The sequence below is a fragment of the Dyadobacter sediminis genome (genome assembly GCF_005860765.1).
In the GTDB taxonomy this organism is placed as follows: domain Bacteria; phylum Bacteroidota; class Bacteroidia; order Cytophagales; family Spirosomataceae; genus Dyadobacter; species Dyadobacter sediminis.
Map to the genome: position 1 here is coordinate 692,057 of NZ_VCEI01000011.1, position 57,671 is coordinate 749,727.

The 57,671-nt window shown below is 46.2% G+C and carries 41 protein-coding genes (2 of these 41 running past the window's edge); 28 read left to right on the top strand and 13 right to left on the bottom strand.

Features of this window, described 5'->3' with window-relative positions:
* The 5 genes from FEM55_RS03700 to FEM55_RS03720 form a co-directional block, all read left to right on the top strand.
* Nucleotides 1-1,116, top strand: the 3' portion of a protein-coding gene (locus FEM55_RS03700) for a T9SS type B sorting domain-containing protein (protein ID WP_138279950.1). Its footprint begins 1,092 nt before the window's first position; only the last 1,116 of its 2,208 coding nucleotides appear in the window; its start codon lies beyond the left edge, outside the window; the stop codon is at nt 1,114-1,116.
* Nucleotides 1,117-1,238: 122 nt separating this feature from the next.
* Nucleotides 1,239-1,643 carry a DoxX family membrane protein gene (locus FEM55_RS03705; protein ID WP_138279951.1) on the top strand — a complete coding sequence of 135 codons (405 nt, stop codon included), beginning with the start codon at nt 1,239-1,241 and terminating at the stop codon, nt 1,641-1,643.
* A 439-nt stretch (nt 1,644-2,082) separates the two neighbouring features.
* Nucleotides 2,083-2,493: an Rrf2 family transcriptional regulator gene (locus tag FEM55_RS03710; RefSeq protein ID WP_138279952.1), complete on the top strand. Its 411-nt coding sequence runs from the start codon at nt 2,083-2,085 to the stop codon at nt 2,491-2,493.
* Between the two features lie 65 nt (nt 2,494-2,558).
* Nucleotides 2,559-3,212, top strand: coding sequence for an NAD(P)-dependent oxidoreductase (locus tag FEM55_RS03715; RefSeq protein ID WP_138279953.1), 654 nt, complete (start codon nt 2,559-2,561; stop codon nt 3,210-3,212).
* Nucleotides 3,213-3,504: 292 nt separating this feature from the next.
* Nucleotides 3,505-4,827 (top strand): porin, encoded by a 1,323-nt coding sequence (locus FEM55_RS03720; RefSeq protein WP_229209075.1) that lies wholly within the window; start codon nt 3,505-3,507, stop codon nt 4,825-4,827.
* Here FEM55_RS03720 and FEM55_RS03725 read toward each other — a convergent pair.
* The gene (locus FEM55_RS03725; protein WP_138279954.1) at nt 4,799-5,278 is read right to left on the bottom strand and encodes an SRPBCC family protein; all 480 of its coding nucleotides are present in this window, start codon (nt 5,276-5,278) and stop codon (nt 4,799-4,801) included. The genes FEM55_RS03720 and FEM55_RS03725 overlap by 29 nt on opposite strands.
* 105 nt (nt 5,279-5,383) lie before the next feature.
* Here FEM55_RS03725 and FEM55_RS03730 point away from each other — a divergent pair, with 105 nt between their 5' ends.
* A complete protein-coding gene (locus FEM55_RS03730; protein ID WP_138279955.1) occupies nt 5,384-5,830 on the top strand; it encodes an SRPBCC domain-containing protein in 447 nt (148 codons plus the stop codon).
* A gap of 46 nt (nt 5,831-5,876) precedes the next feature.
* Here the strand turns inward: FEM55_RS03730 and FEM55_RS03735 are convergent, their stop codons facing one another.
* Entirely contained in the window at nt 5,877-7,994 is a 2,118-nt protein-coding gene (locus FEM55_RS03735; RefSeq protein WP_138279956.1) for a Tex family protein, read from the bottom strand.
* A gap of 266 nt (nt 7,995-8,260) precedes the next feature.
* Here FEM55_RS03735 and FEM55_RS03740 point away from each other — a divergent pair, with 266 nt between their 5' ends.
* The gene (locus FEM55_RS03740) at nt 8,261-9,097 is read left to right on the top strand and encodes a ThuA domain-containing protein (RefSeq protein ID WP_374756466.1); all 837 of its coding nucleotides are present in this window, start codon (nt 8,261-8,263) and stop codon (nt 9,095-9,097) included.
* 39 nt (nt 9,098-9,136) lie between these two features.
* Here FEM55_RS03740 and FEM55_RS03745 read toward each other — a convergent pair whose 3' ends face one another.
* Entirely contained in the window at nt 9,137-9,325 is a 189-nt protein-coding gene (locus FEM55_RS03745) for a hypothetical protein (protein WP_138279957.1), read from the bottom strand.
* A gap of 289 nt (nt 9,326-9,614) precedes the next feature.
* Between FEM55_RS03745 and FEM55_RS03750 the strand changes: the two genes are divergently transcribed.
* Nucleotides 9,615-9,959 carry a DoxX family protein gene (locus tag FEM55_RS03750; RefSeq protein ID WP_212748287.1) on the top strand — a complete coding sequence of 115 codons (345 nt, stop codon included), beginning with the start codon at nt 9,615-9,617 and terminating at the stop codon, nt 9,957-9,959.
* A gap of 9 nt (nt 9,960-9,968) precedes the next feature.
* Here FEM55_RS03750 and FEM55_RS03755 read toward each other — a convergent pair whose 3' ends face one another.
* Nucleotides 9,969-11,192: an RsmB/NOP family class I SAM-dependent RNA methyltransferase gene (locus FEM55_RS03755; protein WP_138279959.1), complete on the bottom strand. Its 1,224-nt coding sequence runs from the start codon at nt 11,190-11,192 to the stop codon at nt 9,969-9,971.
* A gap of 224 nt (nt 11,193-11,416) precedes the next feature.
* On the opposite strand from FEM55_RS03755, the gene FEM55_RS03760 reads away from it, so the two are divergent.
* Nucleotides 11,417-11,878, top strand: coding sequence for an SRPBCC family protein (locus FEM55_RS03760; protein WP_138279960.1), 462 nt, complete (start codon nt 11,417-11,419; stop codon nt 11,876-11,878).
* 32 nt (nt 11,879-11,910) lie between these two features.
* Here FEM55_RS03760 and FEM55_RS03765 read toward each other — a convergent pair whose 3' ends face one another.
* Nucleotides 11,911-13,116: a GAF domain-containing sensor histidine kinase gene (locus tag FEM55_RS03765; protein WP_229209076.1), complete on the bottom strand. Its 1,206-nt coding sequence runs from the start codon at nt 13,114-13,116 to the stop codon at nt 11,911-11,913.
* Nucleotides 13,117-13,687: 571 nt separating this feature from the next.
* Here FEM55_RS03765 and FEM55_RS03770 point away from each other — a divergent pair.
* The 4 genes from FEM55_RS03770 to FEM55_RS03785 all read left to right on the top strand — a co-directional run bounded on the left by FEM55_RS03770 (nt 13,688) and on the right by FEM55_RS03785 (nt 17,908).
* Nucleotides 13,688-14,125, top strand: coding sequence for a DUF2147 domain-containing protein (locus tag FEM55_RS03770; RefSeq protein ID WP_138279961.1), 438 nt, complete (start codon nt 13,688-13,690; stop codon nt 14,123-14,125).
* A gap of 262 nt (nt 14,126-14,387) precedes the next feature.
* A complete protein-coding gene (locus tag FEM55_RS03775; RefSeq protein WP_138279962.1) occupies nt 14,388-15,401 on the top strand; it encodes an LLM class flavin-dependent oxidoreductase in 1,014 nt (337 codons plus the stop codon).
* Nucleotides 15,402-15,436: 35 nt separating this feature from the next.
* The gene (locus tag FEM55_RS03780; protein ID WP_138279963.1) at nt 15,437-16,378 is read left to right on the top strand and encodes a helix-turn-helix transcriptional regulator; all 942 of its coding nucleotides are present in this window, start codon (nt 15,437-15,439) and stop codon (nt 16,376-16,378) included.
* A gap of 234 nt (nt 16,379-16,612) precedes the next feature.
* Nucleotides 16,613-17,908: an O-acetylhomoserine aminocarboxypropyltransferase/cysteine synthase family protein gene (locus FEM55_RS03785; protein ID WP_138279964.1), complete on the top strand. Its 1,296-nt coding sequence runs from the start codon at nt 16,613-16,615 to the stop codon at nt 17,906-17,908.
* Between the two features lie 414 nt (nt 17,909-18,322).
* Here FEM55_RS03785 and FEM55_RS03790 read toward each other — a convergent pair whose 3' ends face one another.
* Nucleotides 18,323-20,467 (bottom strand): S9 family peptidase, encoded by a 2,145-nt coding sequence (locus FEM55_RS03790; protein ID WP_138279965.1) that lies wholly within the window; start codon nt 20,465-20,467, stop codon nt 18,323-18,325.
* A gap of 262 nt (nt 20,468-20,729) precedes the next feature.
* Here FEM55_RS03790 and polA point away from each other — a divergent pair, with 262 nt between their 5' ends.
* The 15 genes from polA (at nt 20,730) to FEM55_RS03865 (ending at nt 49,335) form a co-directional block, all read left to right on the top strand.
* Nucleotides 20,730-23,609, top strand: coding sequence for a DNA polymerase I (gene polA / locus FEM55_RS03795; protein WP_138279966.1), 2,880 nt, complete (start codon nt 20,730-20,732; stop codon nt 23,607-23,609).
* A gap of 511 nt (nt 23,610-24,120) precedes the next feature.
* A complete protein-coding gene (locus FEM55_RS03800) occupies nt 24,121-27,351 on the top strand; it encodes a SusC/RagA family TonB-linked outer membrane protein (protein ID WP_212748288.1) in 3,231 nt (1,076 codons plus the stop codon).
* 21 nt (nt 27,352-27,372) lie between these two features.
* Nucleotides 27,373-28,839, top strand: a complete 1,467-nt coding sequence (locus tag FEM55_RS03805) for a SusD/RagB family nutrient-binding outer membrane lipoprotein (RefSeq protein ID WP_138279968.1) — start codon at nt 27,373-27,375, stop codon at nt 28,837-28,839.
* Between the two features lie 241 nt (nt 28,840-29,080).
* Nucleotides 29,081-30,808: a 3-keto-alpha-glucoside-1,2-lyase-like domain-containing protein gene (locus tag FEM55_RS03810; RefSeq protein ID WP_138279969.1), complete on the top strand. Its 1,728-nt coding sequence runs from the start codon at nt 29,081-29,083 to the stop codon at nt 30,806-30,808.
* Nucleotides 30,809-30,879: 71 nt separating this feature from the next.
* On the top strand, nt 30,880-32,871 hold the full coding sequence (locus tag FEM55_RS03815; protein ID WP_138279970.1) for a plastocyanin/azurin family copper-binding protein: 1,992 nt from the start codon (nt 30,880-30,882) through the stop codon (nt 32,869-32,871).
* A gap of 237 nt (nt 32,872-33,108) precedes the next feature.
* Nucleotides 33,109-33,741: an RNA polymerase sigma factor gene (locus FEM55_RS03820; protein ID WP_138279971.1), complete on the top strand. Its 633-nt coding sequence runs from the start codon at nt 33,109-33,111 to the stop codon at nt 33,739-33,741.
* A 92-nt stretch (nt 33,742-33,833) separates the two neighbouring features.
* Nucleotides 33,834-34,934 carry a FecR family protein gene (locus tag FEM55_RS03825; protein ID WP_138279972.1) on the top strand — a complete coding sequence of 367 codons (1,101 nt, stop codon included), beginning with the start codon at nt 33,834-33,836 and terminating at the stop codon, nt 34,932-34,934.
* A gap of 223 nt (nt 34,935-35,157) precedes the next feature.
* A complete protein-coding gene (locus tag FEM55_RS03830; protein WP_229209077.1) occupies nt 35,158-38,616 on the top strand; it encodes a SusC/RagA family TonB-linked outer membrane protein in 3,459 nt (1,152 codons plus the stop codon).
* 19 nt (nt 38,617-38,635) lie between these two features.
* Complete coding sequence (locus tag FEM55_RS03835; protein ID WP_138279973.1) at nt 38,636-40,168, top strand: SusD/RagB family nutrient-binding outer membrane lipoprotein; 1,533 nt, start codon at nt 38,636-38,638, stop codon at nt 40,166-40,168.
* 51 nt (nt 40,169-40,219) lie between these two features.
* Entirely contained in the window at nt 40,220-41,152 is a 933-nt protein-coding gene (locus FEM55_RS03840; protein WP_138279974.1) for an RraA family protein, read from the top strand.
* A gap of 182 nt (nt 41,153-41,334) precedes the next feature.
* On the top strand, nt 41,335-42,819 hold the full coding sequence (locus FEM55_RS03845) for a mandelate racemase/muconate lactonizing enzyme family protein (protein ID WP_138279975.1): 1,485 nt from the start codon (nt 41,335-41,337) through the stop codon (nt 42,817-42,819).
* A 143-nt stretch (nt 42,820-42,962) separates the two neighbouring features.
* The gene (locus FEM55_RS03850; protein WP_138279976.1) at nt 42,963-45,236 is read left to right on the top strand and encodes a cation:proton antiporter; all 2,274 of its coding nucleotides are present in this window, start codon (nt 42,963-42,965) and stop codon (nt 45,234-45,236) included.
* Nucleotides 45,237-45,360: 124 nt separating this feature from the next.
* Nucleotides 45,361-46,008: a hypothetical protein gene (locus FEM55_RS03855; protein WP_138279977.1), complete on the top strand. Its 648-nt coding sequence runs from the start codon at nt 45,361-45,363 to the stop codon at nt 46,006-46,008.
* A 251-nt stretch (nt 46,009-46,259) separates the two neighbouring features.
* Nucleotides 46,260-48,692, top strand: coding sequence for an ABC transporter permease (locus tag FEM55_RS03860; RefSeq protein ID WP_138279978.1), 2,433 nt, complete (start codon nt 46,260-46,262; stop codon nt 48,690-48,692).
* A gap of 160 nt (nt 48,693-48,852) precedes the next feature.
* Nucleotides 48,853-49,335 (top strand): ferritin-like domain-containing protein, encoded by a 483-nt coding sequence (locus FEM55_RS03865; protein WP_138279979.1) that lies wholly within the window; start codon nt 48,853-48,855, stop codon nt 49,333-49,335.
* A gap of 47 nt (nt 49,336-49,382) precedes the next feature.
* Here the strand turns inward: FEM55_RS03865 and FEM55_RS03870 are convergent, their stop codons facing one another.
* The 7 genes from FEM55_RS03870 to FEM55_RS03900 form a co-directional block, all read right to left on the bottom strand.
* Nucleotides 49,383-49,772 carry a MarR family winged helix-turn-helix transcriptional regulator gene (locus FEM55_RS03870; RefSeq protein WP_229209078.1) on the bottom strand — a complete coding sequence of 130 codons (390 nt, stop codon included), beginning with the start codon at nt 49,770-49,772 and terminating at the stop codon, nt 49,383-49,385.
* A 412-nt stretch (nt 49,773-50,184) separates the two neighbouring features.
* Nucleotides 50,185-52,032, bottom strand: coding sequence for a chloride channel protein (locus FEM55_RS03875; RefSeq protein WP_138279981.1), 1,848 nt, complete (start codon nt 52,030-52,032; stop codon nt 50,185-50,187).
* Between the two features lie 204 nt (nt 52,033-52,236).
* Nucleotides 52,237-52,998: a hypothetical protein gene (locus tag FEM55_RS03880; protein WP_138279982.1), complete on the bottom strand. Its 762-nt coding sequence runs from the start codon at nt 52,996-52,998 to the stop codon at nt 52,237-52,239.
* A gap of 102 nt (nt 52,999-53,100) precedes the next feature.
* A complete protein-coding gene (locus tag FEM55_RS03885) occupies nt 53,101-55,026 on the bottom strand; it encodes a response regulator (protein WP_138279983.1) in 1,926 nt (641 codons plus the stop codon).
* Nucleotides 55,027-55,041: 15 nt separating this feature from the next.
* A complete protein-coding gene (locus tag FEM55_RS03890) occupies nt 55,042-55,623 on the bottom strand; it encodes a chemotaxis protein CheB (protein WP_138279984.1) in 582 nt (193 codons plus the stop codon).
* Nucleotides 55,620-56,435 (bottom strand): CheR family methyltransferase, encoded by an 816-nt coding sequence (locus tag FEM55_RS03895; RefSeq protein ID WP_138279985.1) that lies wholly within the window; start codon nt 56,433-56,435, stop codon nt 55,620-55,622. Before FEM55_RS03895 ends, FEM55_RS03890 begins: the two co-directional genes overlap by 4 nt.
* A gap of 3 nt (nt 56,436-56,438) precedes the next feature.
* Nucleotides 56,439-57,671, bottom strand: the end of a protein-coding gene (locus tag FEM55_RS03900) for a response regulator (RefSeq protein ID WP_138279986.1). It continues 2,187 nt past the right edge of the window; only the last 1,233 of its 3,420 coding nucleotides appear in the window; its start codon lies beyond the right edge, outside the window; its stop codon occupies nt 56,439-56,441.

A 57,671-nucleotide genomic window follows, 5' to 3' on the forward strand; every position in this document is an offset into this window, starting at 1 on the left:
CGTACTACCATTGCCAACGATACGCTGAAATTTCAGATCTGTCTGGATGAATGTTTTGTTACTTACGACAACAGGCCGATCAAAATCGAACTTATAGCGGAGGATGAAAGCTGCCCGGTTCCATTAACCGATACTTTGAACATTTACATCCGCCGGGAAGGCAATGGCAATGCACCGCCGCAAATTACTACTTCCCTCGCTTCCGAATACATGCATGTGACCGCAGGCGTTCCGGTCAGTTTCACTGTTTATGGAAAGGATCCCGACAAAGACAACCTTGCTCTTTCCGGCCGCGGAAGGGATTTCAACATGGCCGATCAAGCCATGAACTTTAAGTCCGTGAACGGGACGGCGCCCGTGCAGCAGAATTTTACGTGGACGCCGCCCTGCAATGCCAGGAAAGGCGATACGCTGGCCGTTGACTTTCTGGTAGAGGACATGCGCTGTGAAGGCAACCCGCTTGGCGTTTCCAGGCCCGTTTATTTTATCGTCGACGAATCGCCGAACACGCCGCCTGCAGTCCGTACAACATTGCCTGAACCGGAAATTACCTATACGATCGGAAACTCGTCAGAAATCCTTTTTGATGTGCTTGCAACAGATCCGGATACCAGCACAATCAGTCTGGTTGCGGCCGGACGAGGCTTTGACCTTCCTGCTGCCGGAATGAACTTTGCAAACAAGACCGGAACACGCGAAGTCATTTCACCCTATGGATGGAACCCGGACTGCGCTTTGCTGAACGGAAAAGGTGAGCAAACATTTGTAATTGATTTTATAGCGCAGGATAAAAGCTGCAGTTCGGCAAACGATACGACCACGGTGAAAGTGACCGTCAAGGACAATTCCTTTACTGAATTTCCGGAGTTCCCGAATGTCATTACGCCCAATGGCGACGGCAAAAATGACTGTCTTTTTCTTCAGGATTTACCTGAAGGCAACTGCTCCGATCAGTTCAGGGACGTGACCGTTTATAACCGCTGGGGAAAACAGGTTTATTATTCCAAAGTAAAGGAAAACAACTGGTGCCCGGCAGACATTTCCGGCGGCTACTATTACTTTCTGATCCAGTATACGGCACGAACGTACAAAGGCGGCATCACGGTACTGAAATAACGCGCCTCTTGCATGCAATGTTGATGACGCAAAGAATGCATTCGGGCGTATTTACCCGGTTTCCGGGAAACATTAACAAAACGGACATTGTTAGTCATTGGAAACTATAACCAATGCATGCAATGACTGACAATTTTCAATGGGGATTTCTGATGGCCAGGCTTGCGGCCGGCATGAGTATGTTCGGGCACGGACTCGTACGCTTGCCAAAACTAAACGGATTCAGTCACTGGATGGTCGAGCAGTTTCAGAAATCCATGCTTCCGGATGCAATCGTAATTCCTTTCAGTTACGTACTGCCCGTGGCCGAATTCACAATCGGGCTCTTGCTTCTGCTTGGATTATTTACACGCAATGCGCTCATGGCGGCTGGATTGGTTATGGTCGCTCTCCTATTCGGATCTTCCATGATTGAGGAATGGAGTGCTATTCCGTCCCAGCTTTTACATGCCGCATTCTTTGCAGTTCTGCTCTGCTATACAGACCTGTATAACCAGTTTTCACTGGATCAGAAATTCCGTAAGTAGCCGGGGATTCTTTTTCTGCGTATTATATAAATGAAAAGGAAAGTACTTTCCAGGCAAATTATAGATAGCTAAATGGATCAAATTGCAAGTTCTAATTATATGTATTTTTCTTTTAAGACTTACAATATTTAATGAATAATTAAAAAGTATTTTATTTATAATAAGTATTTTACATTTACTATTTATTAAATGTATTTTAAATAACTCACATATAAAATTTTTCAAACATATTTTATGTTTATAATGCTTTAAATGTATAGAAAATCATACCATATTATTTTTAAGCAAAATTCTTTGAAAATCAATAATTTAGTTTTCAAATAACGCTAAAATCGCATTTACATGCTTGCCCTTTGTTTCTTTTTAAAATATTGCTTCTCACATTTTTTAAATCAAAAAACTAAATCTACTTTTGTACTGTAATTATAATAGTTACAGTATGAACAACGGACGTTTTGCTATTTCGGTACATATTCTGACGCTCCTCGCGGATGCGGCAGCTGAATGGGTACCTTCCGAGTATCTCGCCGGAAGCATTAATATCAATCCGGTACTGGTACGCAAGGAACTTAGTAATCTTCGGGAACACGGACTGGTAATCAGTAAAGAAGGAAAATCGGGCGGTAACAGGCTTGCCAGAAACCCGGAACAAATTTTCATGTCTGACGTTTACAAAGCCGTCAGACAAAAGGATCTGCTCGGAAAAAGCATTAACGCGCCCAACCCGCAATGTGACGTCGGAAAGGAAATCAACAAGCATCTGGACAGTCTTTACGATGAAGCAGAAAAAGCATTGCTGCTGAGTCTGGAAAGGAAATCTTTGTCTGATTTTCATAAACAGTTCAGTTAATTTCTTTGCACAAAACTGTAACATTTATTATAACAGTAATCTTTAAAACTTAAAACAAAATACGTATGAAAATTGCATTGATTGGAGCCACAGGATTTGTCGGCTCCAAAGTATTGGAAGAACTGGTCTCACGCGATCATCAAGTGACGGCCATCGCCAGAAATCTGGAAAAAATAACGCTGGAAAACGAACTGATCACGCTTAAACCCGCGGACATTCTGAACTCGTCCGAGGTTTCTGAAGCCGTGGCCGGCAATGATGCTGTAATCAGCGCATTTAATCCCGGCTGGACCAATCCGAATATTTACAAGGATTCCATTGAAGGTTACAAATCCATTCAGGAAGGTGTAAAACAATCGGGAATCAAGCGGTTGCTGGTTGTTGGCGGGGCTGGCAGCCTCGAAGTGGCGCCCGGGGTGCAGCTTGTTGATACGCCGGATTTCCCTGCAGAATACAAGGCCGGCGCAAGTGCCGCAAGAGATTACCTGAACCTGATCAAAACGGAAACCGAGCTGGACTGGACTTTTTTGAGCCCTGCGATTGAAATGCATCCGGGAACGTCAGGCGTGAGAAAAGGTGTTTACAGAACCGGTGAGGACAATCCTGTTTTCAACGAAAAAGGCAGAAGCATCATTTCGGCAGAAGACCTTGCCGTAGCCATTGCGGACGAAATTGAACAATCCAACTTTGTTAAAAAGCGCTTTACCGCTGCATACTAAAAGTATTTGAAAAAAGGAAAATAAGTACAAGGCATACTGTAAGGTCAATATGTCTTGTACCTAAAAAATGTATGTAGCATTTAGAAAGAACAATACATACGTAAAGCTTTATAAATTTTAAATGTACTATTAGTATATTGAATTAATGGTTTAACCATAAGTGACTTAACATATTCTGATTTATTTACAAGATTTCCATTTTAAGATTTTGTAAATTATTTGGCTCATTATACTGCTAATGTGAAGCGGGATAAAGTTCTTTGCATCTTGAATGTTATCTTAATATCAAGTGATGAAGCGACTTTTTACCGCAGCTGTTCTCCTTTTGGCTTTCCTTGTTGCACCACAGGCAAATGCACAGCGGTTTTTGATGGATCTGGTGGATACAACAAACCAGATGGGAAAAGGAATGCTTTCCATTTATGAACGGTACAACCGGGTCCGGATCAGCGGATACATACAGCCTCAGTTCCAGTACACACTCCAGGAAGGCGCGGAAACCTTTGCGGGCGGCAATTTTTCACCCATGTCAAACAACCGCTTTACGCTGCGCCGCGGAAGACTGCGCGTGGATTACGCGCATCTGAATAAAAACAATGATCCAACTTCCTACTTTGTTTTTCAGTTTGACGGTACGGAACGCGGCGTCGCCATCCGGGATTTCTGGGGCCGGTTTTATGAAAACAAGTTCCGGATTTTTGCACTGACAACGGGCATGTTTGCACGTCCGTTCGGACATGAAGTAAACTTGTCTTCGGCAAACCGGGAGTCGCCGGAACGCGGCAGGATGTCGCAGCTTTTGATGAGAACCGAGCGGGACATTGGAATGATGTTAACCGTAACAAGCCGAAAAAGTTTAAGCTGGTCGCAGAAACTCAAACTGGATGTCGGCGTATTCAACGGGCAAGGCATGTCCGGTACCTCAGAGTATGACAGCCATAAAGATGTGATCGGAAGGATCAGTCTGAAACCAACGCGCATTCATGCACTTGGCGGAGCCACACTGTCGGCAGCCATTTCGGGTTACGCAGGCGGCATCACCAGCCAGTCCGAAACGGTTTATAAAACCAGGATGAAGGAAAATGCATTTCGGGCTGTCAAGGATTCTTCGGACAGTAATTACGCCAAAGTTCTGCCGCGCAAGTATGCCGGTGCCGATTTCCAGATTTTCTTTCCGAACCGGACGGGTAAAACGGAGTTCCGTGCCGAGTACGTGTTCGGAAAACAGACTGCCACTTCGGGAAGCAGCGAAACGCCGGGCGTATATCCGGTTTCAAATGGTGTGAAAGATCCGTTGTATGTCAGGAATTTCAACGGGGCCTATTTTTATTTCCTGCAGCACCTTGGCAGCCTGAATCACCTGTTTGTTTTGAAATACGACTGGTATGATCCCAATTCAAAGGTTTCAGGAAATGCGCTGACCAATACGGCCGGTTTCAGCAAAGCGGATCTCCGTTTCGATACTGTCGGAATGGGTTATGTTTACGTGGCCAACGAGTCGTTGAAATTTACCTTGTATTACGATTTGGTCCGAAATGAAAAGTCAGCGTTAAAAGGGTTTGAAAAAGACGTGCGGGACGATGTACTTACATGCCGCGTGCAATATAGCTTCTAGTTCCGAAGCGTTCTTCCAGTACCTTTTTGCGGTACCTGAAAATGTTATTGACCTCGTTCCGGACAAACACCGCGTCAACGAAATTGCCGATGAATCCGAGCGGAACCTTGTAATGAAGAATATCTTCCATCAAAACGCCTTCATCAATGGCTGTAAAACGGTGCTGATGGTGCCAGAAAGCATACGGCCCGAAACGCTGCTCGTCCACAAAATAATGATTTTCGGAAACATGGGTGATTTCTGTGACCCATTTCAACGGAATGCCCAGAACAGGCTTGACAATGTACCGGATGATCTGGCCGGCGTACATTTTTTCACCGTGGTGCGACGAAGTTACCACAAATCCCATGTGCGAGGGAGTAATTTCTTTCAGATTAGCCGGGTTGGAAAAAAACGTCCAGGCTTCCTCGAGAGAAATGGGCAGCTTTTGTGTAAAATACAACTCTTGCATTGCTTTATGATTGATTAACATAACCCGCTAAATAACCAGGCCAGCCTGAACGTCAGGTGGCATGATTTTCTTAACTTTTGTATCTTAACTTAACTCCATAGCACCATGAACAGAAAAATGATTGCGACCACATCTTTATCCATTTATGCAAACCCTCTGAAAGTGTGGAGAGCGTTGATTGATCCGGAAACTGTTAAGAAATACATGCACGGCGCCGAAGTTAGTTCCGGCTGGGAAGTAGGCAGCCCGATAACTTTTACGGGGACCTGGGACGGTAAAACTTACGTGGATAAAGGAACGATCCTGGAAATCATACCGGAGAGGGTATTAAGCTATTCCTACTGGAGTCCGCTTGCAGGCTCAGAAGATTACGAAGACAATTACGCGCATGTTACTTATCATATCGCTCCGTTTGACAACGAAACTACGCTGACCATTACGCAGGACAATCTGGAGACCGAAGAAGAAGTTGTAAGAGCTGAGGAAAACTGGATGTCCGTCATGCACAACCTGAAAAATATTCTTGAAGAAAAATCAAAGCACGTTTTATAGAAAAAAGTACTTTCCGAAACAGGCATTTCGGAAAGTACTTTTTAATTTACAGCTTCATGCTGAGAGCAATCCGTTTGCGTGCCAGATCTACTTCCGTCACTTTCACATTTACAATCTGCTGAAGACGTACAACTTCATTCGGATCTTTGATAAACCGGTCGGCCAATTGAGAAACGTGCACCAGGCCGTCCTGTTTAACGCCAATATCGACAAAAGCACCGAAAGCTGTGATGTTGGTTACGATACCCGGCAGGATCATTCCGGTTTTCAAATCCTCCGGTTTTCTGACACTGCTGTCAAATTCAAATGGCTTCATCCCGGCTCGCGGATCGCGCGAAGGTTTTTCCAGTTCCAGTAAAATATCCTTTAAAGTAGGCAGCCCGACCGCATCGGATACATACTTCTCGGGCCTGATCTGCTTTCTGAGTTCAGGTTTCTGCATCAGTTCCCGGATGGTCGTACCCGCATCTTTAGCCATTTGTTCCACCAGACCGTATCTTTCAGGATGTACTGCACTGGAATCCAACGGATTATCTGCATTTTGAATTCGAAGAAAACCTGCTGCCTGCTCAAATGCCTTGGAACCAAGCCTCGGCACTTTCAATAATTGCTGACGTGTCTTAAAATTCCCGTTTTTAGCCCTGAAATCCACGATATTCTGCGCCAGCGCAGGCCCAAGCCCTGATACATAGCGAAGTAAATGCTTGCTTGCCGTGTTCAGGTTTACGCCTACGGAATTTACGCAGCTTTCCACGACTACATCCAAAGCATTTCGCAATGAATTCTGGTCTACATCGTGCTGGTACTGCCCTACTCCGATGGATTTCGGATCAATCTTAACCAGTTCCGCCAATGGGTCCATCAACCGCCGGCCAATGGAAACCGAACCGCGAACGGTTACATCCTTATCCGGAAACTCCTCCCGCGCAACTTCCGAAGCCGAGTAAATGGAAGCGCCCTGTTCACTGACCATAAACAATCCGATTTCTGCTATTTTACCACTTTCCTCCAGTAATCTTCTAACAAAATCCTCCGTTTCACGCCCGGCAGTACCGTTTCCAACCGCAATCGCTTCTACCTGAAACTTGGCGATGGCATCAGCCAGTTTGTTGCGTGCTTCCGCAGGTTTATCAAACGGATAAATGACATGATCGGCCAGTAAGTTTCCCTGGCTATCGAGCACCACGACTTTGCAGCCGGTACGAAAGCCCGGATCAATAGCCAGCACCTTTTTTTGTCCGAGCGGAGAGGCAAGCAGCAGCTGACGCAGATTTTCGGTAAATACCTGAATGGCGGCCGTATCGGCTTTTTCCTTGGACAAACCGGCAAATTCCGTTTCAATGGAAGGTTTCAGAAGCCGTTTGTAACTATCCGTCAATGCCAGCACTATCTGATCCCTGCAAGCCGGCGGACCTTGCAGAAAAAGCCTTTCCAATAGAGTGAGTGCCTGATCTTCATCCGCGGAAATATCCACGTTCAGTATGCCTTCCTCTTCACCGCGGCGAATCGCCAGCAGCCGGTGCGACGGTATGCGGGAAAGCCGCTCCGAAAACTCAAAGTAATCGCGGTACTTCACACCTTCTTCTTCTTTCTTCTTTTTAACCTTTGCAGTAATGACCGCCTCTTTCTGAAACAGAATGCGGACACGGCTTCTGGCATCCTGATTTTCGTTGATCCATTCCGCCATGATGTCCCGTGCGCCGTTCAAGGCATCTTCTGCCGAAAGGACCTGATCGTTCAGAAAAGTCCGTGCTTTTTGTATGGGATTCGTTTCTTTTCCTGAAAATATCAGCCGGGCCAGCGGTTCAAGCCGTTTTTCAATTGCAAGGGTCGCACGGGTTTTTCTTTTCTGCTTGTATGGCAGATAAAGATCTTCCAGTTCAATGATGGAAAATACGCTTTCAATGCGTTTTTTCAGCTCCGGCGTAAGTTTTCCCTGCTCATCGATATTTTTCAGGATAAATTCCCTGCGTTTTTCTACTTCCTGCTGCTTCTGCCATGCGTCTTTAATGGCGCCGATCTGCACCTCGTCCAGACCGCCTGTTGCTTCTTTCCGGTACCTTGATATGAACGGCAGCGTTGCTCCCTCTTCAAAAAGCTGCACCGTATTCCTGACCTGCTTCTCAGAAATGCCTGTGTGCTGCGCAATAAGCGGATAATTCATACTTGTCATGCAATTAAACCAAAATTTCAATTCCTGTACTATGGACAAACGGCCGGTTTGTCAATGTTGTTTAAGAACGGGCCATTTATTTATTGCAGCAAATAAAACAGAAATTTACTGCATTAATCACGTATGTTCCCGCAAACACTGTATCCGGACAAACCTGCAGCTATTATAATTTCCGTGTCATTCAAAAGCATCCTTCTGATTTCCGCCTATATTTAACACGCGTTTTCCATATCAAACCATCCTGACTTTCAAACATAATGCTGTTGCCTGTACATAAAATGCGTATTGCATGGCTGTTTATGACTGCCATTTACCTGAGTTGCGGAATTACAAAGGCGCAGCAAAAGCCATTGTTCCGGGTCATTGCCTTTTTTACCGGGAAAAACGACAAGGCACATGTCAGTTTTGTGAACGAGGCAAACCGGAACTTTCCCAAACTGGCGGAAAAGAATGATTTTACATACGATACCACAAGTAACTGGAATAATCTGAATGCTGAATTTCTTGCCAAATACCAGGTTGTGATTTTCCTGGATACGCGGCCGGAATCGCTAGAACAACGTGAGGCTTTTCGGAAGTATATGGAAAACGGCGGCGCATGGATGGGCTTTCACTTTGCGGCATTTGCACTTACGCCTTCTGCGTACCCGCAAAACTGGAAATGGTACCACAACGAATTTCTGGGTTCCGGCCAGTACAAAAGCAACACATGGCGTCCGACTTCGGCTGTTTTAAGAGCAGAAAACAGGAATCATCCGGCTTTAAAGGGAATTCCTGCTACTTTCAAGGCTTCTCCGAATGAATGGTACCGATGGGAAAACGACCTGACTCAAAATAAAGATATTCAGATTCTGTTATCCATTGATCCGTCCAGTTTTCCTCTGGGAACAGGTCCAAAGCAGCATGAAATATGGAAAAGCGGTTATTATCCGGTGGTTTGGACAAACCGGAAGTATAAAATGATTTACCTGAACATGGGCCATAATGATATTGATTATGAGAACAAGACAGATAAAGAATTGTCATTCACATTCGATAATGACATTCAAAACCAGTTTTTAGTGAATGCTTTAATCTGGTTAGGAAACAAATAAACGGCACCCGGCGTATCCATTTGCCGGGTGCCTGGTTATTTATGCCGGTTCAGAATCTTTCGCACCTACATCTTCCGGATCAATGTCCTGTTGCGGGACTTCCGGCTCCATTCTTGTTCCGGTATTGACTTCCGGTGCATCTGGTCCCTGCACATTCGGTTTTGTGTTCAAAGGCGCAGTTTGTCCGGGTTCTGGCGTGCTTGGCGCCGGTTTTTGTTTGTCAGGCATACGTTTGGCGTTTAGTAACTGAACTTGAGGTTTTAAAATCCGAAATTCAGTTTGATGAATATTTTCATAAGCCAGAAAAAATCATGCCCTGAACCAAAAATCTGCATTTAATGATGTTCAATCCGATTTTTGCAAGACAGAAATCCATTGATTAAGTAAACTTTTATTTTTTAGGAATATGCCCGTATTTATCGTCTTACTGATTAGTTTTTTTGCAAGTCTGGGTATAACAAAAATGTATTCGGGAAGTTGGGAATATTTGCTTTGCGGCAACATTGCTATGTGCGTAATGCTGTGTTTTACTGCCATCGGCCATTTCAAGTTTTCTAAGGGTATGCAGTTGATGATCCCGAAAATATTTCCTTACAGGAAAGCACTGGTTTTGATTACCGGCATGATGGAAATTGTTGCCGGCATTGCGTTGTTGTTTCCCTCTTTAAGGTATGTAACCGGCATTTTCCTGATTGTTTTTTTTCTGCTGATCCTTCCTGCCAATATCCATGCAGCCATTCGTAAAGTTGATTATCAGAAAAACTCATTTAATGGAAAGGGCCTCGGTTATTTGTGGTTCCGGGTTCCATTTCAAATTTTTCTGATTCTTTGGGTGTGGTATTTTTCAGTTTGGCCATTTTGAAACAGCACCTTATTTCCGTTCCAGCAAGGCCATATAAAAACCGTCAAAGCCGTCCTGCGCCACGGAAGTTCTGTGTTCGGAAATCAAGTTCCACTCCTTTTTTCTGGACTTCATAAACTTTTTCACCTGATCTTCGGACTCCGACGGAAGAATGCTGCATGTGGCATACACCATTTTGCCGCCTTTTTTGACCAGCTCGGAATAATGATCCAGAATCTGCCATTGAACCTGACGGATCGAGTTCAGAAACTGCGGTTTCAGCTTCCATTTGGTATCCGGATTCCTTCGCAGAACACCCAGCCCCGAGCATGGAACATCCAGCAAAAGCCGGTCAGCCGTTCCGACAAGATTCTTAAGTGCCAGCTCGTCATCAATCAGCAGCGTTTCCAGGTTTTTGACGCCATTTCGTTCAGCCCTTTTTACCAGTTCGGTCAGTTTATGCTGCTCAATATCCATAGCCAGCATGGAGCCCTGGTTTTCAAGGAGAGCTGCGATATGCAGTGTTTTGCCGCCGGCACCTGCGCAGGCATCTATTACGCTCATTCCCGGCTTAATATCCAGAAACGGCGCTATCAGCTGGGAACCCGCATCCTGAACCTCGAAAAATCCTTGCCTGAAAGCATCCGTTCCGGTCACGTTCTGGCGTTTTTTTAAAATCAATGCTTCCGGAACTCCGGCAACCTGCGAAATATTTTCGGGTCCGAAGGTATTTATGACCGTCTGAAGATCGGCTTTCAGCGTATTTACCCGGATTGTAACCGGTGCCTGCTGGTTCAGAGCTGTCAATTCTTCATCCCACTTGGTGCCCAGCTCCTGTGCAGCGGTCTCATCCATCCAGTCCGGCACGGACTGAGCCAATTTTCTTGTACTTAATGCCCGGGTATATCTTTCCAGAACCGTTTCTGCATGGATGCCTTCGAACTCCGGCCACTGCGGTAAAATTCCGTCTTCTTCCCTGCCAAGATGCCGTGGTTTGATGATCAGCCAGGCACCCGCCAGTTTCCAGAAATCTTCCGGTTCAAATGCCTTTTCAATTTCAGCTGCATACTTGATCAGTCTCCACCAGCGAACCATTTCATACGTGTTTTCGGCAATGAATGCACGGTCGCGGGCGCCCCACTTTTTGTTTGACTTCAGTAATTGCTCCACCACGCGATCTGCTTGGCGGTTTTTAACAAAAATGTTGTACAATGCGTCTACCGTCGCAGCAACAAGTCCTTTATATAATTTCAAAGTATGTTCTTTTTTATTTTAACAATTCAGGTTTTGCCAGCATTGAAAACCAGCGGCTGTGATCCGGTAAAGTTGGCAATGTCTTTTTTACAAAGCAACAAAAAGGCATCAAGGCATGGTTTTTAAATGGTGAGCAACAGAGGAGCCAATACGCTGAATGATATGGAGACTTGGTTTCCGGAACGAAAGAATAAAAAAATAATAAACCGAAATGGATTATACATATGGAAACGACCCCTGTTGTCATCTGTCCGCCTGATTTGTCCACACGTCCATATAGTCTGCAGGCGGAACGGTTAATGGCGCTATCCATGGAAACACTGTTCAGCGCCTGGACCATACAACTTGACCTGTGGCTGGCTTCTCCTGCTTCATTTCTGGGAAAGCCCGAAGTGAATGCACCGTTCTATTTTGAAACCATGCATGAAGGCATCCGCTATCCGCATTACGGCCGCTTTCTGTGCATGGAGCACAACCAAATTGAATTAACCTGGGTCTCAGGAGAAAACGGTACTAAAGGAAGTGAAACGGTTTTGACCATAACACTTTCGGTTCATGCAAACGGAACACATCTGCATCTTACGCATACCGGATTTCCGGATGAAACATCAAGAGACAGGCATCAGGAAGCGTGGCCGGCGCTGTTGCAGCAACTGGAAGCAAGAATGTCCAGACCAGTGGATTAATCAGTTCCGACAAACCGGATTAAACCGGATTATCAGAAATTTTGGGGCAGCCTGATATTGAAGGTGGTTCCTTCGCCTGTTCTGGAAGTAATCTGCATGGTTCCGTTCAGACTGCTGACCAGATGTTTTACCAGCGACAGGCCAAACCCGTACCCTTTTTCACCACTGGTTCCTTCTGTTGATACTGCATTTTCAGACATAATATCCTCGATGCTTTCTTCACTTATGCCAATTCCGTTATCAAAAACGGTTATGTACAAAACAACCTGTTCGCCACTGGTCGTTAACTGAAGATCAACTGTTACATGTCCGCCAACAGGCGTAAATTTCATTGAATTGCTGATCAGATTGCCGGTAATCTGCAACAGTTTGTTTTTGGGAAGCGCGATGTTTTCGGTCAGTGGTGTTGTAATAACCGTAAACAATATATTCTTGTGCTTTGCCTGCGGACTGTACAGTTTAATCAGTTTGTCTTTGAAAACATTCAGATTGAAAATGCCCGTATCCGGAGTTTTGGAACGGTCAGGCAAAGCTTTGTCTTTACTTGTTTCCAGAATCTCTCCTGCCAGATCCAGTATTGAATTGCCGCTTTTATGAATCAGCGATATAAATTCGAGTACTTCGTCCATCTGATTGTTATAGCCCTGGTCACGGATAATCTGAGCCAGACCCACGATGCCGCCGAGCGGCCCGCGGATGTCATGGGCCACCTTTTTTTGCATTTGCTTTGCTTCCAGCAATTTAGATTTCAGATTATCCATGACCTTCAATGTCTGAAGGCGGGTGACAACCTCATCTGCAATGATTTTCATCAATTCAATCTTTTCCGGATCAAGCGATTTGTGTTCATAATCCAGGACGCATAACGCACCAATCTGATGACCGTTGATTGTTTTGAGCGGAACACCGTAGTAATAGCGCAGGTTTGGGTCGCCGTTTACATACTGTTTGTCCTTGAAACGTTCATCTGCCGAAAGATCATCCACTTCAAAATGATCCTGTTCCATGATCGTGTACTGGCATATGGATTCCTCTCTCAGCATTTGCTCCACATCCATTCCGTAATTGGAAATAGTCCATTGTGTCAGGGAATCAATGAGGTTTACAAGCGATATTTTGGTTCCCGTAACCTTGGCAGCCAACTTGGCCAGATCCTTAAAGCTATGCTGATGATCGGAGTAATCGACATCCAGTTCCACGAGGCTCATCAGCCTTTCCAGTTCATTTTCAGGTACCACAGGCAATATGTTTGTCACTTTCACACTAAATTTGATACTTTATTCATTAACACTTTTCGAAATAGAAGTACTTCTATCTTCAACTATCAAATATACGAAAATGTTCTATATGAATTATAGGAAATTACGATAAGCTCTCTAAGGTTTTTAAGTCATCTGTATTTTATGCTTAGGTAAAGACCAACCCATATCCCAATCAGCAGTTATCTCGATGTCAATCTTATTCAACCGGAATTTTCGCAGAGTTAAAAAAAGGATTTATCAGTAAACCGGCATCTTGGAATAATTCAGTTTTAAAATAAATTTTACAGAATTTAGAAATACCTTTTGTAGATTTGGCAGATAGTATTTTTTTAAGATAAACAATGCCCTAATTTCCTCCCGATAAAGATAATTCAGACAATTTAATGGTTCCAATAAATATAACGCCGTTAGTAATCAGGATTATTGGTATGGATTATATGAACTTTCTCGCAGCGAATGAATTGATTTATACCCGTACATTTTTCAATAATTGAATATTATTAAGAACAGATAACTCATCGAAACTTCATTCTAATCTTGACTCTTGATGTTGAAAATAACTTTTACAATAATTTTAAACCTTTTTTTTCTTCAATGCATTGCACAAAATGCGGCGTCGGATGCAATTATCGGCGAGTGGGTCAATGAAGAAAATGATGCAAAGATCGAGATTTATAAAAGCGGTGCGGTTTATCATGGAAAACTGATCTGGGGAATCGATTATCTGGAAGCAGACGGAAAGACTTCAAAAAAAGACGTCAATAATGCGGATGAAAAACTGCAGTCTCGTTTCCTGATCAATTCCAATTTTTTTCAGGATTTCAAGTTTGAGGACGGCGTATGGGACGGTGGAACCATGTATGACCCCAAAAGCGGCAAAAGCTATAACTGCGTCATGAAAATACGCGATGAAACGCTGGAAATACGCAGCTACGTCGGAATTCAGTTATTCGGCAAGACTACTTACTGGAAACGCTCTCTTTGAGTATTTCATCTGATTGCCTGCACCTTCTATTTATCTGTACATGGATGATGTGAAGACACATCATCCCGCAAACAGGCGAAATCCGGCTTCTGATTACTTGTCCTGCATGATGTGTCTTCACATCATGACATGCACAAAACAAAAATCTGGCCTGACTTACCGGATGTGGCGCTTTCGCTTTCCTGCTGGAAAGTACATTTTAATCCGATGCGGGAATAGAAAGTGAAAACGCAATGTTGTTTCAAAAAGATCTGGAGAAACAATGAGCGACATAAAACTTGGAATTCTGGACCAATCCATTGTAAGACATGGTTCCAGTGTACAGCAGGCAATCAACGAAACCATCGCAACCGCACAACTGGCGGAAGATTTAGGCTACAACCGATTCTGGGTTTCCGAACATCATAATTCAGAATTCATTGCAGGTTCCACACCGGAAGTACTGATGGTTAAACTGGCTGATGCAACCAACCATATACGGATCGGGTCCGGCGGGATCATGCTTCCCAATCACAGTGCCTTGAAAGTTGCTGAAAACTTCAGGATGCTGGAAACGCTGTTTCCGGGAAGAATTGACCTGGGCATGGGGCGTGCACCCGGTACGGACCGCATTACGTCATCCATTCTGAATCCTTCCAACGATTTCAGTGAATCAAGTTATCTGAAACAGCTGGAACATCTGCAGCATTTTTTTCGGGATACGGCCGGAACCGAACGCGGGTTTATCTATGCGACGCCGCAATCCCCGACGATTCCCATGCAATGGATACTGAGTTCCAGCGGCGGAAGCAGCAAAATTGCGGCCCGTTTCGGCATGGGACTTGCGGTGGCGAAGTTTATCAATGGTTTTGTCCGTCCGGATGTCGTGGAAACATACCGCAGAAACTTTCGTCCTTCGGATCAGTACGCGCAGCCACATGCCATACTATCCGTTTTTGTCCTCTGCGGTGAAACTGAAGAAGAAGCTGAACGGATGCGCAAAATGATGGATTTTGTACTTGTTGAATTTGAAAAAGGAAAATTCGGCCCGTTTCCGGATCTGGAAACCGTAAAGAATTACCGGTTTACTGTTGGCGAGCTGGAAAGAATCCGTTACAACAGCGGCCGCATCATTTCCGGGACCAAGGAAGCAGTAAAAGAGCAGCTTACAAAGTTGGCCAAGGAGTTTGAAGTAGATGAAATAATTATTTCCACTATGGCATACAGTGTGGAAGCCAGGATAAAATCTTTTGAACTGATCTCGGAAGCATTTAAATTGAGAGAACCCGCGCTTTAAGTTTATTTTTGTCGCAGATACTATTCTGAAACATAATGAACCGTTTTGACCGGATTACTGCCATTTTGATTCAGCTGCAGTCACGAAAAATTGTGAAAGCGCAGGAACTGGCAGAACGTTTTGAAATCAGCCTGAGAACCGTTTACAGGGACATCAATTCGCTTGCCGAAGCAGGCGTTCCGATAATGGGCGAGGCAGGCGTCGGCTATTCCATTATGGACGGCTATCGCCTGCCTCCCGTCATGTTTACAAAAGAAGAAGCGCGTACTTTTATTACGGCAGAAAAACTGATGGAGAAGTTTACAGACTTTTCTACGCAATCGCAGTATCAGTCTGCCATGTATAAAATAAAGGCGGTTTTGCGGAGCAGTGAAAAATCCATGGTTGAAAACCTGGAAAACCAGATAGCAGTCAGGCTTAATTCCAAACCATTTTCGACGCAGAAAAGCAATACGCTGGATGTGCTGCTGAAAAGCATTACAGAGAAGAAAATCGCCCGGATCACTTATACGGCAGTTAATTCGGATGAGCCGATGGAACGCGTGATCGAACCGGTCGGGATTTATCATGAAAACAGTTACTGGTATACCATTGGCTATTGTCATTTAAGAAATGATTACCGCAATTTCCGTTCAGACCGGATCCTTGAAATCGAGCTTACCGAAAAGACGTTTGAAAACCAGCATGCACCCTTGAAAGATTTTCTTGCGCACGACTGGGAAACAAAAAATCTCCGGCTGATCAGGATCAAAGTTGAAAGGCGTGTTGTACCGTATTTTCAGGATCAAAAATATTACTACGGGTTTGTTTCGGAAACAGTAAAAGGCAATGATGTGGAAATGTCATTCCTGACCGCGTCTATTGACGGATTTGCGCGCTGGTATCTGATGATCGCACCCAATGCCACCATTCTCGAACCGGAATCACTGAAGGAAAAACTGAGAAAACTGATCACCGAAATTTCGCAGAAGCTGTAAGTCTAACAATGGCATCGCTCCTATGCATGAACAACCTCGTTATACCGGAAATTTCAGACAGTCTGCATACTTAGAATAACCGGCTGCATTGCATTCCTTTACATATCAAGTAAGATTATATTCAGATTTTGTATGAGTAAAACATCAGGCAGAAAGGCATATTTATAGACTACAATTTCTATATAGTATCTGTTTTCTTAATACATTTGAACGTTTTACTTAAACGCATACATCATGAAATTTGAAACCTTACAGCTTCATGCCGGTCAGCAGCCGGACCCGGTTACAAACTCACGCGCCGTCCCGCTTTATCAAACTACATCTTACGTTTTCAACAATGCCGAGCATGCAGCCAATCTGTTTGCATTGAAAGAATTCGGAAATATATATTCCCGGATCATGAATCCGACCAATGATGTTTTTGAAAAAAGGATTGCTGCGCTGGAAGGCGGTGTGGCAGCACTGGCCACCGCATCCGGACACTCTGCACAGTTTCTGGCCATCAATAATATTACAACCGTCGGCGATAACTTTATTACTACTTCCTTCCTTTACGGCGGTTCATACAATCAGTTTAAAAATTCATTCCGGAATATCGGCGTGGAGGCAAGGTTTGCTGACGGAGATGATGTAAGCAGTTTTGAAAAACTGATCGATGAAAAAACCAAATGCATCTATCTTGAAACCATTGGCAATCCAAGTTACAGCGTTCCCGACTTTGAAGCATTTGCTGCACTCGCCGGTAAATACGACTTGCCGCTGATCGTTGACAATACATTCGGCGCTGCCGGCGCCATTTTTCAGCCGATCAAATACGGAGCACATGTTGTGGTGCAGTCGGCTACCAAATGGATCGGCGGGCATGGCACTTCCATCGGCGGCGTAATTGTGGATGCCGGAACATATAACTGGGGCAATGGAAAATATCCGCAGTTTACAGACCCTTCTCCAAGTTATCACGGCCTGGTTCTGAATGACGTTTTCGGGATCGGCGGACCTTTTGGAAATATCCAGTTCATCATCCGTGCCCGTGTAGAGGGTCTGCGCGACTGGGGCCCGTCCCTTTCACCGTTCAATTCTTTCTTATTCCTGCAGGGAGTGGAAACCTTATCGTTAAGAGTAGAACGCATTGGTGAAAATGCATTAAAGCTGGCGCAATGGCTCGAAAAGCAGCCTCAGGTGGAAAGTGTGAATTACATCGGTCTGGAAAGCAACAAGTATCATCAACTTGCAAAAAAATATCTGACACGTGGGTTTGGCGGCGTACTTTCATTTTCGTTAGTCGGAGATAAAACGGTAGCAGAAAAATTTGTGGACAATCTTAAACTGATCAGCAACCTGGCGAATGTGGGTGATGCAAAAACGCTGATCATACATCCAGCCTCCACAACACACTCTCAACTATCCGATTCCGAACAGATTAGAGCCGGAGTTCACCCGACCCAATTACGAATATCCGTCGGTATTGAACATATTGATGATATAATCGGTGATATAGCGTCTTCTTTCGCGACACTGGAACAAGCGTAAAATCAGCTCTAAACCGGTTGCTCACGCATACAGCTCCGGAGGAGCTCTCTGTTTGTAGAAATAGCACACAAAATTAACAGAGGGCTCCAGAGGAGCTCCCTGTTTGTAGAAAAAAGCACATAGATCAAGAAAACAGCTCCGAAGGAGCTTCCAATAATTATTTCTATAAACAGCAGGCTCCTCCGGAGCCATACCTCTGCTTGCATTGAAAAATCTGTTATCAAAATCCATAATTGCTACAAACAGCAGGCTCCTCCGGAGCCATACCTCTGCTTGAATTGAAAATCCGTTGTCAAAATCCATAATTACTACAAACAGGGGGCTCCTCCGGAGCCACACTTCTGCTGGTATGCATAAAAAACAAAAGGCTCCTGCGGAGCCTTTTGTTTTTGGAATACAATAGATTAATCTACACTATTTATCAATTCCTTCCAAGGCGAACATAAATGCAAACTGAAGCGCCACTTCCTTAAGATACTCAAATCTGCCCGAAGCACCGCCATGACCAGCTTCCATGTTTGTCTTCAGCAAAAGCACATTTTTATCCGTCTTATGCGTCCTTAATCTTGCTACCCATTTGGCTGGCTCAAAATACTGCACCTGGCTGTCATGCAAACCCGTTGTAACCAGCATGTTCGGATAATCCTTTTTTTCTACATTATCGTAAGGCGAATACGATTTCATATACATATACGATTCCTTGTTTTTAGGATTTCCCCATTCATCAAATTCGTTGGTTGTCAGCGGAATGCTTTCGTCCAGCATCGTTGTAACCACATCCACAAAAGGTACATCGGCAATGATGCCGCGCCATAATTCCGGGCGGAGATTGGAGATGGCTCCCATCAGCAGACCGCCTGCACTTCCGCCCTCCGCAAACAAGTGCGCCGGAGAGGTATAGTTTTCCTTGATGAGGAATTCCGCACAATCGATAAAGTCGTTGAATGTATTCTTCTTCTTGAACATCTTGCCGTCTTCGTACCATTTCCGGCCCATTTCTTCGCCGCCGCGTATGTGTGCAATGGCGTATATAAATCCGCGGTCCAGCAAGCTCAGGCGCGTACTGCTGAAAGTAGCATCCATGCTATGGCCGTAAGAACCATATGCATACAGAAGCATCGGCGTATCCGCACTTTTCCGGGTTCCCTTTTTATAAACTACTGAAACCGGAACTTTCACCCCGTCGCGCGAAGTGGCATAAAGTCTTTCCGTAACATAGTCCTCCGGATTATAACCGCCGACCACTTCCTGACGTTTTTTCAGCTCCTTGGCCTTGGTTTCCATGTTGTAATCGTACACGGAATTCGGCGTTGTCAATGAGGTATACACATAGCGCATGCTGATGCTGTTGTACTCAGGGTTCGAGCTTGGATAAGCAGCGTAAGCCGGTTCGCCAAAGTCAACATAATGCTCCGAATTGGTATTGACATTCCGGACGCGAAGCTGAAGCAATCCGTTTTTGCGTTCCGTAATAACCAGATAATCCTTGAACACATCAATATCTTCCAGCAGAACGTCATCTCTGGTCGGGATCACTTCTTTCCAGTTTTCAACACCTGTTTTGTTCAAAGGCGTCTCCATCAGTCTGAAGTTGAGCGCATCTTTATTCGTAACGATCAGAAATTTGTCATTTTGATGATCGATGCTGTACTTGACATCTTTCATTCGGGGCTGAAAAACGGTAAATTCACCTTCGGGCTTGTCCGCATCCAGAATCCGGTATTCCGACGACATCGTGGCACTGGAAGCGATTACAATGTATTTATCCGATTTTGTTTTGCCAACACCGATGTAATTGCTTTTATCTTTTTCGTTGTAAACGACAACGTCTTTTTTCGAATCTGCACCGAGTGTATGCCTTTTGATTTTTTCACTCAAAAGTGTCTTCGGATTTGTAGCCGTATAAAACAAGGTTTTGTTGTCATTTCCCCATTCAGCTCCGCCGCTGGTCGGAAAAATCCGGTCTTTGTAAATTTCACCCGTTTCCAGATTCTTGACATGAATCGTATACTGGCGGCGCGAAACGGTATCAACGCCAAAAGCCAGCAACTTGTTATCCGGACTTACATTGAAACCCGTTGCGGAGTAATAAGCATGTCCTTCCGCCATTTTGTCTACATCCAGCAGCATTTCCTCCGGCGCTTTCAGTGAACCCTTTTTACGGCAGTATTTGAAGTATTGCTGGCCTTCTTCACTTCGGGTATAATACCAGTAGCCATTGCTGAAAACCGGAACAGACTCGTCTTTTTCCTTGATCCGGCCTTTCATTTCCTTGAACAGATCTTCCTGAAACTTTTTGGTACCCGCCATCATCGTATCCGTGTACGCATTTTCGGCGGTCAGGTATTCTACCACTTTTGTACTGTCGGGGCCTTTCTGAAAAAAATCGGCCATCCAGTAATATTCATCATTGCGCTTGTCACCGTGCATGCCGGTTTCATGATCCTTCTTTTCTGCTACGGGCGGCGTTGCGTCCGGCCATTGATATGCTTCTTTCACTTCTTTATTCTGGTTACAGGAAAAAATAAGAACAGCTAAAAACAATAAAATAATTCGCATAGGATAAAAAGTTAAGCAATAGGATAATAAGTTTAAAACAGAAAGAACATTAAAAAAATAAACAACTTACATTACTTAATAAAAGTTTGTCATGAATAGAATGTATAAAAAATATAAAATGATTGAAACTTATTAAATGTGAAAAAAGATTTAAAAGTATCTTATGTTTTTATATAGACTCCTAAATCTACAAAAATGCAGCAGTAATCCATTTCATCCATGCACATACGTTATATTTGAATTTCTATAAATAAAATTCTTTATGAATAAACCCGTTCACAAGTTATTCCTTCTTGACGCAATGGCATTGATTTACCGTGCCCATTTTGCATTCATCAAAACACCAAGGATTACTTCTAAAGGATTAAATACCAGTGCTGTATTTGGATTTACCAATACGCTGCTCGAAGTACTTTACAAAGAAAAGCCAACGCATATCGGCGTAGCTTTTGACACCTCCGCTCCTACTTTCCGCCATATTCAGTATGAAGCGTACAAAGCACAGCGCGAGGCGCAGCCGGAAGATATCGCCGTTGCCATTCCGATCGTAAAAAGATTACTTCAGGCCATGTGTATTCCCATTCTTGTGCTGGACGGTTACGAGGCAGATGACATCATCGGAACCATTGCCAGAGAAGCTTCCCTCGCCGGATTTGAAGTATTTATGATGACACCGGATAAAGATTATGGCCAGCTCGTGGAAGAGCATGTGCATATATACAAGCCGGCCTTTATGGGAAAAGGCCCCGAAGTGCTGGGTGTGAAAGAAATTCTGGACCGTTGGCAAATCAGCCGGATTGATCAGGTTGTGGACATTCTCGGACTCATGGGCGATGCCGTCGACAACATTCCCGGCGTGCCCGGCGTCGGCGAAAAGACCGCGCAAAAACTCATTGCCGAATACGATACAGTGGAAAATCTGATTTCGCATGCCGATGAAATCAAAGGAAAACTCGGCGATAAAATACGGGAGAATATTGATAAAGCTGTACTGAGCAAGCAGCTTGCCACCATTGATACCCAAGTTCCCGTTCCGTTTGACGCCGAGGACCTGACCGTATGCGGTGTGAATGCGGACAAGATTATTGAACTGTTCGACGAACTTGAATTCCGGACGCTGAAACAGCGTGTACTTGCTATAAACCAGCCAATCGTGACAACACCGCCTGCTGCCAAACCGCAGCCCGTGCGCGAAAGCAAAGGACAGCTCGATCTGTTCGGAAACCCTGCCGCGGAACTGGGCAGCCAGCCCGCTGCAATTACTGAAATGCTTGCCGGTGACAGTTATGAGGAGCCGCTACAGGAGGAATTTTCTATTCCGGGAAACAAACGGGATATCAGCAATACGCCGCACAGATATCATACGGTGGATACGCCGGAACTGATGAAAAGCCTGGCGGATTACCTCGGCATTCAGGAGAAATTCTGTTTTGATACGGAGACAAGTTCACTGGATACGATTGATGCCGAGCTGGTCGGACTGTCATTTTCCTATTTGCCGGGTGAAGCATTTTACGTTCCGGTTCCTGCAGACCGGGAAAAGACGCTGGAAATTCTGGAATATTTCAGGCCGGTTTTCGAAAATGAAGCCATTGGCAAAATCGGCCAGAATATCAAATACGACATGCTGGTGCTGAAAAGCTACGGCGTTGACGTAAAAGGAAAACTGAGCGATACCATGCTCGCGCATTACCTTCTGGAACCCGATAAACGCCACGGCATGGATTTACTGGCCAACTCGTATCTCCATTACGATCCGGTTTCAATTACCTCTTTAATTGGTAAAAAAGGCGTCAAACAGGGAACCATGCGCGATGTGCCCATTCCGGAAATTACCCAGTATGCTGCCGAAGATGCGGATATTACCTTGCAGTTAAATGATATTTTCATCAGAGAACTTCCGAAGGTCAACGCCACCAAACTTTTTGAAGAGGTTGAAATGCCGCTGCTCAACGTGCTGGTTTCGATGGAAAGTACGGGCGTAAAGCTGGATATCAATGCGTTGAAGGAAATGTCTGCGGTGCTGGAAGGGGACTTGCGCCAGACCGAATCTGAAATTTATGAATCTGCCGGCCAGTCTTTCAACATCAGCTCGCCAAAGCAACTCGGTGAAGTGCTGTTCGAAAAGATGAAACTCATTGACAAGCCTAAAAAAACCAAAACAGGGCAATATGCAACGGGCGAAGACATTCTGACGGAACTGGAATACAACCACGTTATTGCACGCAAAATCCTGGATTACCGCGAGCTTCAGAAACTGAAATCCACGTATGTGGATGCCTTGCCGCTGCTTGTCAGCCAAAGAACGGGCCGCATTCATACGTCGTATAATCAGGCCGTTGCTGCAACGGGACGGCTTAGCTCAACGAATCCGAACCTTCAGAATATTCCGATCCGGACGGTTCGCGGGCGGGAAATCCGGAAAGCGTTCGTACCCGACAATGAAGATTTCCAGATCCTTTCTGCCGATTATTCGCAAATTGAACTGCGCATTATGGCGGCTTTCAGCGGCGACGAAAGCATGATCGAAGCCTTTAATCAGGGCCGCGATATTCACGCCACCACGGCAAGCAAAGTATTTAAAGTGCCGCTGGAAGAAGTTACTTCGGACATGCGACGCAAGTCAAAAACGGTTAATTTCGGGATTATTTACGGTATTTCCGCCTTTGGATTAAGCAAGCGGCTGGCCATTCCGCGCGGCGAAGCCAGCGAAATCATCCAATCCTATTTTGAAGAATTTCCGTCAGTAAAGGCGTATATGGACCGTGTTGTCAACAATGCGCGTGAAAAGGAATATGTAGAAACCATTCTGGGCAGAAGGCGCTATGTGCCCGATATCAATTCCCGGAACCAGACCAACCGCGGCTTTGCAGAAAGAAATGCCATTAACGCTCCGATACAAGGCTCGGCGGCCGACATGATCAAAGTGGCGATGATTCATATTCATGATTTTATCGAAAAGGAAAAACTGAAGTCGCGCATGATTCTCCAGGTGCATGACGAACTGGTATTTGATGCCCACCGCGATGAAATACCTTTATTAAAGGAAAAAGTGGACGAGCTGATGCGTACGGCCATTCCGATGCAGGTGAAAATGGAAACCGGGATCGGGATCGGAGCCAATTGGCTGGAAGCGCACTGATACTGCCCTGCCCTTGTACTGTAAAAGCCCTGATTAGAAGTCGGGGCTTTTTTATTGTCTGTATTCAAGTTAACAATTTGTTTACATATACTTCACAAAGACAAATTTACGATTGTTCAATTTTGCATATTCAAAACAGCGTCATCTTGTAAAATCATCAGAAACCATAAATATATTATTCTGGACAATGCAATAATTAGCATACGAAATATGGCCTTATGTCTTTTATCCGCTATATTATGTTAATAAAACATGCCATGTAGATACAAAATTCAAAGGATTTTGTACTTTAGTAACTATTAGTTTTGATCGTTTCTGCAATAAACAATTACGTTAATTTGTTTACTCCCGTTTAACCCTTAACTGCATTTTATTCCTTTTTACCAAACAAAGCTCACTTAACTTCCATGTTATGCCAAAACCATTTCTACTTTCAAATGAAGTCCGGAAAAGAATCCGGAACCTGGCCTTGTTTAGCCTGCTATTTTGTACTTTTCAACCGGGCTCTGCAATGCCGTTCAGCAGAAAAAGCAACGCAGAAAAAACGATTACGGGCAAAGTCACCGATGAAGGAAGTATCGGTCTTCCGGGCGTCAGTGTTATCGTAAAAGGCACGACAACCGGTACAATTTCAGATTCGGAAGGACGATATTCCCTTGCTGTTCAGGACGATGCCACTACGCTGATCTTTTCCTATGTCGGCTACCTTTCCGAAGAAATTGCCATCGGAAACCGGATGGCTGTGGATGTAGTCATGAAGCCGGACGCCAGAAACCTGAACGAGGTCGTTATTACGGCATTAGGTATCAAACAGGAATCCAAAAGACTCGGTTATGCAGTTCAGGAAATCAAAGGCAGCGAGCTCGACAAAGCGCGTGAAACCAACTTTGTAAGCGGACTTGCCGGAAAAGTGGCAGGCGTTCAGGTGATGAGCAGCCCGAGCGGGATCGGCGGTTCGGCCAGAATCACGATAAGAGGAGATAAATCGCTGGATATTAACAAAAATCAGCCTCTTTTTGTCATTGACGGTGTTCCGATCACCAATGCACTTACGGGTTCGAGCGGGCGTGATTTTCAGGAACTGGATTACGGAAACGGCGCTTCGCTCATTAATCCGGACGATGTGGAATCCATGACTGTGCTCAAAGGCGCCAATGCCTCGGCACTTTATGGCTCGCGCGGTGCAAACGGAGTAATTGTCATCACGACCAAATCGGGCAAGAACAGTAAAGGTCTCGGTGTATCCGTCAATGCCGGACTGACTTTCGAAAATCCCCTGGTGCTTCCTGATTTCCAAAAGGTATACGGACAGGGAAACAACGGTGAATTCAGTTTTGTGGACGGAAACGGAGGCGGTATCCGGGACGGCGTGGACGAAAGCTGGGGACCGAAAATGGATGGCCGGCTCATTGCACAGCACGACTCCCCTACTTCCAACGGCTATCGCGGCGGCGATATTTCCCTGATCGATGACGGGCAGCTTGGCTCGCCAGCCGACCTGGCAGCCCGCGGTACCATCACGCCGACGCCGTTTGTACCGGGAAATAATCTGAAAGAATTCTATGAAACAGGAATCACCAACAATACCAATGTATCCGTAACGGGTTCAAACGAGAAGGGCGATTTCAGGCTTTCCTACACGCTGCTGGACCAGAAGGGAATTATCCCGAACACCGACATTAAAAGGAATACGTTTGCAATCAATACCGGCTACAACCTTTCACCCAAACTGACCGTACGTATTGCGGCCAATTATGTGAACAGCACAAGCGCCAACCGCCCGAACCTGACGTACGGAACGGAAAGCATTATTTACCTGCTGCATTGCTGGATGGGCCAGCACGTGAACCTGAACAGTCTGAAAGATTACTGGATTCCGGGCATGGAAGATCGCCAGCAGTTTAACTTCAATTACAATTACCACGACAATCCGTATTTCAACCTTTACGAAAATACCAACAGCCAGAATGCAAACCGGATTTTCGGAAATATTTCGGTTAAATACGACTTTACGAAGTGGCTGAGCCTTCAATTAAGAGGCGGCACGGATTTTAACAATGACCTGCGCAAAAGAAGAAGGGCTTTCAGTACGCAGCGCTTTCCGTTCGGAAGTTACCGCGAAGAACGTGTACGCAACGGCGAATCCAACTTTGATTTTCTGCTGACGGCAAACAAGGATTTCAATGAAAACTTTACTTTCGGTGCAAACATCGGCGGTAACCATCAGATTGCAACAACCAACAATTTTGAAGTAACGGCGCCGCAGCTGCTGATTCCCGGAATTTACAGTTTTAACAACACACGGGTGGCTTTGGTAAGCTCGATTCAGGATATCAATAAAGTGGTCAACAGCCTTTATGGTTCGGTGCAGTTTGGTTACAAGAATTTCCTGTTTCTGGACGTGACCGCAAGAAATGACTGGTCTACGGCATTGACGCTCCCTGCCATAGCCGATTCGCTCGGGCAAACGATCAATTCCTATTTCTATCCTTCGGCTTCGTTGAGTGCAGTTGTCAGTGACATTCTTCCGATGCCGGAATGGGTATCATTCGGTAAAATCCGGACCAGTCTGGCGCAGGTTGGAAACGATACCGATCCGTACCGTTTTACTTCCGGATACGGCCGCAGCGATCCGTGGGGCGATTACCCGGTCTATTCTTCTACCAGAACACTCGTCAATTACAATCTGAAACCGGAAATCAGTACTTCCTTTGAAATCGGAACGGAATGGCGTTTCCTGAAAAACCGCGCGGGCCTGGACTTTACATTTTACAATATCAACACCAGAAACCAGATCCTGCCGTCCGTTCCTGTTTCCATTACTTCCGGTTACAGCAACCGCATTGTTAACGCCGGTGAAATAAGGAATTACGGGTTTGAAGTCATGCTGAGCGGCTCGCCGGTCCAGACGCAGAATTTCAAGTGGGACGTAAATGTAAACTGGTCTGCAAACCGCAGTAAAGTGATCGAATTTGACGGAGAAGTGACGGATTATCAAATGGCAGAACGCCATGGGGTTTCCATCCGCGCGCAGGTCGGACAACGGATGGGCGACATGTATGCAATTGGTTTTAAAAGAGTGGAAGATAAAAACAGCCCGTATTTCGGGGAGAAAGTACTGAATGAATCCGGACGTTATCTGAGTACGAGCAATCGGATCAAAGTAGGAAATTACAATCCCGACTGGATGGCCGGAATCCGCAATACGTTTACTTACAAGAATTTCAGCCTGAGCGGACTTTTGGACATCCGTCACGGCGGTCAGATTTTCTCCGAAACCTTTGTGGTCGGACTGGAAGCAGGACAGCTTGAAGAAACGCTGGAAGGCCGCGAGAATGGCTATGACATCAATCAGCCGGGCAACGGGGTAATCGGAAAAGGAGTAATCCAGAATCCGGACGGCAGCTACCGCGTAAACGACGTCAAACTGACGGCCCGTGAATATCACCAGTCGCGTACCGGAAACCGGGATATTCCTGAAGGCGGGATTTTCAACGCTTCCTATGCCAAACTGCGTGAAGTGAGACTGGGTTATATGGTGCCCGCCAAGTTTTTAAGCAAGGCTAAAATCAAGGGTCTGAACGTTTCCGTAGTCGGACGAAATCTGGCAGTATGGAGCAAAGTTCCGCACATTGATCCGGAAACTTCTTCCCTGAGCGGCGGCACGATCATTCCGGGTATCGAATCGGTCGGAATGCCTACAACGCGCAGCTGGGGCTTTAATGTGGGATTCAGTTTTTAATTCAGCCAAAATTTGAAAAGAATGAAAAAGATCAGACAATATATCATCATGGTGGCAGCCGGACTGTTTCTTCTTCCGGCCTGTACCGACGATTTTGTAGAAAAAAATACGGACCCGAACGCCATTACCGACGTGACGCCTGACCTGCTGCTGCCCGGAATTATCCGTACAGGTGTCAATGAAATGGTGAATCAAAGCTGGTCCATCGGCAACATTGTGATCCAGCATACGGCCAAAATCCAGTTTGTTTCCGAAGACCGCTATACATGGGGCGACCGCGACGGACTTTGGGAAAATATGTACAACAACTTGCGTGACGTTCAGTTGCTGCTGGAACTGAGCCAGAAAAACAATGCAAACAATTACCGCGGCATTTCCCTGATTATGCGTGCCTGGATGTACTCCATTCTGACGGATGCCTATGGCGACGTTCCTTATTCCGAAGCAACAAAAGGTGTTTCCGGCATTTTGCAACCCAAATATGAAACGCAGGAAGTCATTTGCAACGGTATTCTGAATGATCTGAAAACAGCCAGTGAACTGCTCGGACCGGGCGAAGTTGTAGTAGGCGACCTCATTTATAACGGCGACGTCAGCAAATGGAAAAAACTCGCAAACAGCCTGCGATTAAGATATCTTCTGCGGATTTCGGACAAAAAAGACGTAAAAGCCGATATGCAGGCCATTCTCAGCAACCCGACCGAATTTCCCGTATTTACAAGTGCGGACGATAACGGCACCATGCGTTACCTGACTTCAGCTCCGAACCAGTTTCCGCTGTATACTGCACGTCAGGGTTCTTTTGATGAATTCAGGTTAAGTACCAATCTGGGTGACAAACTGACGGCGCTGAACGATCCGAGAATTACTGTATTTGCCCAGCCGACTGATGCGTCGGTTGCGGCCGGAACACCCAAGTACAGCGGCGTACCGAACGGCCTGAACGAAGTGGCGGCACTGGACTACAACGGCGGGCCGAACAACATTTCCCGTGCAGGCGCATTGTTTTACAAAGGTTCGATTACAGACAGAGGACTGAATGTTGCAAAAGGTTATATCCTGTCGTACCACGAATTGCAGTTCATACTGGCGGAGGCCGTAAAAAAAGGATTGGTCAACTCAACCAAAACGGCGCAGTTTCACTACGAGGAAGGCATTAAGGCCGCCTTTGATTACGTGGATGTGGACATGCCGGCCAATTACCTGAAAAATCCCGGCGTAGCCTACAACGATGCCAGTGCACTGGCGCTGATCGGTACACAAAAGTGGATCTCACTTTTCTTTTCCGGACTGGAAGCATGGTTTGACTGGAGACGGACCGGAGTTCCCGAAATCAAGGCCGGCGTAGATAACGTAAACAGCGGAAAAGTACCCGTCCGGTTTGCTTACCCGAGAAGCGAGCAGACGCTGAACCCGAACAGCCTCAACGAAGCGGTGACCCGGCAAGGTCCGGACAATTACAATACGCATGTGTGGTGGGATTTGTAATCCGGCATTTACATATTTAAAAAAATAAAAACAGTCCGGCACGTTCCGGACTGTTTTTATTTGCATTCATGACAGAAAACTTACACCTTTTCCAGACCGTTTTTTCGTTTACATTTCCGGATTTGTGCCGGGTCTGGTGCTTAAACTGTACGAGTTTAAAATTTCCTAATATTTCGCGGTATATTAGTAGAAAAAAGTGCGAACTTCGTTTTATAATTGTAAACATTACACTTAATATCTAATGCATTATTTTATTCAGAAAGTCTCTCTCCTTTTGCTGGCTTGCCCGATGATGGTTTTTGGCCAGGCAGTCAAAGGAAATTACACTCCTCTTCCCCTAAAAGATCTGAGTTCGTTTCAGAATGCCGGTTCCAACTGGACGGTTCAGGGCGATGTCTCCATTCATCCATCCGGAACAGTCAAGCTGAAAACCACATCGGGTCAAGGCGTGCTGGTTGGCAATCCCGGAAATGCAATCACAACAACCTTAAAGGCCAGCGACCTGCGCCTTTCTACGGAATTCATGGTTTCTGCCGGAGCCGAAGGCGCCATTATCCTTCCGGGCGGACAAAGAGTACGCATTTCCGACAGCAGCAAGCAAAAAGAATCCAGTGCGCTGACGTCCGGTTTTACAGGTCAGTTTCCTACACAGAATGCAGCCAAGGCACCCGGATTATGGCAGACCCTGGAACTCGCCTACGATGCGGCCGTTCCTCAGCTTGCCAATTCTGCCAGACTGAATTTCCTTGCGCTGAACGGCGTGACGGTTCTTGAAACCGTTTATCTTCCCAATTCCAAAACGGTAACCGAAGCGCAGCCGATTTCCTTTGAAGTGACAAAAGGCACCATTGCATTCCGTAATCTGGGTTATCAGCTGCTCGCAAGCCGCAAACCATTGGCTCTGAATAACCTGAATTACAAGGTTTATTCCGACAAATGGGACAGCAAGGAATACAGCAAACTGGATCACGAAGGCAAATCGCCGGCACTTACGCAGGAAGTTACCAACGGCATGCGCGAGTTCCACCTCGTGTATGAAGGCGATATGGACGTAACTGAAGCCGGTACCTATATTTTTACCAGTATTTATTCCGGTCCGGTTATGACGCTGGATATTGACGGCAAAAACGTGATGACCGGAGGAGAAAGCACTTCGCAGGAAAGCCATTCAGGAACAGCGGAACTGAGTCAGGGAAATCACAAGTTTAAAATTTACTATTCCCGTTTTCCATGGAGACAGCCTGCCCTGGCGCTTCGCGTGGAAAAGGCCGGCGTTCGTCCATACGACCTGCATGCACTTTCCTCACTTCCTGAACCCGAGCCAAAGCCGTACATCAGTGTAACGCCGGATATGCGCCCGGAAATGGTGAGATCGTTTATCAAACTGGATGACGAAAAATACAAACGCACGCATTGTATTTCCGTAGGAAGTCCTGAAGGCTGGAATTATACAATGGACCTGAACCGCGGTGCTTTGATCCAGGCTTGGCGCGGACAGTTTGCCAACGTAACCGAAATGTGGTACGAACGCGGCGAGCCTCAAATCCTTTTTCCTGCCGGACTGAACGTGCGTGTTTCCGGAAAAAGCAGTCTTGCCGTGCTGGAAAATGCCAATGCAGCCTGGCCGGATTCTTCGGATATCAACTTTCTGGGTTACAAAATAGATCAGCAGGGCTTGCCCGGATTTCGCTACGGCATCGGATCTGCTACGGTAAATGATCAGCTTACACCTGCCGGAAACAGTCTTTCCCGTACATTCCGCGTAGACGGCACTCCGAAAGGCAACATTTATTCGCTGCTTGCCAGCGGAAACCGCATTGTGGAAATCGAAAAAGGTTTGTACCAGATTGATGACCGCTATTATGTTCAGGTGGATAAAAAAGCGAAAGTGATCGTAAGGCCGGCCGGCGAAGGCAAAGAGCTGCTCCTGCCCGTTTCCGGAACCACAACCTATTCCATGTTCTGGTAATCAAACTAAAATTTCAGGCAAACCAGACCAACGGTTCCTGCCATTCGTTCAATTGTATTCTCTTTTATTAAATGAAAAATATTCTTTTAACCGCCCTGATATCCGCTGGATGTTTGTCGGCGTATGCACAATCCAAACCTGGCAAGGAAGATGATTATTACCGGATCGTCACCATGCCGATTCCGGAAAATATCAAGATGGAAGTGGGCGGACTGGCCGTTCTGCCCGACGGAAGGCTTGCCGCTTCTACCCGCCGCGGAGAAGTATGGATGATCGGGAACCCTTATCTGAAAGGCGACGGGAAACCTTCTTTTCACCGTTTTGCATCCGGTCTGCATGAGCCCTTGGGACTTTTGTACCGCGGCAAGGATTTCCTGATTTCACAACGCGGAGAAGTAACACGTCTGGAAGACACGAACAACGACGGCGTGGCCGATGTTTATGATTCCTTTGCACGATGGCCGCTATCCGGAAATTATCACCAGTATTCCTACGGACCGGTTGCCATGCCGAATGGGGAATTGCTCGTCACGCTGAACCTTGACTGGGTCGGACGCGGAGCAAGCCAGTCCAAATGGCGCGGATGGATGCTGAAACTCGGTGAAGACGGCAAACTGACGCCGTATGCAACCGGGCTTCGTTCGCCCTCCGGTTTCGGCTCGTACAAAGGCGATATTTTCTATACCGAAAACCAGGGCGACTGGGTAGGTTCCGGCCGGATGACGCATCTGGAGAAAGGGGATTTTGCAGGAAACCCTGCCGGTTTGCGATGGAGCAAGGAAGAAGGATCGCCCGTGAAACTGACGCCGCAGGATGTGCCGAACACAGGCGAACCGCTGTACGATGTGGCCAAAAAAGTGCCGGGCATCAAGCCGCCGGCTGTTTGGTTTCCGCATACGATTGTAGGGATTTCGACTTCGGATTTTAAGGAAGACGTGACCAACGGCGCATTCGGCCCGTTTGCCGGACAGGTTTTTGTAGGCGATCAGGGACACAGTATTATTACGCGTGTCGATTTTGAAAAAGTGAACGGCGTATGGCAGGGAACCGTTTTCCCGTTCCGTGAAGGATTTATGTCCGGAATCATCCGTATGGTATGGGGACTGGACGGCTCCATGTTCGTAGGCCAGACCAGCCGCGGTTGGTCCGCAACGGGAAAAGCCGACTTCGGAATCCAGCGATTGGTATGGACCGGAAAAATGCCGTTTGAAATGAAAAACGTACATTCCATGCCTGACGGGTTTGAAATCGTATTTACCAGTCCGGTTGACAAGAAATCGGCTGCCGATCAGGATGCTTACAAGCTGAACAGTTTTACTTACAAATACCATCAGACATACGGCAGCCCGATCATCAATACGCAGGAAGTACCGTTGAAGGGCATCGTTGTTTCAGAAGACGGACTGCGCGTGCGGCTTGTTGTAGACCCGGCTGTACTGCGTAAAGGCTATATCCATGAAATAAAAGCCGAAGGTGTTAAATCTCCTGACGGAAATCCGCTGCTGCATACAACCGGTTATTACACTTTGAACGAGATTGCTTCCGGAACTGCTGTGAATGCAGCCCAGTTTACAACGACTGTAAAAGCAAGCGCGCCGGATCACAGCATGCATACCATGCCGGCTGAGGCTGCCAATACAGCGCCTTCTGCAAAAAGAGTAATTGAAATGCCTAAGGACTGGACAAACGGTCCCGATCAGGTTGTCACGATCGGAACGGTGCCCGGCCTGAAATTTGACATTTCCAGCATTCAGGTAAAGGCGGGAAGCAGAATTAAAATTGTCTTCAATAACAATGATGACATGCTGCATAATCTGGTGATTACAAAACCGGGAACGGCCAATGCCGTGGGCGAAGCCGGTCTTAACCTGGGCCTGAAAGGTTCGGAACTGAGCTATGTGCCGCGCACGAACGATGTCCTTTTTCATAGCAACATCGTGGAGCCGGAAAAATCGGAAGCCATTTATTTTGTGGCACCCAAACAACCGGGAGCTTATCAGTATGTATGCACATTCCCGGGCCATTATACATTGATGCAGGGCAAGCTGAACGTGGTAAAATAAACTTCTGACTGCCGTATGCGCTGTTCAGATTACTGACCGTTCCACCCGTTTACAATCCGGTATTTCCCACTTTGATCGTGGTGAAATACCGGATTTTTCATGGTAACACAAGTTAAATCCGGATACCAATAAAAAAATTTCAGGAAAATACTGGATATTACAGGGAGAATAAATATCAGGTTTGCTTTATCTGTTAACATTTCTGATTACGTTTCATAATTACAACAAGCGCCTAATTTGAGCTTCGATCTCCAGACAGTGAACAATCCTGACGTTAATATCCAGCTTTGGCGGCGTTTCAAAGCGGGTGAATCGGAAGCGCTTGGCCAGCTGGCCAAAGTTCATTACCGAACACTCTACAATTATGCGCTGAAATTTTCGTCCGATCCGGATTTTATCCGCGATTCCATTCAGGACCTGTACCTTGACCTCTGGGAACGCAGGGATTTCCTGTCGGAAACCGCTTTTGTAAAATCCTATCTCATGAAAGCATTGCGGCACAAACTGATCAAGGAAAGCATTCGTTTAAGGCGCTTTCATGAGCCCATCCCGGTTTATGCTGATTTTGAAATCGCAAACGGTTCTGTTGAAGCGGATATGATTGAAGATGAGCAGAACTGCTATATAGCCAGCCGACTGAAGCATATCATTGACGGCCTGACCAAACGTCAGCAGGAAATCATTTACCTCCGTTTTTACCAGAATTTAAGTAATGAAGACATCGCAATGATCATGGGCCTTGGCCGTCAGAGCGTTTCCAATCTGTTGTACCGTACTCTTAAGGAAATCAAGGAAATATGGACGCCTGCATTTAACTGCATCCTGCTGCTTCTTTCAAGTATGCTCTGGACGTCACTTGCCGCCAATTGAATCTCTTTTTCTGCCACAATAAATTTTTTTTCATTTTTCTGGTTATAATCCAGCACCCATGTGACATACATACCTGAAGTGAAGTGTATGCTATGGCCAACCAACAATTTAACACCATTGAAGAACTTGCTGCGGACGAAGGGTTCCGGCAATGGATCATGGAACCCACGCAAGAATCGTCCGATCTCTGGCACAAATGGATGGACGGGAATGCGGAAAGACAAATCCTGGCGAGTCAGGCCAAAGAACTGATTTTAGCGATAGATGAAGCCTTTTGCGACGACTTGACGAACCAGATGCTGGAAAACGAGATTCAGGAAATTACCCGCAAAGCTGAATCGGGAAAGCATTCTGTTCCGCGCAAGCCAATGCCGTTTACAGGATTTCCTTACGGGCGGGTTGCTGCCGTTCTCGTTCTGTTTTCGATCATCGGGGTGCTGTACATGCAAAGACCTTCCTCGCACCGCACTGCGGACGGTGGCACAGATGTTGAACATACCTCGGAAGAACTCCAGACCCGCACCAATCAATCGGCTCAGGAAATGACTGTACTGCTGAGTGACAACACTGTTGCTACGTTGATGAAGGGAAGTTCCATTTCCTATCCCCAACAATTCAGCGGAACCGAACGCAAGGTCTTTCTGGAAGGTGAAGCATTTTTCGACGTTTCCAGAAATCCGCAAAAACCTTTTCTGGTTTACACCAGCGAAACGGTCACCAGAGTGCTGGGCACAAGCTTTCGGGTCAAAGCATTCAAAAAGGAAAATACGGTCATGGTGCTGGTCAGGACGGGACGGGTACTGGTGTATCCGAAAAAGGAATATGAATCGGGAAAGGGAAAACGACAGATTTCCGGCGTGGTGCTGGACCCTAACCAGCAGGCCGTATTCGACCGCTCCGAAAACCGTATCCAGAAAAGCATTGTTTCGCATCCGGAAATGCTGACGGAACTCTCGGCTCACAACGAAATGGTATTTGATGACAAACCGGTGGCACAAGTATTCCGGTCGCTGGAAGAAATGTACAAGATCGAAATCGATTATGACGCTTCCATGCTTTCCAACTGCATGATCAACGCACAGTTTACCGATGAAAGCCTGAAACAACGTATGAATGCCATTTGCCAGGCTATTAGTGCCAGTTATGAAATCCAGAACAACCGCATTGTAATCAGCAGCAAAGGATGCAGCTGATAAGCAAGGCTAAGACTATTCCAAAATGGCCGGTTGATCAGATCCGGTCAAAACATTCATACTTAAAATTTCTGCCTATGCCTGATAAAACCAATTTTTCCGGTCTGCCTGTCCAAAAGTGGTGATTTCTGCGTTCAGCAAACCAGCGCATACGTCTTTTTGAACTTCCCGGAACCCGAATTTTCAGCTTCATTTTCAACCATCGTACCAAACCAGATTTTATATGAAAAAAAATCGACTACTGACCAGGCTGCATTGTAATGTCATTCGAATGTCATTATTTCAATTATTAGTTATCTTAATTACAGCCGGTATTTCCAGTGCAATGCCGACAGGCGCACGGGATATTCTGAATCAGAAAATATCGATTCAGGTTAACAATCAGGAAATCAAAACCGTGCTCGGCAAGCTGAACAAGCTTACGCAAATTCACTTTACATACAATTCAGCACTGATCCGTTCGCAGAAGAAAGTCACGTTGCATGCCATTGACAAACCTTTGTCCGATGTGCTGGACGAGCTTTTCAGACCGATCAACATCACTTACAAAATGGAAGGCAAGCAGATTGTACTGTTGAAAAGCACACCTCAGCCGGAAAGCTATCTTCAGGACATGATCCGCATGCAGGCAGGCATCGACCGGAATATCAGCGGAAAAGTGCTGGATGAAAAAGGCGTTCCGCTGCCGGGTGTCAGCATCGTTGTCAAAGGCTCCAAAACGGGAACTGCTACCAACACGGAAGGCGCATACCAGCTGAGCGTTCCCGATGCCGGCGGCGTGCTGATATTTTCCTACGTCGGCTATACACCTCAGGAAGTTGCTTTGGGAAACCAGTCTACTTACGACATCACCATGATGCCGGATGTGCGGAACCTGGAAATGGTTGTGGTGACGGCGCTGGGTATTAAAAGAGATGCCAAAAAACTCGGTTACTCCACCGCAACCGTAAATACCGAAGAACTGACCACAAACCGGACTACGAATCTGGGAAACAGTCTGCAGGGAAAAGTAGCCGGGCTGAACGTAACGCCACCGGCAAGCGGCCCCGGCGGCTCGACCAAAATCCGTATCCGCGGCCAGTCATCATTTGGCGGTAACAACTCCCCGCTCATTATTGTAAACGGCATTCCGATCAACAACAGCAGCGTATCTGCAGGCGGATCGAACGGCAACGGAACAGGTAACCCGACAGGCGGTTCATCCGATGCGGGCGACGGACTGCAGAGCATCAATCAGGACGACATCGAATCCATGACCGTACTCAAAGGAGCAGCGGCAGCGGCGCTTTACGGATTTCGTGCCAAAGACGGCGCCATCATCATCACGACAAAAAGCGGCAGCAAAACAACCGGCATCGGCGTGGAAGTCAATTCCAACTTTCAGGCGCAGGAAGCACTGGATTATACCGATTTCCAGTACGAATACGGACAAGGAGAATTCGGCAAACGGCCCACGTCGGTAGCAGAAGCACAAAGTTCCGGAGTATTTGCATTCGGCGAAAAAATGGACGGACAGCTCACGCCGCAGTTTGACGGAAGCATGAAGCCCTACTCTCCCCACAAAGACCGTATCAAGAATTTTTACAGAACGGGAACCAGTTTTACCAATTCCGTCGCTTTATCCGGCGGAAACGAGAAAGGCAATTTCCGGCTGTCCTTTGCCAATACGGACGCCAACGCGATCATGCCCAATTCGGATTACCATAAAAAAATCTTTAACCTGGGTCTGAACTACAAATTTTCTGACAAACTTTCCGCACAGCTGAATGCTAACTACTCCAACGAGTACAACAAGAACCCGCCGCAGATCGGGATTCAGGATATGAATGCGAATACAACCATTTATACCCTGGCTACAAGCATCGATACGGACTGGCTCAAAAACCGGAAAGACGCGAACGGCAACGAAATGCCGCTTGCCCGCTTTACAAACCGGAACAATCCGTACTGGGTTGCCTATGACCGATTCGAAAATGTGCGCCGCGACCGGATTTTCGGAAACACATCGCTGCGCTATGATTTCACCGACTGGCTGTTTGTTCAGGGCCGGATCGGTCAGGATTATTTTACCCGTCCTTACAATTACAACCGGCCGACCGGAACGCGGTCCATCGGTGCAGTTGCGACGGGTTTTAACGGTTATTATTACCAGGACGTGGCGACATTCCGCGAGCGTAACCTCGACATACTCATCGGTGCGAACCGTACTTTCGGTGACTTTGGCTTTGATCTTACCTTGGGCGGAAACCAGATGCAGCAGATCAGCGATAACATTTCCACTGCGGTTACCAACTTTTATGTCCGCGATCTTTATACTATTGCAAATGGCCAGATCAAAAATCCGAATTACGGTTATAGCAAGAAAAAGGTCAATTCCATTTACGGAGCGCTTGAATTGTCCTACAAAGGATTTCTGTTCATCAATATAACCGGCAGAAACGACTGGTTTTCTACCTTGAACCCGAACTCAAACAGCTATCTGTATCCGTCTGTCAGCGGAAGCTTTGTATTCAGTCAGGCGTTTCAGAATGTTCCCGAATGGCTGAACTACGGCAAGATCCGTGCTGCATATGCCGAAGTGGGCGGTGATACAGATCCTTATTCCAATAACCTTTATTACGGAATCAATGCCAACCCGTTCAACGGAACTGCTCTGGGCAACCTGCCTTCCACCATCAGCCCGAATGCAAATCTGAGACCGCTGAAAGTGAAGGAAACCGAAATCGGACTGGAATTCAAAACCTTCGACAGCCGCCTGAATCTGGACATGTCATTATACCGCAAAAATACCGTTGACGAAATCCTGAATGTCGATATTTCCAATGCATCGGGTTTCAGCCAGACCAAAGTGAATGTCGGAAAACTGCGGAATCAGGGCGTCGAGTTTCTTTTGACCATTGTACCCGTAAGAACAGACAACTTTACATGGGAAACAAGCTTTAACGGAAGCTACAACATCAGCAAAGTACTGGAACTGGCGGCCGGCCAGCAGCGGTTTGACGTCGGTACGGGTGAATTTTTCGGGATTGTTTCGCATGAAGTCGGCAAACCGCTTGCATCGCTGCGCGGTTTCGATTACAAACGGGATGCGCAGGGGCGGATCATTACTTCCGGCGGACTTCCGTTGCAAGGCAGCCTGACTACGTTCGGAAGCGCCATTCCGAAATGGGTCGGCGCATGGGTCAATACGATCAATGTAAAAGGCATCCGCATCAGTACGCAAATTGATTTCAAGGCCGGCAACAAGATTCTGTCCAATTCCAACCTCAACTTTCTCCGCGAAGGACTTTCCAAACCATCCCTGGTCGGACGCGAAGGCGGTGTATTGTTCGAAAGCGTTACAGCGGAAGGTTTACCCAATACGCAGCATGTGGAAGCCGAGCAGTTTTACACGTCCTACCGCAGTACAAACCTTGCAGCTCCGTTTGTTTATAACGGTTCCTTTGTACGCTGGAGAACGCTTTCCATCGGGTATGACCTTTCCCGATTTCTCAGAGAAAAAACATTCATCAAAGGGCTGAGCATTTCGGCCATGTGCAACAATGTGCTGCTGATCAAGAAGTACATCGATAACCTGGATCCCGAAGCGCAGGTATCTGCATCAGACAATTTACAGGGCATAGAAACGCATACGCTTCCGACGACCAGAAGCTACGGCCTTAATCTGAACCTTAAATTATAAACCTCCATTCCCGTTTATTATGAAAAAGACAGTTTTATATTTTACACTTCTTGGCATACTGACATTCGCAGCTTCGTGCGATAAAGGTTTTGAGGACGTCAACAAAAATCCCGTTCTTGCCACCAGCATTGATCCCGCCTATCTTTTTTCAAACGCACAGTTCGGATCGGCCATCGCCACACAAAATTATCAGCTTCAGATCGTTCAGCAGATCAATACGCCTTATACCGGGGTGCTGGAAGGCGGAAATCATAACGCGGTATCCGATCCCAATTCCAACGCCAATTTCAATTCATTGTACCTTCAGAACGGACCTGTGAACCTGCTTACAACGGTGATTGCGCAAACCAAGGACAATGCAGCCCGCAGCAATCTTTACAACATGGCGCGTATCTGGAGAGCCTATGTATTCATGGTTCTGGTGGACACTTACGGAGACGTTCCCTATTTTGAAGCTGGAAAAGCATTTCTGGAAGGAATCAACCTGCCCAGATACGATGATCAGAAAGTGATTTACGACGATCTGTTAAAGGAACTGGAAGAAGGGACGAAAGGACTGGATGCGGCCAAAACCATTGAACCCGGCGATCTTTTTTACAAGGGAAATATTGCGCAATGGAAAAAACTGGGCAATTCATTACTGCTCAGAGCGGCCATGCGCTTCACCAAAGTGGACGCAGAAAAGGCTAAGAGCTATGTGGCCAAAGCCGTAGATCCTTCCGGCGGCGGGCTTTTGAGTTCAAACGCAGATAATGCTTTCATCGCTTTTAACAGTACATTCAATCATCCTTTGGCCAACTATTTCCAAGGAACCGAAAGGGGAAACGTTTATCTCGGCAAAGCTTTTGTTGATTATCTGAAAACGACGAACGATCCAAGATTGCAGGTAATTTCCGTACGTTATGAAACGCCGGGCAACCCCATTGCCACCGCCGGGGCCGAAGATACCACGCGCGCCAGCCAGAACGGAATGCCTTACGGTTATAACGAATCCACGATCCTGACTGCACCGGGATTTCCGGGAAAAACGGGTTCTGCTTTCAATTACTCGCAGATCAACCGGAAGACGCTTGGCAAAATTGATGCACCGGAATTCTTTATAACCTATTCACAAACAGCGCTGCTGCTCGCCGAAGCGGTGATCCGGGGCTGGGCGACGGGCGACGCCAAACTGCTTTATGAAACCGGTGTAAAGGCGCACATGGAACAAATGGCGACTTACGACATTTCTGCTACGATCAGTACGGCAAAGCAAACGGCCTATCTGGCCGCAAACCCGTATAATCCGCAGAAAGCACTGGAACAGATCAACACGCAATACTGGGTTTCTTCCTTTCTGAACGGCTCGGAAGCATGGGCCAATTTCCGCAGGAGCGGTTATCCCGTTTTGCCTGTCAACAATTATCCGGGCAAAGATCCGTCGGTAAAAGACTTCATCCGCAGGCTGGTTTACCCGGTAAGGGAAAGATCCGTCAATGAAGCCAATTACCTGGAAGCCGTGGCGAGAATGGGCCCTGACGAGTTGGGAACGCCTGTGTTCTGGGATAAATAATTTATTAAATAACAGAATCCTTTTACTTTTTATACCCTTAATTTCTAGTTTATGCTCAAACAAAAATTGTTTACAGGAGCTTTTGTGCTTTGTGCCATGGTTTCAAGCGCACAATCCATTTCTCCTACCTCCGATCAGATCAAAGCTTACACGTCCGCCTGGAAAGGAGAACGTTCCGCAGACGGCCGCCCGAGAGTTTCCGACGCCATTCTGGCAAGATTGAAAAATATATCTGTGGAAGAAGCCTGGGGCGTTTTGAGAAACAAAGGATACCAGAACCAGTTTGAAGGCGAATGGCAGCTCATCCATGATGACAGCGTGATGACAGGCCGCGTAGTGACCGCACAGTACGTTCCGCTTCGCCCGGACCTGCAGGATCTGGTAAAGGAAACCGGCAAAAAAGAAGGCCGGGTCCAAACCGGCGGTACCAATTCCTGGCCGATCGACGTGCTGAAAGAAGGGGATGTGTATGTTGCGGACGGCTATGGCAAAATTGCAGACGGAACATTGATCGGCGATAATCTCGGAAACTCCATTTATGCCAAATCCAAACGCGGCGTTATCTTCTACGGTTCTGTCCGGGATGTGGAAGGACTGAGCGAGATCAAAGGTTTTAATGCCTGGATCAAAGGCCAGGACCCTTCTTACATTCAGCAGATGATGCTTACGAACATCAATACGCCGGTACGCATCGGAAGGGCGATCGTACTGCCAGGCGACGTGGTGCTTGCCAAGAAATACGGCACTATTTTCATTCCGGCACATCTGGTGGAAGAACTGGTGATTACATCCGAAGTAACTGCACTACGCGATGAATTCGGGCATCTTCGCCTGCGTGAAGGAAAATATACGCCCGGCGAAGTAGATACCAAATGGTCCGACGCCATCCAGAAGGATTTCCTGAACTGGGTAAACAACTATCCGGGGAAACTGCCGATGACGAAAAAAGAACTAGACGACTATCTGAAAGACAGGAATTATTGAGCTATTGGCTATTGGCTGCTAGCTATTGGCTATTAGTGTTTATCATAAAGCATTTAATCGATGAACAATTCATCACAACCCTTTGCTTCGAGACGTCAATAAAAGCTAATGGCTAATGGCTAAGGGCTAAGGGCTAATTTCCAACAGCTTCAAACCATTTCAAACCTTATAACCAATCACCAATGAAAAGCATTTTAAAAGAACTTATTGCCTCCAACAAGCAGATAGAAAAAGCAGATCAGGAAGCGCGTATTGCAGAAATCAACAATCCGGCAACCAGTGACAGCAGAAGAAATTTTCTTAGAAAAACGGCGCTGGGCGGCATTGCGCTGGGCGGACTGATGGGCATGTCCACGGAAGACACCATTGCACAGGCTACATCCAAAGTGAGCCGTGCTTCCAAGCCTTCCGACCTGAAAATCACGGATCTGCGCTATTGCATTGTACAGAATGTAGGCCGTACGCCCATTATCCGGATTGATACGAACCAGGGAATTTACGGATTGGGTGAAGTGCGGGACGGCGCAGACGAACGCTACGCGCTGTCACTGAAAAGCCATTTGCTCGGCCATAATCCCTGCAACGTGGAAATGCTTTTCAAATCCATCAAGCAGTTCGGGTTTCACGGACGTCAGGCCGGCGGCGTCTGCGGTGTGGAAATGGCACTTTGGGACTTGTGCGGAAAGGCGTACGGTGTTCCGTGCTGGCAGCTGCTTGGCGGCCGTTACCGCGACAAGGTCAGGCTTTATGCCGATACGCCGGAATCCGATGACCTGAACGAGTTTAAACAAAAGATCAAATACCGCACGGTGGATCAGGGTTACACGTGGCTGAAAATGGATGTTTCCATCGGCATGCTCAAAAACCTGGAAAACGGCGTGGTAAACAACAAATTCTGGGGCGGCGGGTTTTCACAATGGACAGGCGATTACTATTCCTACGCCAATACGCGTCATCCGTTCACAGGAATACAGATCACGGAAAAAGGTCTTGCCGAAATGGCGCGCGTCGTGGAGGACGTACGCAGTGTTGTCGGTTATGAAATTCCTTTGTCTACGGACCATTACGGCCATTTTGATATGAACAATGGCATAAGATTGGGAAAAGCACTGGAAAAATACCGCCTCGCTTGGCTGGAAGATATGGTTCCCTGGGAATATACGGATCAGTGGAGAACGATTTCGGATGCACTGGAAACCCCGACCCTGACCGGCGAGGATATTTATCTGAAAGAAGGTTTCAAAGCACTGATTGACAAAAAGGCAATCGATATCATCCATCCGGACCTTGCTTCTTCCGGCGGATTGCTGGAAACCAAACGCATCGGGGATTATGCGGAAGATAACGGCATTGCCATGGCCATGCACTTCGCAGGAACGCCGGTAAGCTTTATGGCCAACGTGCATTGTGCTGCTGCAACGCAAAACTTTCTTGCGCTTGAACACCATTCAGTGGACGTACCGTGGTGGGAAAGCCTGGTAAAAACAACCGACGGGCGCAAACTGATCGATAAAGGATTTGCAACCGTTCCGCTGGACGCGCCGGGACTGGGAATCGAACTCAACGAAGAGGAAGTCAAGAAACACCTGAACGCCAAAGACAAGAGCTTCTTCGCTCCTACTCCGGACTGGAACGACATCCGTTCGCACGACCGTCTCTGGAGTTGATTTCGAAACGATCATCCTTTTCAGGGCTGAATGGCTAATTGTTAACAAAACATTACCATTCAGCCCTGAATGCTTTAAAACAGCCTCTGAATTGGCAAATCCTGGGGATTTTGGTATTTTGCGCGGAACAATACTTCTATATAATGAAGAACTTTCGCAATCTTTTTTTCTATACGGTTACTATCGCGGCCTTTTCTGCATTGCTTTATTTCTTTATCCTGCAAGGCCAGTCTCTTGAAAATGCTTCCCAGATCAATCACAACAGCGCAGGCGAATCGTCGGCCTGGAAGCAGTTTACGGAAACATTTCAGCACAATGTAACACATCCGCTTGCCATACTGCTTCTTCAGATTATCACGATTATCATTGTAGCCCGCTTTCTCGGGTGGGTTTGCAAATCCATTGGCCAGCCCTCGGTGATTGGTGAAATTGCAGCCGGCATTTTGCTGGGCCCGTCGCTGCTGGGCATGTATTTTCCTGAATTTTCCGGTTTTATGTTTCCGGCACAGTCACTCGGAAACCTCCAGTTCCTGAGCCAGATCGGGTTGATTCTTTTCATGTTTATTATTGGCATGGAGCTTGATCTTAAAGTGCTTAAAACCAAGGCATCGGAAGCTATTGTCATCAGTCATGCCAGCATCATCCTGCCTTTTGCGCTGGGTGTCGGTCTGGCCTTATACATTTACAGGCAATTTGCTCCGGACGGCATCAGCTTTCTGTCCTTTGCATTGTTTATAGGCATCGCATTGAGCATCACCGCATTTCCGGTACTGGCACGCATTGTTCAGGAAAGAGGGTTGTCAAAAACAAAGCTCGGAACCATGGTCATTACGTGTGCGGCTACGGATGATATTACGGCCTGGTGCATACTTGCTGCGGTGATTGCCATCGTCAAGGCAGGTTCCATCATCAGCTCGGTTTTCACCATTTTGCTGGCGGCCGCATACGTCCTTTTCATGCTGAAAGTCCTTAAACCCGTTCTGCACCGGGTCGGAAACCATTATTCGTACAAAGAAGGAATGACGAAGCCTATTGTCGCGTTTTTCTTTCTTACCCTGTTATTATCATCTTATTGCACCGAAGTAATCGGCATTCACGCGCTTTTCGGGGCATTTATGGCGGGGGTTGTCATGCCTTCCAATCAGCGTTTCAGAACTATTTTCATTGAAAAAGTGGAAGACGTTTCCATGGTGCTTCTGCTGCCGCTGTTTTTCGTATTTACAGGATTACGGACACAGATCGGATTGCTGAACGACCTGTATTTATGGCAGGTTACCGGGCTGATCATTGCTGCGGCCGTTACCGGAAAATTTGCAGGCAGTGCCATCGCTGCAAGATTTGTAAAGCAATCCTGGCGTGACAGCCTGATCATCGGCTCACTGATGAACACGCGCGGTTTGATGGAACTGGTGGTGCTTAATATCGGCTATGACATTGGCGTTCTATCGCCGGAAATTTTTGCCATGATGGTCATTATGGCACTGGTCACTACTTGTATGACCGGGCCTGCGCTTGACCTCATAGACAAATTCGTACCGCAGAAAAAATGGGACGATCTCCAGGAAGCGGCTTTGCCGTCCCGGTTTTCTGTTTTGATTGCCTTTGCAAGTCCGCAGAGCGGCCGTAAAATGCTGAGGATTGCGAACAAGCTGATCCAGAAAAAAACATCTCAGCAACAGATTACCGCCTTACATCTTACTCCCAGCAGTTACCTGAATCAGGTCAATACCGAAGAATATCAGTTCGAGACATTCCAGCCGGTCACCGAAGAAGCCAGAACGCTCGGTACGCCGTTTGTTCCCCTGTTCAAACCTTCGCAGAATATTGTTCACGACATCATAGAAACGGCCAACAACGGAGAATACGACATGCTGCTGATCGGCATCGGACATACGGTTTTCGAGGGAACTTTCCTCGGCAGGATCCTTGGGATTACTTCCAAAATCATCAGCCGCAACAGGCTTTTTGATACATTGACCGGAAAAGAAAAACTGTTCCATGCCGACATTTTTGACGAACGTACGACGCACCTGATCAAATCCGTGAAGGTTCCGCTGGGTATTTTTATTGAAAAAAATCTGGAAAACGTAGAGCAGATTTTTCTTCCCGTTTTTTCAGCCAACGATCTTTTTTTACTGGAATTTGCGTCCAGATTACTTGTAAAGAATGCTATCAGGCTGACAATCATGAACCCGGCGGAGATGCCTGATTCCGATTCGGAAATACGGAACGCGCTTACAGCCATGCAACAGATGGATCCTGAAAAAATTACTTTACACACGACTACGGCGCTGGAAAAAGATTTTTTAAATCAAAAGGACCTGATGATCATCAGTCTGAACAGCTGGAAAAAAGCCGTGGAATCGCATAGTATATGGCTGTCGCATTCGCCGTCCGTTTTGATCCTGCGCCATTAATACCTTACCGGATAATCATTCGGATTACCTCAGGATAAACCGATAAGCTGGATCAACTTATTCTGTTTACATTGCCTGCCGCATAGACATAGTATGCGCCAAACACTACACCCCTGCTATTTGAATGCGGTTTATTATCAGATTGTACCTTGCATTATGGCTTTCAGCCATATTGCCTCCCAATGCGTTTTCACAGATTTCAACCGGGTCGGTTGCGGGCGAATACCATCTGCAGGATGTAATGGAAACTTCCTCGGCAATTTTACTTAAGCCCGACAGTACATTTGAACTATTCTTTTCCTACGGATCGGTTGACAGGAAGGGAACCGGAAAATGGCAGGTTGATGACGGAAAAATAATCCTCAACAGCAGTCCGAAGCCGAAAGCAGACCTGAAACTGGTTACCAGCAAGGCAAAATCCGGGGAACATACGACTGTTCGGATCCGGCATCCTGACAAGCAGATTTTACCGTATTTTGAAGTTCTGGCCAAAAGTCCGGATGGCGATCAATTTGGTAAAACCGATGCAAAAGGATACGTTAAATTACCGAAAGTGAAAGCCGGCAACCTGGAAGTTTTTTTCAGCTTCACACCGGAACGATTCTCGGCATTTCAGGTCAATCCGGAAGATAATTATTTTGAATTTCAGGTGGAACCCTGGATTATGGAACTGTTTGTAAAAGACATGAGCCTGACCGTGCATGAAAACGGATTGCTTGGCGGCCACCCTCTTATACGCGGAAACTCTCTTTTTTACAGAAAGGTAAATTAAACTGCTGCAGGCAATTTACCCTTTCCCTATTTCACTTCTCACCGTACACTCAACTGAAAAATTCCGGTCAGATTCGTACATAACTGTCCGAATCCGAACGCCTAGACAGATTACTGAACATACAAGGAACTTCAAATCAGCACAATAGCATTCAGGCATGTATTTTATACAAAGAACTATGCAATACCTTGTACTTATGCCATCACTATGTATATATTAGGTATAAGGTACAGTTATAAACTTCTATTGTTATGCTGAAAAACTACTTTAAAATCGCCTGGCGGAACCTTGTACGGAATCGTACTTTCTCGATTATCAATATTGCTGGATTTGCGCTCGGACTGGCTTCCTGCATGCTCATCAGTCTGTATGTACTTGATGAACTGAGCTTTGACCGTTTCAATACCAAAGCTGACCGCACAGTGCGGGTCGTTTTCAGCGGTGTTATGCAAGGCGGAAAGATCAACGAAGCGCATGTAATGCCGCCTACCGCCGCAGCACTCCGGGCCGATTATCCCGAAGTGCTGGAAGCTACCCGCATACGCCAGGGCGGCGAACCGGTTATTCAGTTGGGAGAAAAACTTTTTACGAACGACAGGCTGGCCTTTGTAGATTCCAATTTCTTTGACGTTTTCACGTTGCCACTGCTGCACGGAAATCCCGGAACCGCTTTAATCGAGCCCAATTCTGTTGTGATTTCGGAAACAATGGCTGAAAAATATTTTGGAAATACGAATGCGCTGGGTAAGGAACTTCATCTGAAAGACTGGAAGACCATTTACAAGATTACCGGCGTAATGAAAGAAATTCCTGCCAATTCCCATTTTCACTTCGACCTGCTTGCCTCTATGGCTACGCTGAAGGACGCTGGGTCACCTTCCTGGATGGTTTCAGAATATTTCACTTATCTCGTTTTGCCTGAGGGTTATGACTACAAAAAGCTTGAAGCAAAACTTCCGCAGACCGTTCAGAAATACATGGCTCCGCAGATTAAACAGGGAATGGGCGTGAGTCTGGAAGAATTCCGGAAAAACGGAAATGAAATTGCCTTGCATTTGCAGCCGCTTACAGATATTCACTTGCATTCTGATTTTGAGTACGATCTCGGAAGTAACGGTGAAGTGCGGTATGTGTACATTTTCGGTGCCATTGCGGTGATCATGCTGCTCATTGCCTGTATCAACTTTATGAATCTTTCTACGGCCGGCTCTTCCAGACGAGCGCGGGAAGTTGGTGTAAGAAAAGTAATGGGCTCCGCCAAATATGAACTGATCTGGCAATTTCTGATGGAATCCCTCCTGCTGACTTCCATTGCTTTGATCATGGCCTCGGTCATTTGTGCGGCAGCCTTGCCAATGTTCAATCTGCTATCCGGAAAAATTCTGACTTTACATCTGGAATCTATTTTGAAACTGGTTCCTGCCCTGCTGCTTTTCGGTTTGTTTGTAGGCATACTTGCAGGCAGCTATCCGGCTTTTTTTCTTTCATCGTTCAAGCCGATAGCCGTTTTGAAAGGCGGAACCGCTTCGGTTAAACTGGGCTCTTCAAACCGGAATGCGGGTTTAAGAAGCGGACTTGTCGTTTTCCAGTTCTTCATTTCCATTACTTTGATAGTCGGCACCACGGTCGTTTATCAGCAATTGAAATTCATTCAGCATAAAAAGCTGGGTTACGATAAAAATCAGGTTCTGGTGATCCCGGCATGGGCATTAGGAAAAAACGGGGAAGCGTTCCGGAATGAAATGGAGCGAAATGCAAATGTTCAAAAGATCAGTCTTTCGAGCTATGTTCCCGCCGGTCCTTCCAACAATAATAACTTCATGCTCACACCGGAAAATAACCCTGCCCAGTTTCTGAAAACACTCCGGTATGAAGTAGATTACAATTATATTGACGTGCTGGGAATGGAAATGGCAGCCGGCAGGAATTTTTCCAAAGCATACGGGACAGATTCTACGGCGATTATCATCAATGAAACCGCAGCCAAAAACTTCGGCTGGAAAACCGGTGCGCTCAATAAATCCGTTTGGCACCGAAACAATGAAGGAAAACAGCAAACCTACCGGATTATCGGCGTTGTAAAGGATTTTCATTTCCGGTCGATGCACGAACGCATTGCACCGCTTGTCATGACCTTGAATACCGCCGGGGGTTCCATGATTATCAAAACCCGGACTGCGGAAGTTTCCGGTTTGCTCGAAAGCATGCAGAAAAACTGGGAAAGCTTTAAACCGGATCTGCCCTTTACGTATCGGTTTCTGGACGAGAGTTATAAGGAAATCTACAAGTCCGAACAAAAAACCGGCCAGATTCTGGGCATTTTTGCAGCACTGACCATTTTTGTTGCCTGCCTTGGATTGTACGGACTTGCCACGTTTACTGCCGAGCAACGTAAGAAGGAAATCGGCGTGCGCAAAGCGCTTGGTGCTTCGGTCAGCGGAATCGTTTCGTTGCTTTCACGGGATTTCCTGAAACCGGTTGCTGTTGCCATTATGCTGGCCATGCCGGCAGCCGGTTGGATCATGAGCAAATGGCTGCAGGAATTTGCTTACAAGATCGCTATTTCGTGGTGGATGTTCGCGCTTGCCGGATTGCTTTCCGTTGCGGTTGCATTATTCACGGTTTCCTTTCAGTCCGTAAAAGCAGCCATGATGAATCCTGTCAAATCACTGCGCTCGGAATAATAGCGTGTCCTATTTCTAACACTTGCCATTCCGGATTTATAATGAAGGTTACCTCAGATTCAAACTTGAAAAAGCTTGCTATGTACACCCGTAAAATGCTTTGATGAACAAACTGGAACAATTATTTATGTACTGAGCATATCACTAAATTGAAATTGTCATGGCATATGATTCAGCAGTAATAGACGTTTTGAACGATCTGATACTTATAAATAATGACCGCGTCGCCGGTTATGAAAAAGCATACGACGAAACAAAAGAAATTGAAACCGACTTGCGTGCATTGTTCAAAGGCCTGGCTTCCAACAGCAGGGATTTTGCAAGTGACCTGAAAGCCGAGGTTACCAAACTGGGCGGTGAGCCGGAATCCGGAACAATGGTTTCAGGAAAAATTTACAGAGCATGGATGGATATCCGATCCGTTTTCACAAATGATAACAGAAGAGCCGTTCTTGAGAATGCCGAGACCGGCGAAGATGCAGCAAAAAAAGCCTATGAAGAAGCCTTGCAATCTGACCAGCTTCCGGCTGATATCCGGCAAATGATCGTAAACCAGCAAACGTCTATTCTGGCTTCTCACGAGCTGATCAAAAAAGAAAGGGACAGACAAAGGGATATTTCCCAATTTCCTTTGACGAACTAAAAAAAGGCCGGATTAACCCGGCTTTTTTTGGCTAATGACTCAAATTTTTACTGAATGCTCCCGCCGAGTTCCACAATCATTTTTGAAATTTCATCCAGCTTTTTGGTTTTTACAGCACTCATCAGCTGATCGGCAGTTGATTCCGCCGTGTTAACCGCTTCTGCAAGCACCCGCTTTCCGGCGTTCGCAAGCTTTACATACGACACTCTGGCGTCCCGGCTATTGGCCTCACGTTTGACCATACCCAATTTTTCCAGCGGCGTCAGCATACGCGTAATTCCTGAGGCAGTCAATCCTATCTTTTCAGCAAGATCAATCCGTCTCATTTTCTCATCCGGCGCAGTGCTCAGGTGAAACAAAATCATGAATTCATTGAGGTTAATGCCATGACTTCCCAGACGTGCATCAAAGCGTTTGGCTGCCAGGGTCTGAACCATTGTAAGATTAAGAAACAGTTTTAAGGATGGTGATAAATCAGACATTACAACAATAATTACTTTATAACTAATTGATATATACTTGACTATTCAAATATATTACAAATAAAATATAATACAAAGAGCTGTATCACAGTATTTTCACTTTTTATTTTTAAAAAACATAATGCATTGATTTCAAAGCACGTTGCAAAAATGGAAAAGAAAAGAGTCAATTGTTTTATTTGAAATATGAAATGCAGAACTGCGATGCGGAGAATGTGTAATGCAGAATTGTAAAAGGCAGAGCATGAAACGTAAGAAACAAAAAATGTAAAAAAGTAAAGATTAACGTCCGAATGATACTTCCGTCAAATCGCTTTTTAACTATTCCTTTTTACATTTCATTTCTCACAAGACAGGGATTTTTTAACTAGCCGGAATGTGCACGCAGCAATTGTCGGTAACTGTTCAGTATACCTGATTTGGAAATAAAACCGACGAACTCTCCGGTGGTTTTAACGACGGGCAGGTTCCATGCGCCGGTTTCATCGAATTTTTTCACCACGCTTACAACGCTGTCAAAATCGCTGATGACCACGGACGGTTCTTTCATGAGATTGGGAACCGTAAGCAAATCGTATACAGAAGGATTAAACAGTAACGGACGAATGTCGTCCAGAGAAATAATGCCGACCAGTTTTTTATTTCCGTCCATCACAGCGATCATATTCCGCTTGCCCGTTCTCACCAGTTCTGCCAGTTCTTCCTGCGTTGCATTTACGTTGATGGTCTGTACGTCTTTGTCGATCAGATCCAGAATATGCAGGAGGGACAAAAGATTCCGGTCATGTTCTTTTGTAAATATTTTCCCTTGCTCGGCCAAATTTCTGAGATCCGGAGAAATAGGCGAAAACCATTTGGCAATTAGAAACGATATGACAGAAACGATCATCAGCGGAATGAACAAATCGTATCCGGAAGTCGATTCTGCAATCAGAAAAATGGCGGTAAGCGGAGCATAAAGTACGCCGCTCATGACCCCTGCCATTCCGACTATGACCAGATTATTGACGGGAACATTCGTAATCCCGGCCTGAACACAAAGCAATGCAAAAACATAACCAAGCGATCCGCCCGCAAAAAGCGAAGGCGCAAAGTTTCCGCCGTTGCCGCCGCTGAAAATCGTGATGGAAGCAGAAAAAGCTTTCAGCAGACAGATCAGCGCGACGAATACGATGACAACCCATTCGCGGTAACCGATAAACCTGAAAAAACTGTTTTCGATCACATGCTGTATCTGTCCATTTGTTATGGCCTTGATCGTATCGTAGCCTTCACCGAACAAAGGCGGATACAGCACACATAATATGGACAATATTGCGCCGCCGAGCATGGCACGCTGGATTCTCGTAATTTTCAGGCCGTGAAAAAACTCGTCGATGTACTTGGCGATCAAAACAAAATAACGTGCATACAATCCGCAGAAAATACCCAGAAAAAGGTAAAAAGGGATGTTATGATAATCGAAGGGATTGCGGCTTTTGAACTGGAACAAAACTTCTTCCTGCAAAAGAACCTTGGAAATCAGACTGCCGCAAACTGCCGAAACAACCAGCGGAATGAAATCCGAAAAAACAACGCCGGTCAGCAATATTTCAAAGGCGAACATCATTCCCGCGATCGGTGCGTTGAAGGCAGAAGCAATGCCCGCCGTTGCGCCTGCGGCCAGCAGCAACGTTCGTTCGCGGTAATCCATTTTGTAAGTCTGCGCAAAGTTGGAACCGATGGCAGCGCCCGTCACAGCAATCGGGCTTTCCAACCCCGCAGAACCGCCAAGTCCGACCGTAATGGCACTCTGAACAATCTGGGAATACATTTTAACGGAAGATACAACGCTGGAATTCTGCGCAATTTCGTAGAGAATCAGTGCGATGCCTTTTTTATCCTGCCCTTTGAAAAAGAGAATCACAACAAGCGTGGTGATCACAATACCAAGAAACGGGAAAAGGATGTAAAAGAAAACCTGTTCCTCAAAATGGACCTTATGGGCAATTACATAATGAATATAATGGACAAGGGATTTCAGGACAACACCCGCAAAGCCGCAGGTGACACCGACCAGAATACCCGACAATATCAGGAACTGAGATCTTGTAAGCATGCTTTTCAGCCATAGCAGTACAATCTCGTAGCTTTTTACTTTTTTAAGGCTATACCTCAGCAGGTTCCTGCGGAACCTTAAATAATTATAAAATTTCCTGATACTGTTTTGATTCACTACTCACCGTTTATAGCCTGCCCGACCAACCTGAAAGTCTTTTGACATACCTGCCGAAAGCTGCTTCAAATTAATTCAGGAATTACGTAATATCCTATCAATCTGCATTTGTAATTACATATTATACCGGAATGCGAACCGGTGCAAACAACAAAAAGCCCGATGAACCTGCACCGGGCTTTTTGAAAAAACGTTTCGGTATAACTAGTTTGCTCTTGCAAGCTGAACTTCCAGCCGGATATCCACATTGCGGTCGTTTCCGCTGTTACGTCCGTATCCGCCGGTTCCAAGGCCAACGCCCATGCCGCCGCCCATGCCGATTCCGCCGCCAAGTCCGATTCCGATTCTTGGGCTAAAACCGGATTGTGAGGACTGTCCGTCCACTTTGATGTTCACGCCAAGCATTTCGGTTTCTTTGGCATTGACACCCATCAGGCTGAAAGGAATGGCAATCTGCTCTGTAAGTTCACCGTTACGGTCCATGGAAATGTGCGACTTGATACTGCCGTCCGGCGCTACGAGATTGATAAAATGCTGTCCCTGCCTGTCTTTCCATACTGCTTCCTTATTATAGGAATCCATCAGCAGATCAAGGCCGAGGCTGTTTGGAAGATCGGTATCAATGCGTTTCAGTGCCTTGCGGTCTTCTTTCATGACAACCGGAAATAGCAGCGAGTATGCATCTTTTTTCTGGCCCTGCGGACTGAACGAAATTTTAAGCCCGCTGGCAAGAATGTTCTGGATTGTCGAAGGATCTTTGGTCTTCAAAGTCAGATAAACATATTGATCGTCATTGATAATGCCGTACTTCAACCTGGATTTCTGATCCTGCTGATCCGGCTTTACTTCATCAACATACGAAAACGGCGCATTCCATTTGGATTCATACGTCATCGTTTTCGACGAACTGCATCCGGCGAGGGTTATCAACAGCAGCAAATTCCAACTGTTTCTTAGGTTTTTCATTTTGTCGTTTGTACAATAAGGATTTTAATATTAACGAAATCCGCCAATTATTCATTACGGCAAATGAAAATAAAACGTTGCATTCCGGACAGCAGGCCGTCATCATTTTACTTCTGCAAACAAGAGCGACTGGATCTTTCTATACAGTTTTTCGGGCTCAAACGGCTTGCTTAACGTGTCGTTCATTCCCGATTGCAACGCCTGCGCTACTTCTTCGGGCAATACAGTTGCTGAAAGCGAAAGTATCGGTGTTTTTACACCCAGAAAAGTACGGGCATGCCTGGCAGCTTCAAAACCATCCATTTCCGGCATTCTTGTGTCCAGAATAATCAGGTCAAAGCTATGTTTTTTCAGCATATCCACGGCTTCCTTTCCGTTCACTACCATCGTCGGGTTCAAAGCCCAGGTTTTTAGGTATTTTTTAAGCAGCAATGCATTGATCGGATTGTCTTCTGCCACCAGCACGGACTCGCCATCAAACGGCGGCAGATCCTGAAACAGCGCCTGCGGTGTGTTGTCCAGGCTTTTTTCTTTTGTACTGCTCAATACAAGTGTAAAGAAAAACTGGCTTCCTTCGTTGAAACGGCTGTTCACTTCCAGTTCGCTTTTCATCAGTCGGATGAGCTTTTGGGATATGGTCAGGCCGAGGCCGGTTCCGCCGTACTGGTACGATGTATTTTCAGAAGCCTGGCCATATTCCGAAAATATGTTGGACATATGTTCTTCGGACATCCCGATGCCGGAATCTTCTACCGTAAATTTTATTTTGTGCCCATTCTCTGTTTCCGAAATACGTTCAATCCGTAGTTTGACATGGCCTTTCTGTGTGAATTTCAAGGCGTTCCCGACCAGATTCAGCAAAACCTGATTGATCCGCATGCCGTCGGCCATCACGTTTTCAGGAACCGTTTCCTCCACATGAAGGCTGAGTTCCAGTTTTTTCTCTTCTGCTTTAAACTGCATCAGATCGATTATTCCCTTTCCAAGCTGGCGCAGGTCCGTTGCAGTCGGAACAATCGAGAATTTGCCTTCATCCATTTTGGAAATATCCAGAATGTCATTCAGAATGTTCAGCAGCGATCCGGATGACTGCCGGAGCATGCTAACAAGATCGCGCTGCGATTCGTCGAGCTGCGTGGCATTCAGCAGGTTGCCCAGGCCAATAATGCCGTTCAATGGCGTACGGATTTCATGGCTCATATTGGCGAGAAACGATTCCTTAACTTTGCGCGCTTTTTCGGCTTGTGCCTGCGCATCGATCAGTGCGCGTTCGTGTGCCTTCCGCTTTTCAATATCATGCAGATTTATAAAAAGCAGCCTGTTCTTGTACATGATGCGGAGTTCCAGCCAGACGGGCTGACGCAGCCGGCCAAAAAAACGGTCTTCCACGACAATCGTTTCCCCGTTCAGATAGGATTTTTTTACCAGAACTTCCCTGAATCCGGAATTGAACGGATCCACAAGCGAATCCAGAATGGTAACGCCCAGCAAATCCGACGGTACCAGGCCCAGTATTTTTTCCACCGAAGGATTAATCGAAATGATTTTCCCGGTTTCCGGTTCTACGGTGGCAATGATATCGGGTGAATTCAGGATGATGGTCGCATAATTTTCCAGCATCTTGTTCTTGTCACGGATTTCTTTCTGGCTGCGGGCAAGCCGGATCAGGGAATCTACTTTGGCATTGGTTATATACGGATCGAGGGGTTTGTACAGGTAATCGATAGCGCCGGTTTTCAGTCCGCGTACGGCGTAGGTCGTCTCTTTGGAAATCGCCGTAACGAATACAATCAGAATTTCTCTTGTTTTAGGATTTGAAAAAAGCGTTTCTGCAAACTCGAACCCGTCCATTCCCGGCATTTGTACATCCACCAGAGCCACAGCAATATCGTTTTCCCAAACCATACGCAAGGCTTCATTGGCCGAAGTTGTTTCAAAAATCTCGATGTCGCCTCTGTTGAGAATAGCTCTCAGGGAAATCAGATTTTCTTCCCGGTCATCCAGCAGCAGAATTTTAGTATTTTCCATATGTAATTTTTGGCACTAGTATAGTACTTCCCTGATCATTTTATAAAAGCCTTTTTCCAACAGCACGTGATGATTATCGTACTGCCTGATTGCTTCCGCCGGCATTCGCGGCGAGTCGGCATATGCCGGGTCCTGCACGTAAGTCGGAAATCCTTTTTGCGCAATGAGTTTGATCCCGAAAGCGCCGTCCGCACTCGAACCCGAAAACAGCATAGCCGCTTTTACCGGAATTCCCGACAATGACGCCGAAATGAAAGTAGCATCAATCGACGGCCTTGAAAAAAAATCCTTTTCTGAACAGTCGTAGTAAAACCGGCCGTCCGGACCAATGAGCAAATGATAATCCGGATAGCCAAAGTAAATATGATTGGGTTGCACCAGTTCCAGATGAATGGGTTCTTTCATGGCTATATTTGTTTTGTTCCTGAAAATTTCGGGCAGCACAGCCGTACTGTCTTTTCTCCTGTGAATGATAAAAACCAGCGCATAGGGTACCGGATTTTTCAGTATTTTCAGTATTTCTTCAAAAATGGTAAAACTTCCCGAGGAGCCGCCAAGTAAAACCAGACTGAGCGGTTCGTCCGATTGCGCTTTCATTTTATCTTCTGGTATATGTTCAGTTCACTGTCAATGATTTTGAAATTTTGCTCAATGCCTGAATACCGCAGCGTTTCCCGCTTGCCAAGGCATAAAAAGCCCAGCAAGCTCAGACTGTCGTATAAAAGCCGGAATACTTTCTGTCGCAGTTCCAGGGAAAAATAGATCATCACATTGCGGCAGCTGATAAACTGGAACTCGTTGAAGACGCCATCGCCGGTAAGGTCGTGCAGCGAAAAAATGATGTTCTTCCGCAGTTCCGGTGCGATCACCGCGCGATTGTAAGCCACATGATAGTAATCCGAAAGCGATCCGGTTCCGGCAGCCTGCAAGTAATTTTCTGAAAACGTGCGGATGTTCCCAAGTGTAAAAACTCCTTCACGTGCCGCAGTCAGTACTTTGTTGCTGAGGTCAGTGGCATAAATCAGAGACTTGTCCTGTAACCCGGCTTCCTTAAGAAGGATTGCCATGGAAAAAGCTTCTTCTCCCGACGCACAGCCCGCCACCCAGAACCGCAGCGCAGGATACGAATCCAGATAGTTAAAAACCTCGGTTTTTACTTTTTTAAAATAATCCGGATCGCGGAACATTTCAGAATAATTGACCGTCAGTTCCTGAATAAGGTCGTAAACCGCTCTCCCGCCCTGCTCAATATACACGAAAAGTTCCTTCAGGTTCATGGCATGCTTGGTCAGATAACGGCTTGTACTTCTGAGCAGCGAGGGTTTTGCGTACCCGGAGAAATCAAATCCTGAAATTTCCCGGACGCGTACAATCAGCATTTCAAGCTCGGAATATTCAATTATAACCATTTGTCAGGCAGAATGTAACCATACTTTAATCAACGATAACAGCTTGTCAATGTCCACGGGTTTGGAAATGTAATCATTGGCTCCGGCTGCCAGGCATTGCTCCCGGTCGCCCTGCATGGCTTTGGCAGTCACTGCAATAATCGGCAGATCGGGCCAACGGTTCATCTGGCGGATGGTCCGGGTAGCCTCGATCCCGTCCATTTCAGGCATCATCACATCCATAAGCACCAGATCGATGTTGTCTGTTTCTTCCAGTTTCTGAATGGCTTCCCGGCCATTTGTGGCAATTTCAATATTGAACCCGGAATCTTCCAGAACCGCACTCAATGCAAAGATATTCCGCATGTCATCATCAGCCAGCAAAATCCTTTTGCCTACAAATACATTTTCTGCATGCACCACCGGATTGCTGAACGGTTTTTTTCTGGTCTCTTCTGCAGCTTCGGCAGGCTTTATTTTTTTGAGAAACAGCTTTACTTCATCGAGCAGACGTTCGTTCGATTTTTTGGTTTTCATCACCACCGAATGCGCGTACTTGAGCACGCGGTTCAGATCGGTCTGCGTCAGGTCCTCCGCCGTATTGACAACCACGGGCAGGCTGTTCCATTCCGTTTTTTTCTTGATCTGATCAAGCAGGTCCAGCCCGTTCATATCCGAAAGCCTGATATCCAGAATGATTCCGTCTACAAGTTCGCGGTTCAGTATCGCCAATGCTTCCTTTCCGGAGTAGGCATAAAGCACAAAAATGTTGTTTTCGGCAAGAAAATCGCCGAGATATTTGCTCTGGTAAGCGTCATCTTCAATCAGCAGGATGCGTTGCTTGTCTGTATTTTTCCCTTCCAGTTTCAGCAGACCGAATATACTTTCTGCTGACTTCTGATCAACGGGTTTTTGCATGAATCCAACGGCACCGCCTTTCAGCATATCCGCATTGAAATATTCGCCGGCAGAAACGGTATGTACCGGAATGGATCTGGTATCTGGATCAGCTTTCAACTTCTGAAGCACTTCATCACCGGTCATATCCGGCAAGTGCATATCCAGAATAATGGCAGTCGGTTTAAAGCTTGAGGCCATGGCAAGCGCATCTTTTCCGTTGTTTGCAACCTGCACTTCAAAACCGAAATCGCGTGCTTTGGCGGACATATCGGCGGCAAAAATTTCATCGTCCTCGATCAGCAGCAATCGGTTTGTTTTTCCATTTGACGGTTTTATTGCTGCCATACTTACAGGCGC

Coding starts and splice junctions, on each gene's coding strand:
- FEM55_RS03705 (WP_138279951.1), top strand. CDS start 1,239: ATGACTGACAATTTTCAATGGGGATTTCTGATGGCCAGGCTTGCGGCC.
- FEM55_RS03710 (WP_138279952.1), top strand. CDS start 2,083: ATGAACAACGGACGTTTTGCTATTTCGGTACATATTCTGACGCTCCTC.
- FEM55_RS03715 (WP_138279953.1), top strand. CDS start 2,559: ATGAAAATTGCATTGATTGGAGCCACAGGATTTGTCGGCTCCAAAGTA.
- FEM55_RS03720 (WP_229209075.1), top strand. CDS start 3,505: ATGAAGCGACTTTTTACCGCAGCTGTTCTCCTTTTGGCTTTCCTTGTT.
- FEM55_RS03725 (WP_138279954.1), bottom strand. CDS start 5,278: ATGCAAGAGTTGTATTTTACACAAAAGCTGCCCATTTCTCTCGAGGAA.
- FEM55_RS03730 (WP_138279955.1), top strand. CDS start 5,384: ATGAACAGAAAAATGATTGCGACCACATCTTTATCCATTTATGCAAAC.
- FEM55_RS03735 (WP_138279956.1), bottom strand. CDS start 7,994: ATGAATTATCCGCTTATTGCGCAGCACACAGGCATTTCTGAGAAGCAG.
- FEM55_RS03740 (WP_374756466.1), top strand. CDS start 8,261: ATGCTGTTGCCTGTACATAAAATGCGTATTGCATGGCTGTTTATGACT.
- FEM55_RS03745 (WP_138279957.1), bottom strand. CDS start 9,325: ATGCCTGACAAACAAAAACCGGCGCCAAGCACGCCAGAACCCGGACAA.
- FEM55_RS03750 (WP_212748287.1), top strand. CDS start 9,615: ATGCTGTGTTTTACTGCCATCGGCCATTTCAAGTTTTCTAAGGGTATG.
- FEM55_RS03760 (WP_138279960.1), top strand. CDS start 11,417: ATGGAAACGACCCCTGTTGTCATCTGTCCGCCTGATTTGTCCACACGT.
- FEM55_RS03770 (WP_138279961.1), top strand. CDS start 13,688: ATGTTGAAAATAACTTTTACAATAATTTTAAACCTTTTTTTTCTTCAA.
- FEM55_RS03775 (WP_138279962.1), top strand. CDS start 14,388: ATGAGCGACATAAAACTTGGAATTCTGGACCAATCCATTGTAAGACAT.
- FEM55_RS03780 (WP_138279963.1), top strand. CDS start 15,437: ATGAACCGTTTTGACCGGATTACTGCCATTTTGATTCAGCTGCAGTCA.
- FEM55_RS03785 (WP_138279964.1), top strand. CDS start 16,613: ATGAAATTTGAAACCTTACAGCTTCATGCCGGTCAGCAGCCGGACCCG.
- FEM55_RS03790 (WP_138279965.1), bottom strand. CDS start 20,467: ATGCGAATTATTTTATTGTTTTTAGCTGTTCTTATTTTTTCCTGTAAC.
- polA (WP_138279966.1), top strand. CDS start 20,730: ATGAATAAACCCGTTCACAAGTTATTCCTTCTTGACGCAATGGCATTG.
- FEM55_RS03800 (WP_212748288.1), top strand. CDS start 24,121: ATGCCGTTCAGCAGAAAAAGCAACGCAGAAAAAACGATTACGGGCAAA.
- FEM55_RS03805 (WP_138279968.1), top strand. CDS start 27,373: ATGAAAAAGATCAGACAATATATCATCATGGTGGCAGCCGGACTGTTT.
- FEM55_RS03810 (WP_138279969.1), top strand. CDS start 29,081: ATGCATTATTTTATTCAGAAAGTCTCTCTCCTTTTGCTGGCTTGCCCG.
- FEM55_RS03815 (WP_138279970.1), top strand. CDS start 30,880: ATGAAAAATATTCTTTTAACCGCCCTGATATCCGCTGGATGTTTGTCG.
- FEM55_RS03825 (WP_138279972.1), top strand. CDS start 33,834: ATGGCCAACCAACAATTTAACACCATTGAAGAACTTGCTGCGGACGAA.
- FEM55_RS03830 (WP_229209077.1), top strand. CDS start 35,158: ATGAAAAAAAATCGACTACTGACCAGGCTGCATTGTAATGTCATTCGA.
- FEM55_RS03835 (WP_138279973.1), top strand. CDS start 38,636: ATGAAAAAGACAGTTTTATATTTTACACTTCTTGGCATACTGACATTC.
- FEM55_RS03840 (WP_138279974.1), top strand. CDS start 40,220: ATGCTCAAACAAAAATTGTTTACAGGAGCTTTTGTGCTTTGTGCCATG.
- FEM55_RS03845 (WP_138279975.1), top strand. CDS start 41,335: ATGAAAAGCATTTTAAAAGAACTTATTGCCTCCAACAAGCAGATAGAA.
- FEM55_RS03850 (WP_138279976.1), top strand. CDS start 42,963: ATGAAGAACTTTCGCAATCTTTTTTTCTATACGGTTACTATCGCGGCC.
- FEM55_RS03855 (WP_138279977.1), top strand. CDS start 45,361: ATGCGGTTTATTATCAGATTGTACCTTGCATTATGGCTTTCAGCCATA.
- FEM55_RS03860 (WP_138279978.1), top strand. CDS start 46,260: ATGCTGAAAAACTACTTTAAAATCGCCTGGCGGAACCTTGTACGGAAT.
- FEM55_RS03865 (WP_138279979.1), top strand. CDS start 48,853: ATGGCATATGATTCAGCAGTAATAGACGTTTTGAACGATCTGATACTT.
- FEM55_RS03870 (WP_229209078.1), bottom strand. CDS start 49,772: ATGGTTCAGACCCTGGCAGCCAAACGCTTTGATGCACGTCTGGGAAGT.
- FEM55_RS03880 (WP_138279982.1), bottom strand. CDS start 52,998: ATGAAAAACCTAAGAAACAGTTGGAATTTGCTGCTGTTGATAACCCTC.
- FEM55_RS03885 (WP_138279983.1), bottom strand. CDS start 55,026: ATGGAAAATACTAAAATTCTGCTGCTGGATGACCGGGAAGAAAATCTG.
- FEM55_RS03890 (WP_138279984.1), bottom strand. CDS start 55,623: ATGAAAGCGCAATCGGACGAACCGCTCAGTCTGGTTTTACTTGGCGGC.
- FEM55_RS03895 (WP_138279985.1), bottom strand. CDS start 56,435: ATGGTTATAATTGAATATTCCGAGCTTGAAATGCTGATTGTACGCGTC.